Genomic DNA, 57,671 nt, shown 5'->3' with positions numbered 1-57,671 from the left:
AGATCGCCGCTTTAAAATATATATTTTTCATTGTTTTCGATTTTTAATTTTAGTTTTTTAGAATCTGAATTGAAGATTAACAAAATAAGATCTACCCTGGTTATACCAATATTTAGGAGCGAATACCATGTTTCCGCTGTCGTAATCATTCGCATAATCAATATAGTTAACGTTTCTGGTCTGCTCAAATCCTCCTGTAATAAAGTTTCTGTTATTAAGGATGTTATTAACCGATGCAGACAGCAATACATAATACTTACCAATCAGCCAGGACTTCCCTGCATTGACATTGAAGAAGAATGCTGAAGGAAGCTTTGTAGGTGTAAGAACTCTTGCAAGTTCTTCATCAGTTACCTGATCATAAGGAACTCCAGGTGTGTTAGGATTGGTATAGAATCTTGCGGTTCTGGTTACCGGAGACGGATCCAGGAATGAATGTCCGAAATAGTTCCATGTTGCTCCCAGCCACCAGTATTTAGGACTGCTGTAACGAAGACCTAGCGTATATGCTTCCTGAGGCGTTCCACCCTGTCTGTAGTTTTTAAGTGTTGCTTCGCCCATATTGGTATAAGATCTTGATACGATATTTCCGTTCCCGTCAAGCTCTCTGAATGTTCCAACAGCGTCAGATGCAAAATAAACGGTAGGGTTATTGGTATACGTGTATTGCCCTAAGCTTAATAAACCACTTGCTGTTAAAGTAGGAGTTACTTTTACTTGTGCGCCAAGCTCAATCCCCATATTTCTTTTATTGGCTCCTGCCAATACCTGTGTAATGAAGGCACCATCCTGAACCGGAGCCTGATCACCACTCTCAGTAAGGTTTGTCAGTTTAATTCCTTGTGCGAAGTATCTTTGTACACTTGTTTCATTTTGAGTATTAACAAGGTAACCTGTCAGCCTAAGTTTAACAATCGGAGTAGAGATTACATAACTCAGATCGTTGGCATCAACAACAACATTCTTGATTCCCGGCGTTGTAACACCACTTACTCTTGTATTAAAATAAATATCATTTAAAAAAGGAGACTGTGAGAAGTAAGCTCCGTTATAAACAAGGAAGTTTCTACCATTAATTTTATAAGTAACCTGACCTTTCACCCCTGCATTCCAGAAGTTTTGGTCTGCACCTTTTCCATAAGAAGACTCATACAGATAATGTTGGAATAATCCTTCTCTGCTGTTTGTCGTATATTCGAATAATCCAGAAATGAAAACGTCAAATTTTCCTGTAGAGAATTTGAAAGCAGGGTTTATTTTGAATTCCTGTCTTCTGAAAATATAGCTGTACCCGATTTTATCACCCTCTCTTTTGGTAACATCAGTATCGTTTTCTCTTGTATTAAATTTTCCCCAAACACTTCCTGCAGTGGTGTTGGATGCAAATGGATCCATATTCAGGGCAAAATCAGCACCCAGAAGGTCATTTACTTCTCTGTACTGCTCAGATCTGTAATTCTGATAAGATAAATTTAAAATAAAACGGGAAGTATCGGTGAAGTTATAAGTATAGTGCGTAGACACATTCCATACTTTATCGTCTTTCACATCATCTACAAGATAATAAGCGGCTCTTCTTCCGCCCAATAATGCATTGTATTCTACATTTCGGTTGGCATTATAAAGATTATCCCAGTTGATCTGTGTGTGTGACTGGTCATCATTGGTCCACCAGTCTCTTGTGATTCCAATGTTGGCAGCCTGCTCAGGAGACGGATTTGTATAGTTTAACCAATAACTTGGTAGATTACGGTAATACGTTGGAGAAGGGTTATTGGCTCTGTACCAGTCCAGTCTTGAACTGTATTCTTTCCCAAATTGGTAAGAAACAGATGTCCATAGCTGAGAGTTTTTATTGATTTTCCAGAAATCCTGTAATTGAATCATCGGCTGGAAACCTCTTTTCACTCTTTCATTTCTTTTATCTCCGTTTTGCCATCCCCAATACGAGTTGTAATGAACACCTCTGAAGTCATATACTTCCTGAGTACTTGGACTTGAAGAGCTTCTTGCATATTTAGATCCAATGGCATTTAAAGTCATGGTATGACTATCACTGAATTTTTTTTCAATACCAAGATAGCCACTGTATGCGTCATAAGCGGTACCATCCTGAATCCCTTCCTGTGCCCATCTTCTTGCGATCATTCCTGTAAATGCCCATCCGTTCTTATTCATTCCGGATGAAAACCTGTAGGATAATCTGTTGGTATAATTTCTGTTGGTCAGAGAGTAGGTTAACTGACTTCCTTTTCTATACTCGCTGGCTTTTGTATTCTTATAAAATACTCCGGTAGTTCCTCCGAAAGCATATTCTGAAGGGGCATGGTTAGCTGCAATTTCCGGGTAACGGGTAATTTCGTTCAATCCTCCCCAGGTGCTGAAATCTACATCTCCATTATCTGCAGCGGCCATAGAAACCCCATTGATCATATTCTCACCTGTTCTGCTGTCAATTCCTCTTGGACGGAACCAGTAGGGACCTAAATCAAAACTTGCCATTCTGTTGAAAACATCCTGAGATGACTGTAATAACCCAACGGTTGCAGTTTGCTGTGCACCGCCACCGTCACTTTCCCCGGAATCTTCTATGATAGCTAACCCCTGATCTGCACCATTCAATGCAGAATAAAGAGTAATTACTCCAAGATCTTTTCTTTTCTCATCACTGGTTACATCAAATTCAAAAACTTTAGTTTCAAAATTGGGTTTTGTAACCATAATCTGATAATGTCCGGGCATCAAATCCGTAAATTGGAAATATCCGATTTTGTCTGCCTTTGCATCATTTCCTGCTCCTTTTAAATCTACACTTGCCTGCTCAACAGGCTTGCCTTCCGCATCCTTAAGATACGCAAACACTGTTGTCTGCGCATAATAATAGGACGCAGGCAGCAAGGTAAATAAAGAGATCAATGATAATTTTTTAATCATGAGTATATTTATTTTTTTAATACTTTTCTTGTTAATTTTCAACAATTTAAAAGTTGGGGGCACAAATTTAAACAAATTTTGCAATCCAGAACTTTTTTAACATATTTTTTTCTTAACATTGCAATCTTTTAAGAATCATTATAAAAGAGAGATTCGAATTACTGCTTTTAAATTTACAAATATTTAAAACGCAGTGAGTTAAAAAAAAGTAAATTTGTAATTAATAGAATAATAAAAACTCTAAAGAAATGAAGAGATTTTCGAGTCTGTTTGCCCTGTTTATTTCGATCGTGGCATTCTCACAACAACAAGGAAAACTGAGAAAAGTAGCAACTGTAGGTTTCCTAAATGTAGAAAACCTTTGGGATACTATTCGCTCAGCAGATTATATAGACGGAACCAAAGACATTAAAAATCCTGCTTTCCATAGAAGCATTCCGCTGGATTCTATTAAGTTTCTGGAAGCTGAAAAATATGACGGGCCATGGAGTGACGGAGCTTTAATTGGCAAAAAAGTAGTTAGAGAACAAGGGGGTTCTGAAGAGTTTACTCCAAAAAGTGCAAAGAACTACGGAAGTAAAATTTATAAGGCAAAACTGGCTAATGAAGCTAAGGTAATTTCTGAAATGGGAGCTCAGTATACCAAAACAGCTCCTGCAGTAGTAGGCTTAATTGAAGTTGAAAACAGACAAGTGATCCAGGATCTTGTGAACGAACCTGCCCTAAAGAAATATGATTACGGAATTATACACTACAATTCTTATGATTACAGAGGAATCGACGTAGCACTGATCTATCAGAAAAGAAGATTCACCCCTACCAATTCATTAAAAAAAGAACTGGTTATTTACGGTGACAACGGAAGAAGAGAATATACAAGAGATATTCTTGTGGTAACAGGATTTTTGGATAATGAAAAAGTAGCATTTTTCATGAACCACTGGCCTTCAAGAAGAGGTGGTGAAGCCATTTCTTTACCTAAAAGAAATGCTGCCGCAGCGTTATTAAAAAAACAAATGGACAGTGTAAGAGCTGCAGATCCCACTACAAAACTTTTTGCAATGGGCGACTTTAATGATGACCCTGTAAGCCCAAGTTTAAAAACCCACCTGAAAGCTCAGGCGAATCCGAAAGATTTAAGCGAAGAAACACCTTATCTTAACCTGATGTACCCTTTATATAAGAAAGGAGTTGCTTCTTTGGCTTATCAGGATGCCCCGAACCTGTTTGACCAGATTATCGTTTCAAAAAATGTAATTTCAGATCAGGTAACTAAAGAATATTCTGTTTACAAAACAGAAATCTTTGCCCCGCCTTACCTCGTTAATAAAGAAGGGAATTATAAAGGATATCCTTTCAGATCCTGGAATGGAGACCAGTTTACAGGAGGCTACAGTGATCACTTCCCGGCATTTGTAGTTCTTCAGAAAGAACCATAAAAAATTAGGCACTCTTATTGGAGTGCTTTTTTTATATAAATGTCACGTCATGAAAAATATTGTTTTATTAGTAATAATTGCCTTGATACCTTTCATCTGTTTTTCTCAGGAAACTCCGAAGAAAAATAAGGAGCAACCTGAAATGAAGCCCTCTAAAAATGAAGACGGAGAATGGGATCTTACGGTCATTGATACCCAATTTGACTATTTTCTGAGTGCTGTTGCAAAACCTGCCAGCCAGTATACAGAATCTTACCTGAAGACAAGAAACACATTCTTGGTCAACGAATGGAACAGCTATTACAATTCCGGAAGATACAGAAATGTCATAGAATCCGGAATAGATTATGATCCTAAGGAAAATTACGGGATCAGGTTTGAATATAAGTTATACCAGGTTTTTGTCTATGTAAACTGGAAGTATAAGCTAAGATTGAATGGATTATACGGAAGCGATGTAATAAGGTAAATTTAAAACATCCTCAATAAAAAGGTTCAAAGTAATTTTGAACCTTTTTTATATAAATGCTGTTTAAATTCCATTGAAATACTCAATAGAAAGTCTTTCTTAATAGTATTTCGAATTTCCGTAGTAAAAATACAATCCTTTAATTTAACGATGCAAAAAAACAACTAAAAAACAGAGAGTTAACATAAAAAAAATAGTTCACGACAAGTTGATTTTATTTTATATTTTAGTAATGAATTTTAAAAAACTCATTATGAAAAAAATTATTTTATTAGCAGCTTTCGGAGTTGCTGGATTAGTAAATGCTAAAAGCACAGTGGCATCAAATCTTTATTCCAAGGTTACAGAAATTAAAGAAGAGGAAAAGGAAAACAAAGTAAAAGCATTTGGATGTATGCAAGTTTTTGTTCAAACATCTTGCGGACTTAATTCATACACAACATGGTGTAGCGAATGGGGAACCGAGTGTTTAATGAGCGATGCAGAAGCCGTTGAACAAATTAACTGTCATCAGTAATAAAAAAAATAACTCAGATAGTTTATTTACTATCTGAGTTTTATAATTATGTAAAAAATGAAAAAAATATTACTACTATTTATTATTAGCATAACAACTTTCATTCAAGCACAAGAAGTGAAATCAAGTACCGTATTTTATTATAAGTACACGTTCATGCGTGATTCCTTAGATAAAGACCGGAAATTTGAAGAGACGATGGTACTACTTTCAGATGGTAAAGGATCTATCTATAAAAGCTTCTCAAAAATGCGTAGAGATTCAATCGTACAAAGCAACTTTGACAAAGGAAATTACACTATAAACTTTGCGTCCATGCCTCAAGCAAGGGTAAATCATGAGGTATTTTACAGTATAGACAAAAAAATCAAAGTGCTTGATAAAATTGTCAATAAGTTTTACGGATATCCCGCCGAAACAATAAACTGGACAATAGAAAATGAGAAAAAGAAAATAGGTGAATTTAATTGTCAGAAAGCAGTTTGTATGCTCGACAATAGAAAGTTTACTGCTTGGTTTACTTCTGACATACCATCTCATGATGGACCATTTCGATTTAAAGGACTCCCAGGACTGATTGTTGAAGTGTATGATTTAAACCATTATTTTACATTTAGTTTGGTTGGTGTTAAGAAACAAAGTTTGAATATAACCTTACCAAAAAACTTTATTGAAACAACAAAAGCAAATTTCATTAAAGAAAGAAACGATTTTTACGCTGATCCTGCTGGAAAAGCTAAAATGTATATGGGGAGTAGTGTTCAATTAGCAGACCCAAAGGTTATTAACGAAAAATTTAAAAAAGACAATCTATTCATAGATTAAAGGACAAAGGAGACTGTCTAAAAGCACCTTTCTCAGACTCTTGTGTGACAAATTTTGTCATTTAAGAAATTCTCAGAGTGTTGGTCTACCTTTTGAGACAGTCTCCTTTTCATTTTTATAATAGCTGAAAATTATTTATTGAATAATTCCTCTACTTTATCCCAGTTAACTACATCGAAGAATGCAGAAACATAGTCAGGTCTTCTGTTTTGGTAGTTTAAATAATAAGCGTGTTCCCAAACGTCTAATCCTAAAACCGGAGTTCCTTTAACGTCTGCTACAGGCATTAATGGGTTATCCTGGTTAGGTGTAGAAGAAACAGATACAGAACCGTCAGTATTTTTTACTAACCAAGCCCATCCTGAACCGAATCTTGTTTTAGCAGCCTCAGAAAAATCAGTTTTGAATTTATCAAAACCTCCGTAATTTTCGATAGCAGCCTTTACATTTCCTACAGGTTCTTTGCTTCCTCCAGGAGTTAAAATTTCCCAGAATAAAGAGTGGTTAAAGTGACCTCCTCCGTTATTTCTTACTGCTGGCTTGTCAGTTCCTGTCTGGCAGATTTCTTCAATAGTTTTTCCTGCTAGTTCAGTTCCTTCAATTGCTTTATTTAAATTGTCAATATATGCCTGGTGGTGTTTTGTATGGTGGATTTCCATAGTTCTTGCATCGATCGTTGGTTCCAATGCATCGTATGCATATCCTAGTTTTGGTAATTCAAATGACATAATCTTTATTTTTAATGTTATTATTCAAAATTAGCCAATATTTAAGGTATTATCAAGGATTGTGGATTACTTTAATAAATCTTTAACATTGATATATTGATTTAGAATGAATTAAGTTTTATTTTTTTATTGACAGTCAACAAAAAGCACGAATCAAGTGATCCGTGCTTTTCATTTAACAATATTAAATTTATTTATTCATAGACATCAGGAACTCTTCATTATTTAGGGTTCCTTTGATGTTTTTATCTACAAATTCCATCGCTTCTACAGGGTTCATCTCAGAAAGATATTTTCTAAGAATCCACATCCTCTGGGAAGTTACCTCGTCAAGAAGAAGATCATCTCTACGGGTACTTGATGACACAAGGTCAATAGCAGGATAAATTCTTCTGTTAGCAATTTTTCTATCTAACTGAAGTTCCATGTTACCGGTACCTTTGAATTCTTCAAAGATTACTTCATCCATCTTAGATCCCGTATCAATCAATGCTGTTGCAATAATTGTCAGAGACCCACCTCCTTCAATTTTTCTTGCTGCCCCGAAAAATCTCTTCGGCTTGTGGAGAGCATTTGCATCTACCCCACCGGAAAGAACTTTTCCTGATGCCGGAGTTACGGTATTATATGCTCTTGCCAATCTTGTGATAGAATCCAGTAAGATAACTACATCATGTCCGCATTCTACCATTCTTTGTGCTTTTGCAAGAACAAGATTAGCAACTTTTACGTGTTTTTCAGCAGCTTCATCAAATGTAGAAGCAATTACTTCTGCATTTACGCTTCTTTCCATATCAGTAACTTCTTCCGGACGCTCATCAATCAGAAGAACCATCATATAAACTTCCGGGTGGTTGGCCGCAATAGAATTAGCGATATCTTTAAGCAACATCGTTTTACCGGTTTTAGGCTGTGCAACAATCATTGCTCTCTGCCCTTTCCCGATAGGTGCGAATAAATCTACAATTCTTGTGGATACTGTAGAACCGCTTCCAGCAAGGTTGAATTTCTCTTCAGGGAAAAGCGGAGTAAGGTATTCAAAAGCAACACGGTCTTTGATAAATGCAAGGTCACGTCCGTTAACTTCTGTTGGCTTTAGCAATGAAAAGTATTTCTCCCCTTCTTTTGGAAGTCTTACAATTCCTTTCACGGTATCTCCGGTTTTTAACCCGTAATTCCTGATCTGAGCTGTAGAAACATACACATCATCCGGAGAAGAGATATAGCTGAAGTCTGAAGAACGTAAAAATCCGTAGTTATCCGGTAAGATTTCCAAAACCCCTTCAATACTTACCAATCCATCGAAATTGAATTCTTTTTTATGGTCATGCTGCTCTTCTCCTTTTTCAGAATGTCTGTTTTGATTCTGATTTTGGTTTTGATGCTGCTGGTGTTGTTGGTTTTGTTGGTTTTGATTTTTATGTTGGTTTCCACTGTTCTGTGGATGGTTGTGTCCTTTTGGAGGTCTGCTTGCCTGCTGTTGTTGAGGATTGTTAGGCTTTTCTTCAGCCTGAACAGGCTCTTGAGGTTCTGTGTTTTTTGGAGTTTCAGCTCTTTCCTGAGATACTTCTGCGTTAGCGGCATTGGTAGAAACTCTTTTTCTTTTCTTTTTTGCCTGAGCGCTTGCTGCTGATTCTTCTGTTGCTGTTGCTACGGCGGTTTCAGCTTTGGGTTCTTCCGGTTTTATTTCTTCAGAAGCAGGTATCTTTTCTTCTACTATTTCCTCTGTTTTATTTTCTACCGGAGCTTTTGCAATTGCTTTTGGCCTGGCTGGTGTTTTTTTCGGAGCAGCTTTTTTTGCCGGGGCTTTGGCAGGTTTCTCTGCTGGAGCCTCTTCAGTATTTACACTGGCGGTTTCGGTGGCGTTGAAATAATCTTTTGCAACTTTAGGGTTAGAAGCCTGAAAGTCAAGAATAGCAAAGATCTTGTCATTTTCATTGCTGGTTCTTGCAACTTTAACGCCCAAATCTTTTAAGATTTTAGTCAGTTCCGTTACGGATTTTGACCTTAACGTTTCTATGTTAAACATATTTAATGTAAAAATGTAATTAATTGTGAGTAAGAAAAGTAAGTCCGGTGACTTTGGTTTTCAAGTACATTGTATAATGCAAATCTACACTTATTTTTGAATTGTGCAAAATTTATATTATTTTTGCCAAGAATTTAATATTCAATGCTACAGAGAATACAAACCATATGGACCTTATTAGCAGTTTTAGCTGCAGTTTTCCTTTTTATAACAGGACAGGATGTTGTCATTTCAGACAGTATTCCTTTACTTAATATAAGCTGTATAGTACTTGTTATCACCGGAGCATTAAGTATTTTCAGTTTCAAAAACAGAAAAAGACAAATTTTGCTGAATACCATCAGCATCATTATAAACGTTTTGTTGATTGGTGTATTGGCGTACTGGTTACTAAACTTATCCGGAGGAATTCAAATTCCTGAGAAGGGTATTGAGCCGATTTTCCCATTGATTGCGGTAATCTGTCTGCTTATAGCAAACGTTTACATCCGTAAAGATGAGAGGCTCGTAAAATCTGTAGACAGACTTCGATAGCCTTACAACGATTTTTTGAGTGAGAACAGCTTCTTTTAAGGAGCTGTTTTTTTATTAATCTCCATTCTTAATTTAATTTATGTAAATTCATTGCAACTTTTTGATTAAAAACACGACAGATACTATAACTTAATAAAAAACAATGAAAAAGCTAACATATCTTACTTTATCACTATTCTCCATATTTACCTTTGGACAGGAGGTTTCCAAAGAAAGAGTAAAAACAGTTCTTTCCACTCTCGCTTCAGATGAAATGAAAGGTCGTGAAATCGGGACTCAGGAAAATGAAAATGCTGCCAATTATATCGCTAAACTTTTCAAAGAAAATAATTTGGAATATTGTACCGGAAAATCTTATCTGGTTCCTTTTGACTACAACGGAAAGACGGTATACAATGTTTGCGGAATCAAAAAAGGAAAATCAGATCAGTATCTTGGTTTTTCAGGGCATTTTGATCATATCGGAACCAGTGATAAAAGCGGAGATAATATTTATAACGGAGCAGATGATGACGCGAGCGGAATCACTACTCTGGTAGGTATTGCTGATTATTTTAAAAACAAAAAACCGGAATTCTCCATGGTGTTTATGGCATTCAATGGAGAGGAAAAAGGAATGCTGGGCTCACGAGCTATTTCCACAGATAAAAATCTGGATCATATTTATAATAAGATGACAGCTCTTTTCAATTTCGAAATGGTAGCTACAGAATCTCAATGGGGGAAAAACGCATTATATATGACAGGAGACGGATTCTCAGATCTTGACGAGCTTTTCAATAAAAATGCAGTAAACGGATTAAAAATTAATGCAGATCCTTATGCGAAACAGCAGTTGTTTTACCGTTCAGACAATGTGAGTTTTGTAAAAAAGAAAATCATTGCCCATTCATTTTCTACCGTTGATATGACAAAAGCATCTCATTATCATCACGAAAATGATGATGTCAATATTGTAAACTTCGATAACATGACACAGATCATCAATAACTTTGGAAAAACACTGGATAAACTGGGTCCTAAAAATTTTGCTCCGAAGTATAATGACCAAGTTAAATTTTAAGTGAAATCATAAAAATTGCTCTTGCAGCAGTTTTTTTACTAAATAGCAATACCTTCTTATTTCCTGTTCTTAAGCCATGTTAAGGTTTATTTATTAAAAAAAAAAGCTGAATAGCGCTGGGTTGTAACAAAAAGATACTTTTTGAAACTTATCCAATAAAGTAAAACAGGATTAAGAACGTCTTATCTTGTAATTTTACGTAATTTTGCTATCCAATTTTTTCATTGAATGAACGAGTATAAAAAAATCTTAAAGTTCGCGAGACCACATCAGAAATATATCTACGGCAGTTTATTTTTCAATATCCTGTACTCTGTATTTCAGATTGCTTCCTTAGGGACCATTCTACCGGTTTTGGGAATGCTTTTTGGCACCATAAGACCTGAGAAATATAAAACTGCACCTGTTTATTCCGGTGATCTTATTGACTTTTTCTCTTTTGCAAAAGATTATTCCAATTATTTTATTCAGTCATTAGTTTCTGAATATGGCTCTCTAAAAGTACTTGCCTGGTTATGCATTATCACAGCATTTATGTTCCTCTTAAGAAATATTTTCAGGTATTTAGGCTCACTTTTATTGATCAACTACCGTGTAGGTGTTACTAAAGATTTACGGGGAGCTATGTACAGGAAAATATTGACTTTACCTGTTTCTTTTTTTACAGAAAGCCGAAAAGGAGATATGATGTCCCGCATGTCTAATGACGTAGGAGAAGTGGAAGGAAATATTCTGGGAAGCTTAGTTGAATTAATCAACGCGCCTTTTATGTTGATCAGCACTTTGATTTCTTTATTTATTGTGAGTCCGGAAATGACACTTTTCTCATTATTGGTATTGCCTGTAATGGGAACAATGATCGCTTTGATTGGAAAAAGTCTAAAAAAAGACTCCCATGAAGCACAACATGAGCTAGGAACCATCTTTTCTATCGTAGACGAAACACTAAAATCTTCAAAGGTTATTAAAATATTTAATGCTGAAAAGATCATGGATAACCGCTTCATGCAGTCCATGAACAGATGGATTTCCAGCTCAATGAGCTTGGGAAAAAAGAAAGAATTAGCATCGCCAATGAGTGAATTTCTAGGTTCTATTACCTTTTTAATCATTGCATGGTATGGAGGAAAACAGATTATTGTAGACCAAAGTTTATCGCCTGCAGGGTTTTTGGTATTCTTGGGAATGTTTTTCCAAATCTTACCACCGGCCAAAAGCTTATCTACATCCATTTCCAATGTACAGAAAGGAGAAGCTTCATTGAAAAGAGTATTGGAAATTCTTGATGCAGACGTAAAAATTGATGAAATACCCAATCCTGTTTCGATCTCAACATTAAATCATTCCATCGAATTTAATAATATTGGCTTTTATTACGATAAAGATCATACCATTCTTAAAAACTTCTCACTTTCAATTCCAAAAGGGAAAACAGTTGCTCTTGTTGGGCAAAGCGGAAGTGGTAAAACAACAATTGCCAATCTTTTAGCAAGATTCTATGATGTTTCTGAGGGAGAGATCATGATTGACGGCACCAATATTAAACATTTAAAATTAGATGAATACCGCAAGCTTCTGGGAATGGTAACCCAGGAATCTGTATTATTCAATGATTCCGTTTATAATAATATTCTGATGGGTAAACCTGATGCTACCAGAGAAGAAGTAATTGCTGCAGCAAAAATTGCCAATGCAGACGCATTTATCACAACACTTCCTGAAGGTTATGATTCCAATATCGGAGATGACGGTGGTAAACTTTCCGGAGGTCAGAAACAAAGGGTTTCTATTGCCAGAGCGGTATTGAAAAACCCGCCAATCATGATTCTGGATGAAGCAACCTCTGCACTGGATACGGAATCCGAAAGATTCGTTCAGGATGCACTGGAGAAAATGATGGAAAACAGAACTTCTTTAGTCATTGCCCACCGTCTTTCAACCATTCAGAAAGCAGACTGGATTGTAGTGATGGAAAAAGGTGATATTGTAGAGCAGGGAACTCATCATGACCTGATCGCTAAAAAAGGAATGTATAACAAACTTGTTGAGCTTCAAAATTTTGACTAATATTTTAATTCAATTAAAATGAACCCTATACAAGAGTATTTCTACAGAATCGAAGAGCCTGAAAGAAGTACTCTTTTATTTTTACGTGATTCTATTTTAGCTTCAGATCCGGAAAACATTACCGAAACATTCAGTTTCGGACTTCCGTTTATCAAATACAAAAAGAAAATGCTGTGCTACTTTTATTACAGCAAAAAATACAAAAAGCATTATCTGAGCTTTTATCATGGTGACAGACTTGATTATCCTGAATTGATCCAGGATGGCAGAAAGAAGTTTAAAATCCTTCTTATCGATATGGATAAGGATATCCCTGTGGAATTAATATTAAACATGATACAGGACGTTAAAAAACATATAAAATAAAAAACTCCGGCACGAATAATCGTGCCGGAGTCATCTTTAAAAACCTTTTATCATTGTGTGTTTATCCCATTGAATTCTGCCTGTTTGATTGCCCAAGCCACTACATTAGCGAAAATAATTGAGTTCTGTACAGCCATACTTCCTAACGTATTTCCGTTACCTGCAAAACCATAAGCAGCTTTTGCTACCGGAAAATTACTGGTATTTGTAGCAAATGGATAAGCCGTATTACTTGCAATTGTTCCATTGGCGTTGAAGTTACTCAAAAATCCACCATCACCTACAAAGAAGAGATTTAAATTCTTATGCTTAAACATAGTTGTTCCTGCGAATACACTCGTAGAGTTTATAGCACTAGCCCCGCTATATGAAGTAATAAAAGATTCAGAAACTCCGTCTAATGCGGATGTTGCACTCGCATCTTCACCCCAGTTTTTACCTCTTACATCACCAAACGGACCATTAAGAATCTCATCATTAATATTGATCATCTGATATACAGCTCCTCCACTGTTTCTTCCCGTAGCATTAATCTGAGGACTTGCAAATATACTTCTCATCAGAGCCTGAATAGAAGCGTTTTCTTCCAGCTGGGCAATTACTACTCCTCCTTTATTAAGATAGTCCACAATAGCGGTTCTTTCTGCTGCGTTAGGAGAATAAGGATACCCCATGATAACAATATCAGGTTTGTTATTAAGAGCCGCAATAGCAGGCGCTCCATCTGCGGGTGCAAGGTGAGTAAATCCTTCAAATTTAACCACACTAGTTGCTAATGTTCCGAAATTAGCAGCAGCATCCATTAAATTTCTGGAGGCATCTTCTTCTGCACTGTAACCATGATCTCCAGTACCACCAAGATGTACAACTGTTTTTAAAGGGATAACTACAATTACATTTACTGTACAAGTTGTAGATACGCCTCCCTGGCTGTCGGAAGTAATGGTCATTGTCTTCACTGATGTAGAAGTTGGAGTTCCTGTTCCGCTTAATGTAATATTCTGATTTCCTGTAGAGGTAAATGTCCCTGATCCTCTGAAAGAAATTCCGTCAACGGTATTGGTTGTAACCGTGTAACTTCCCAATGCCGAAACATTTACAGGCAATGTAATTGTATTGGACGCTGTAAGTGCTGTTCCGACTTTATACACTCCATTTACGGTTGCACTTCCACAGCTCATTGTATACGTTCCGGCAGGACTTAATACATTCACTGTAACAGCAGGTGTACATGTAACATCTACTCCATTGGCAGAAAGCTGTACATTATCAACCTGTATAAGAGCAGGTATGCCCTGTCCCGAAACCTGTACCGTCTGCACTCCTGTATTAAGGAATACCCCTGTTCCGTAAAAATTATATCCATTGGTTGTTGTTCCTGTAATCGTATAATTTCCAACTTTGGTTACATTTACGGATACGCTAAGATAATTAGAAGCAGTAAGTTCTTTACTCTGAATGTAGGTCCCCATGGCTTTCGTATTGGAACAGTCAATGGTAAAAACAGATTTTCCCATTTGTCCGCAGACACTTTTCCATTCATTATCGGCAAGACTCCAGTAATTAATACAGTCTTCCGTAGTATTATAAATTGTCAAACCATCATCTTGAGAGGTGTTGATTACAATAGCATTTCTTTGTGCTTCAGTAAGTCTAGGGATAAGAACCCCTTTGTTGTTATTACTAGAAACAACATCCAATACAGAATTGGCATTAGGCGTTGTAGTATTAATACCTACTGCACCATTGGTGCTTTGAGAATAATATTCTCCAAAAGCAAAGAGAAGTGCAATTAAAATGCACTTGATCGAGGGAGTTGTAAATTTTGTACTCATCATATTAAGTTATAATTGTTTAATGGTTAATTATTTTAACTAAAATTATAAAACTTTTCACAAAAATAATAACAACATTTACTTAATAACATAATTTTAGCTACGCAATACTACTCATGAGTAGTTAAACTCACAAATAACCAGCAACTTATATCATATATTAAACAATAATTAAATTTAAATGATTTTATAAAAAATAAAAATGATTATGGATATTAAAAAAAACAATCAAGACATTAAGAACATCAAAACATGCTTCGCTTTAAGCATAAAAACAAAACAATGTCTTATGTTTTAAATTCTTGATAAATACCTTAAATACCAAATAGTTTTTGATAACGTAAAAGATCCTGGCAAAAACACCTTTTTATTCCTTAAAAATAGTTTTCCATTTGGAAATAGTATTTCTGCTTATTTTAAACTGTCTGCCCAGCTGGAGATTATTAAGTCCGTTCTGTTTCTGGTATTTCAGAATTTTCAATATAGATTTTTCGTCATATGAACGAAGTCTTTGATTATTAAATCCAACCGCATATTCAGGCTCCCCAAAAACCATCTGATTAAACTTCAGAACATCAAAAGCTGAATTCAATGTTTTAAGCTTAAGCCTGATTGTAGCATCTATTAGCTTTTCCGGGAATTTTTCTTCGAGAATATCAGTATAAATCTGTTTGTAATCAGGAGTCATATTATATTTTTTTCATCCATTTGTATAAAGTGGTTTTAGGTATTTTATACCTTTCCACAGCATCGCTGACAGTCATTGTTCCGGCTTTTATTTTTTCCAGAATAAAATCCTTCACCTCTTGCGTATAAATGCTTTTTCTAAAAATCAGGGTATTTTCCTTTTTTCTGAATGCATTATCAATTCTGGACTGCGGAGAATATAAAATTAGATGCCCGGTATAAAATCTAAAGAAATCAAACTTTAAAAGCTTGCACCATTTCAGCAGGATATCAGTATCCATACTTTTTGTATGGTACATTTTTTCTATATCTTCTTCCGTTTGCTCGAAAAATCTGCAGATTCTTTCTATGGAAATCTGATGCTCTTCTACCTTGGACCTGATAAGATCCCCAATATTAATATCCTTAATATTCATCACAATATTTTTAAGTAAAAATATTGACAAGAGAATCAAAAATTACCATGAAACACTACTCAAAACTACGTATAAGTAATAAAAAACGGAATTCTGTTTAAATTTTTATAAGAAAGCTGTTGATATTGATCTCCGAGGAAATATTCAGCTTTTTCCGGATTCTGTATTTTTTACTTTCTACAGCGCGAATACTGTTATTGGTACACTGTGCTATTTTCTTGGTATCAAAATCCAGCTTCATCAAAGTACAAAAATACAACTCGGAATGAATGAGATTAGGATTGATCTTTAAAAGATCTGGAATAAAATGAGGAAAAAATACCTGAAACTTTTCAAAAAACATAGGCGAATTGTTTTCTGCCAGTGTTAAAATCTCCCTGATATTTTCTTCCGAAAGATGATTGATAAGCATTTGATGCTTCATCAGCTCTGCATTTGTTTTTACAAGATCTTTGATGGTAGAATCTTTCTCATTTTTATCTGTAATTAACCCATGAATAAGCTGATCTTTCTGGGTAATAAAAACGATATCCACCAGGAAAGAGGCAACAGAAAACAAAATATTCAGCAATTTTATGGTCTTAAAATCCTCTTTTTCTATAAATCTGCTTTTAGGAAGAAAATCAAAATCAAAGTAAAGGCAAGCAATAAAGTTAATGGTGATCATAAAAGCAATAAAAAAAATCGCAAAAGCATCTTTTTTATAGTTCAGAAAGAATGGAACGGCAAACAAAAGACAAAAATAAAAATATTCTACCCCTGCACTTTTATAGCTGTAAATATTAAAAAAGTTAACTATGAAAGTCAGTAAAATAAAAACACCAATTATAAAAGGTTTCAAAATTCTTTTAAATCTTTTTGTTTTACCCTTTACAGCTATTAAAATTAACCAGAAAAAAGTAATTGCGATAAGAAATGTTGAAATCAATATATCACCAAAAAAAGTAATAATAAAAATGGAATAAAACAAAAATATAAAAAACAATAAAAGCAGGTACTTGTTAATAAGATCCTGATAAAGCCCGTCAAAACCATCTGCTTTTTTGTCGGGTTCACCATTAATTATCTTATATAAGAAATTATAAATCATCTTAATTTTTATTACATATCACAGATAGGGATTTGAACCACCGCTGCTAAAAAGCATATATATCAAAGTTTTATAAATAAAATCAGCTTTTATTTTTTTTTATTTATAAAACGTTATTTCGCCGTTTACACAATTAAATTTACTAAAAAAAGATGATTATTTATTAAAAAAAAACATGATAAGCTACCTTTTTTAAAGCCTGCAAAATTACTACTCTGAAGTTAAAGAGCGATACAGTACTCATACGCAATAGTACTCATGCGTAATTAAACTCAAACAAAAACATACCCCTTAAAAAGGGAGTGTCCTAAAAGTCAGTAACACCTTCTGAGATTCGGTTATTTATATACTCCTCCTGTATAGGGGTACGAATAAAATCAGCAAAAATTGAGGCTGTCCAAACTTTTCGGACAGCCTCTTTAGATTTTGTATTTACGATAAGATACTTTAGTTTTCTTTCAGTTTGGCAATGATATCCTCACCACCTTTTGTAATATCACCGATTTTACAGATAATCTCAGTATCCAAAGGCAGAAATACGTCCATTCTGGAACCGAATTTAATAAATCCGAATTCATGTCCGGCTTTTGCCTTATCCCCTTCATTACAGTAGAAAACAATTCTTCTTGCTACATAACCTGCAATCTGTCTGAAGACCACTTTATGATTAGTCATCGTCTGAATAGCTACCGTAGTTCTTTCGTTCTCCGTAGAAGACTTTTCATGCCATGCAACAAGATACTTACCAGGGTGGTATTTTTTGTAAATCACTTCTCCCGAAACCGGATATCTACAAATGTGAACATTGAGAGGAGACATAAAAATAGAAACCTGGATAGCTTTTCCTTTGATAAACTCACCCTCTTCCACTTCTTTGATCATTACCACTTTTCCGTCCACCGGAGCAATTACGTTTTCTCTGTGATCAAGAATATTACGATCAGGAACTCTGAAGAACCAGAAAACTAAACCGTAAATAACCAACAAAGGCATAATGATCACCAGTGACCATATTTTAAGGAAATAGATTGCCAGAGCACCCAGAATAATAAAAAGCAGGGTTGCAACGGTAATCGTTCCTTTCGATTCTCTATGTAATTTCATGAGACTAAATAAATTTTTCTAAAATAAAGTACAAATATACGACAGGAACACAGATAATAAAACTATCAAGTCTGTCCAAAACTCCTCCATGTCCAGGAATGATATTTCCACTATCCTTTACACCAAAGTTTCTCTTCAATTGACTCTCCACCAGATCTCCTAAAGGAGCAAAGGCAGCAACCAAAAATCCTACAACCATCCAGTTTCCTCTCAGCTCAGGCTGATAGTGTTCAATAAAATAGGATAAAACCAATGTTAAAACAACACCTCCGGCATAGCCTTCCCATGTTTTTTTAGGGGATATTTTAGGGGCCATTTTATGTTTGCCGAAGAACTTCCCTACCAGATAAGCAAAGGTATCGCTACTCCAGATCAGAATGAACAGAAACAGAACCTCCAAAGAGAAACTATCACTATAGCTGGAGAACTTTGGCAGCCCTAATGCAAAACTAAATGGCAAGGCTACGTAGATTACGGTAAAAATAAGTTTCCCACTGTCGAAGTATAGCTCGTTGGGATATTTGAATAAAGTAACCACAGCAATCCCAATAAGAGCCAGTGCCAGTATTTCACTAAGCCTGAAATCAAAAAAGAAATCGTGATTAAAGTATCTTTTGGAAAACATGTAGAAAATAAAAATGACCAATGGATATACGACCCATTTTTCATAGCCGTTTCCAAACTTCATGATTTTAACACATTCCCAGGTTCCAACAATCAGCAGCAGACTCATCAATCCATGATAAAGATACTGTTGCTTGACAAGACCCGGTGCAATATTGTTCAGCAGCTGTGCTCCCAGCGGAGTAGAACAAAGAATAATGATAGCTACATAAACGATACCTGATAGGGTTCTTTGAATGAGATTTTTGTCCAAAATTTAAAATTTAGAAGTGGTTGCTTAATCTTCAAGCAGCAATAAAAACAGTTTTGTACTGGAATTGGAAGAACTGTCCATTTTTGATTGGCTTCCGCTAATGGAAGTAAGGTTCTTGATATTTCCGTTCCTTTTTATTTTCCCCATAGCATCATTCAGGTTGTTTACAATCTGAGAAACATTGGCAATGATGATAATTCTATCGGGAAGCCTTGAAGAATGATAATGAAGAATATTATTATGTGAAAGCATGATTCTGCCATCATAGGCGATCAGATATTCACAGGTGATGAATGCGGCGTCATTAGACGGCTGAAGTTCTGAAGTATAGGTAGACTTCACAACATTCAAAAAGTTCTGAAGTTCTTTATCCCAACAGAAAAGGTTTTGAATACCTTCTATTTTGATAATCTGATTTAAAGTTTGTAGAGCTTCCGCTTCATCTGCACAATAATTAAAAAATCCCCCCGAATGCGTAAATAATTGCGCAAACTTATAGTCAAGATCCGCATTTTTCAGCGAATCCCCAAGCTTCTCCAGGCTCTGTTTATCCTCTTCTTCAGGCTGGTTGGTAAGTTTGCTTACAATCCTCTTGAATAAATTCAACTTAATCTATTTTTAGTCAACTTTATACAAAAATAGAAAATAAATTACAATAGTGTCCAAAATATCTCCTTAAATATGAAAAAACCTGACAATTTTACAGTTGTCAGGTTTTTATGAATTATATTTTTTTTAGAATCTTAAAGCTGTGTCGGGCTTTCTGGAGCCTGTATTTCGCTTTCTTCTTCTTTTTCTTTGATCTGAGGTGCTTCCACCACTACCGGCTGATCTTTTTCAGGAATAGTATTGGTTACAGGCTTCTCTGTTAATTCTGGATCCCATGCTCTTTTTCCGAATATTTCTTCTAAGTCTTCACGGAAGATCACTTCTTTTTCTAACAGTTTATTAGCCAAAGCATCAAGTTTATCTTTATTTTCTTCAAGAATTCTTACCGCTCTTTCATACTGATTTTCGATAATCAATTTGATCTCTGCATCAATTTTGGTAGCCGTTTCTTCAGAATAAGGTTTTCCGAAATTGTATTCAGACTGGCCAGAACTGTCATAATAAGAAATATTTCCGATATTCGGGCTTAAACCGTAGATTGTCACCATTGCCTGGGCTCTCTTCGTTACTGTTTCCAGATCAGAAAGTGCTCCTGTAGAAATATTATTGAAGATCACCTGCTCTGCTGCTCTACCTCCTAATGTTGCACACATTTCGTCCAACATCTGCTCAGTAGTGGTAAGCTGTCTTTCTTCCGGAAGATACCATGCTGCCCCTAAAGAACGTCCTCTTGGAACAATTGTTACCTTTAAAAGTGGCGATGCATGCTCTACCAACCAAGAAATTGTAGCGTGACCTGCTTCATGATAAGCAACTCTTCTCTTTTCAGATGGTTTGATTGCCATGTTTTTCTTTTCAAGTCCACCGATAATTCTGTCTACAGCATCAAGGAAATCCTGTTTTGTTACTGAAGTATGACTGTTTCTCGCCGCAATAAGCGCTGCTTCGTTACAAACATTAGCAATATCTGCCCCACTGAAACCAGGAGTTTGTTTGGCCAGGAAATCTCTATCCACATTATCATCAAGCTTGATCTTTTTCAAATGAACATCAAAGATCTGTCTTCTTTCGTGAAGCTCCGGAAGGTCTACATAGATAGAACGGTCAAAACGTCCTGCTCTCATCAAAGCTTTATCAAGGATATCTGCTCTGTTGGTTGCAGCCATTACAATTACATTCACATCTGTTCCGAAACCGTCCATTTCAGTAAGAAGCTGGTTCAGGGTATTTTCTCTTTCATCGTTTCCGCCGGAGAAATTATTTTTTCCTCTTGCACGTCCGATAGCATCAATCTCATCAATAAAGATAATTGCCGGAGATTTTGCTTTAGCCTGAGCAAAAAGGTCTCTTACTCTTGAAGCTCCTACTCCCACAAACATTTCAACGAAATCAGAACCTGAAAGTGAGAAGAACGGAACTTTAGCTTCACCTGCAACAGCTTTAGCCAATAATGTCTTACCTGTTCCCGGAGGCCCTACTAAAAGGACACCTTTAGGAATTTTACCTCCCAGTTTTGTATATTTTTCAGAGTTCTTCAGGAAATCCACAACTTCCTGAACTTCTTCTTTAGCTCCTTCCAATCCTGCAACATCTTTAAATGTTACCTGAATTCTTTCTTTTTCGTCGAAAAGCTTCGCTTTGGATTTTCCGATTGAGAAGATCTGTCCGCCAGGACCTCCACCTCCGCCCATCTTTCTGAAAAGAAGGAAGTAGAATAATCCAAGAATAGAAATCCAAACCAGCGCAGGAACCAAGATGTCCATTAGAGCGCTTTTGCCTGTTCCGTAATCTTTAGTTGTTTTAATAACCGGATTGCTGGCTTTGACCTGTTCAAATTTCTGAAGGAAAAGTTGAAGGTCTCCGTATTTCACAGAAAAATCTGCTTTAGGAGCCATTTCGAAAGCAGAAAGAGGATTATTTTCTTTTCCCGCTTTGGAAACCATTGCCGCTTTTGCTTCTTTTGTTAGGAAAACATCAGCTTTCTCTATGTCTTTGTATATAATTATATTCTGGACTTTGCCCGCCTGCATTTCTCTAAAGAAACCATCTTCATCAATAGATTTTGCTGCATCACCTCCAAGGAAATTGGAACCAAAGAATAGCAAAAGAGCTACGATTGCAATAGGAAAGAACCAGTTGAATCCTTTATTATTCATTTAGACTTTTTAAAATTTTTATTATTCATTTTCAATTTTGGTAATGACTGCGTCACCCCAAAGTTCTTCTATGTCGTAGTACTCACGTACCTGTTTTTGGAATATATGAACGACCACTGAAACGTAATCCACCAATACCCACATTGCATTTTCAGTCCCTTCTACGTGCCAAGGTCTGTCCTGTAGTTCGTTTCTTACTTTCTTCTCTACACTTCCTGCCAATGCAGCTACCTGTGTATTTGAGTTTCCGCTACATATCACGAACGTTTCTGCTACTGAGTTTTCGATGTTTGAAAGATCGAAGATCATAATGTCTTCCCCTTTTACATCCTGGATAGCTTCAACGATTTTATCTATTAACGCTTGTTTTTCTGCTGTTTTATTCATTAAAAAAATACTATAATCTGCAAATTTATTGTTTTTTCTTTACTTTAACCTTACTTTTACCCTCTTAATCTCTTAAAGTTTTCTTAAATGAGTCAACTCTTCTACCTGAAAGAATGTTCTTCTACTAATGACGAAATATCAAAGTTTTTACTTTACGGAGATTCAAATTTTATAGGGCTTCATACTTTTAATCAAACTAAAGGCCGTGGTCAGTATGGAAATGTCTGGACTCAGACTGCCGGAAAAAACCTGGCTTATACGCTGGCAGTGAATACTCAGAACATCCTGTGCTCCGACTTTATGTTCAATTATTATACCGCAATGGTAATCCGTGATTTTCTTGCCAAATTGTCTGACTCTGAGGTAAAAATCAAATGGCCGAATGATATTATCCTTAAAGGTAAAAAAATCGTTGGAATTTTAATAGAAAAGAAAAAAATTAATCAGAATAATTATTTCATCATCGGAGCCGGGATCAATATTCTTCAGGAAAATTTTGATGAAATATCCAATGCAGGATCACTTCTGACACAGACAGGAATCCAATTTGACCTGGAAGAGCTTGCTTTGAACCTTCATGAATATTTGTCCGGAAAATTGAAAAACATCCCTTCCGATCAGGAAATTCTGGACGGATTCAATAAAAGACTTTTCAGAAAAGATCAAATATCGGTCTTTGAATTTGAAAAAGAGCGACAAAATGGCATCATCCGATATGCAGACGAAAAGGGTGAACTCTGGATCGAACTGGAAGACGGAATGCATTCCTTTTATCACAAAGAAGTAAAACTACTTTATTGATTGGCCCTCTTGATATAAAGATAAAGGGTAAGCGGTAAAAACACCATATTAGGCAGCCACATGGCTACTGCCGGAGACAAGCTTTTATTTTCTGAAACCACTTTTAAGGCTTCGAACGAAAACACGAAAATAAAGGCCAATGAAATCCCTATAGCAAGGTTAACTCCCAATCCTCCTCTTTTCTTTTGTGATGACAGGGAAAGCGCCAGAAATGTCAGAATAATGATCGAAACAGGCATTGAAGTTCTCTGATGAAGCTCATTCAGATAAGAATTCAGGTTACTGTTTCCTCTTGCTTTTTCTCTTTCAATAAATTTCAGAAGTTCCGGTGTGGTTTTATTCTGACCCAGCAGCTCATTAGGGAAAAGTTCTTCCGGCGAATGGCCGTAGTTTTTCCTTAACTCTATCCCGTTTCCGAGTTTTTCGGTATTGTCTTTATTGATTGTTTTTTCCAGATAGTTATTTAAAACAAACTGCTTTTTTTCTTTATCCCAATATACTTCGCTTGCTTTCAGCTCATAGGTCATTTTTCTGTCTTTATCATATTTTTGATAGACAAAACTTGATCCTCTTTTTTCTCTTTTATTCCATGAATCAACGAAAATATATTCCGTTTTACTCAACTGTGAAGAAGCCGGAGCTGTTCCTAAAATCTTTTCTTTATTGGCCGCGTTATAAGTATATGCTTCCAACTCATTTTTCTTGATATTGGCCCATGGAAGAACCATATGGTATACCACAAGGGCAATCAATCCAATAAAAATAGAGGTAAACAGGTAAGGCTTCGAAAACCTGTGAAAACTGGCTCCACTACTAATAATAGCAACAATCTCAGTATTATTTGCCATTCTGGAGGTAAAATAAATTACTGATATAAACACCAAAATGGACAAGAATGTTACCACAAGATTGATGATCCAGAAGGGATAAAAATGGATAAGGAAATACGTCAGATCCAGTTTCGGATCAATGGCCTTGGCATTTTCTATCCTTGGAATCTTCTGCTGAACATCGATTACCAATACGACTATAGACAATAATACCAACATGAAACTGAAAGTTCCAAGGTATTTTTTAATGATATATCTGTCTACAATTTTAAGCATATTCTTTTACAGTCTTTGTCTAAGAACCGGTACTACAGAGTTTTTCCATTCGTAAAAATCCCCTGCCATAATATGTTCTCTGGCTACTTTTACCAAATCAAGGTAGAATGCGAGATTATGAATCGAAGCGATCTGTTTTGCCAGATATTCTTTGGATACAAACAGGTGGCGAAGATACGCTTTGGAATATTCACGGTCTACAAAACTAGTTCCAAATTCATCCAAAGGCGAAAAATCGCGCTTCCATTTTTCATTTTTAAGGTTCATTACCCCTTGCCATGTGAAAAGCATTGCATTTCTTGCATTTCTTGTTGGCATCACGCAATCCATCATATCAATTCCTAATCCGATAGACTCAAGAATATTCCAGGGAGTTCCTACTCCCATCAGGTATCTTGGTTTTTCTTTCGGAAGGATATCTGTCACTTCGTCAGTGATTCTGTACATTTCTTCTTCAGGTTCTCCAACGGAAAGTCCTCCGATAGCATTTCCTTCTGCTCCTGCTTCAGAAATCACTTCTGCAGAAATTTTTCTAAGATCAGAATAGGTAGATCCCTGAACAATCGGGAAAAGCCTTTGTTTATGTCCGTATAATTCAGGATTATCATTTGTCCATTCAATACATCTTTTCAGCCAACGGTGGGTAAGTTCCATAGATGATTTTGCCTGGTTGTAATCACATGGATAAGGAGTACATTCATCGAAAGCCATGAAAATATCGGCTCCAATCTGTCTTTGAATCTCCATTGATCTTTCAGGAGAGAACATATGATAACTTCCATCGATGTGAGATTTGAATCTCGCACCTTCTTCTGTCATTTTTCTGTTACTCGCCAGCGAAAATACCTGAAAACCACCTGAATCGGTAAGAATAGGTAGATCCCAGTTCATGAATTTGTGCAACCCACCTGCATCCTGCATCGTTTCCATGCCCGGACGAAGGTATAAATGATAAGTATTTCCCAGAATAATCTGAGCTTTAATGTCTTCTTTTAATTCTCTCTGATGAACTGTTTTTACACTGGCTACAGTTCCCACAGGCATAAAAATAGGAGTTTGAATCTTCCCGTGATCTGTGGTAATTTCCCCTGCTCTTGCTTTTCCTTCAGAGGTTTTTTCTATATTAAAAAATTTCATCTCTATACTTTTTTAAATGCACTGTTGTTTTCAGCGATTTTTGTGAAACAGAAACTCTCAGGCTAATTTACCTTACTACAGGCATTACAGCACCATTCTGTTTCAGTTTTCCCTTTACATATTTATCAGCTTTGGGATCTTTTTTCAGCAATATTTCCTGTGCATCATTGGTGATCCCCTCCATTTCTTCTTTAATCACATAGTATTTGAAACTATTTACAAAATCATCAGGCTTTACTTTATGTGATTTCAAAACAGCTCTTGTTCCTGCTTCCATATTTTTGTCAGCATATACAAAGATAGCCTGATCGTTGATCGCAAGATCGGCAATAATTTCTGCCATTACATCTTTATCGATCAGATTTTTAGGCTTATCAATATAATCGCCGCACGAAAACAGGCCCAACAAAACGAAAATAAAGATTAACTTTTTCATCAGTTTCATAATCTGTTGATGATTGATTTCCATTTTAAGTTCAGCACTCCGAAAACTGCTTCATGGATAATTCCTCCATTCATTTTGCTTTCTCCTAAAATTCTGTTGGTAAATATAATAGGAACTTCTACAATTCTGAAACCTTTTTTAAAAGCTCTGAATTTCATTTCTATCTGAAACCCGTATCCTTTCAGTTTCACGTTATCCAACCCTATTTCTTCCAATACTTTTCTTGAAAAACATACAAATCCTGCAGTGGTATCATGAATTGGAAGTCCTAATACAAATCTTACATATTTGGATGCAAAATAAGAAAGAAGTACTCTTCCCATAGGCCAGTTCACTACATTTACTCCTTTTGAGTAACGGGAACCGATGGCCATATCTGCATTTCTGCATGCTTCAAAAAGCTTCGGCAGATCGTTAGGGTTGTGTGAAAAATCGGCATCCATCTCAAAAATATAATCATATTTATTTTCGATGGCCCATTTAAACCCATGAATATATGCCTTTCCCAACCCGTCCTTCACATGTCTTATCGAAAGGTGAAGATAATGCGGATATTTCTTTTGCAATTCTCTTACGATTTCTGCGGTTCCATCAGGAGAAGAATCATCTACTACCAAGATATGGAAGTCATCCTCCAATGCAAAAACTGCGGAAACAATATTTTCAATATTTTCCTTTTCGTTATAGGTTGGGATGATGACGAGTTTTTTCATTTCAGTTTGCAAAGATAGTTTATTTAACCTTTTTATTTTATACAAAATAATCTATAATTTTGCAAAAATATTTCTCGGGGATTAAGCGGATGAAACAGAAACTTTTATTCAACAGATCTGAACAAACGTAAAATCGATGAGAGCAAATATTTTAACTGTAGATTCACGGATCTGGGTGACCAGAAAATCTGTGCCGGGCTGTGTTATCTGAAGTTAAATAATAAATAAAAAAACTTAAATTTTGCCATCATCACAACACTTCATCAATCACGTAAGAATACCTGAGAATAATGATTGGGTAATCTTTATCCTTGTGGGCTGTATATTTTTATATGTTTTTATGATGAACGTCATAGAGAGAGATGCCAGCCTTAAAGATTTTTTGCTGCAGAAATATTTTGATGCAAGCAACAACCTTCCCAGCTGGATCATCACGTCCTGTGTAACCACACTTACCCTGTCTGTATTAATTTCACAGTACGTTCCTATAGTACCGAAATATATTGCAGATCTTCAGCTTCTGGGGTATCAGCTTAATAAATTTGGATATACATTGCTGGCAGTGCTGCTTTTTTATTTAATAAAGTCAACATTGGGATTTTTATTTTACCAAAGTATTGGGGATGGAAAAAAGTGGACTATCTTTTATTTTACTTCCACAAAGTTTTATTTCATTCTTTCATTTTTGCTAATAATTCTTTGTGTAGCCCATTATTACTTCCCGATAGACAGAAATAAAATGTTTCTATATTATTTCTGCTTCTTCGCTTTTGTATTCATTTTCAAAGTTTTTTTCTATTTATTTCACAAGAACAAGATTCTTCCCGAAAAATGGTATTATAAATTTTTGTATATTTGCACCCTCCAAATCGCACCATTATTATTGCTTTGGAAGTTGTTATTTTTTTAATAAATGTCAATGATGAGAATAAAGTCTATATTGGTTTCTCAACCAGCGCCTAGTGAGTCTTCTCCATATCTGGATATAGCGAAGAAGGAAAAAATAAAGATTGATTTCCGTCCATTTATCCACGTCGAAGGGGTTGACAATAAAGAGCTCAGAACACAGAAAATAGATCTGACGCAGTATACCGGTATTATTTTTACCAGTAAAAATGCGATTGACCATTACTTCAGACTAGCGGAGGAATTGCGTTTTGCCGTTCCGGATACAATGAGATACATCTGCCAGTCGGAAGCAATTGCCAACTACCTTCAAAAGCATATTGTGTACAGAAAGAGAAAAATCAGCTTTGGGGAGAAAAACTTCTCAGACCTGCTTCCTCTTTTCAAAAAGTTTCCAACTGAAAAATATCTGTTGCCATCTTCAGATGTTTTGAGTCCGGATATTGTAAAAACCATGGATGCATCTAATGTAGAGTGGACAAGAGCAATTATGTACCGTACCGTATGCAGTGACCTTACCGATATCAATGTCAAAGATTATGACATGCTGATTTTCTTCAGTCCGCAGGGAATCAAATCGCTACAACAGAATTTCCCTGATTTCAAACAGGATGAAACAAAGATCGGAGTTTTTGGAAACACAACTTTGGCCGCAGCTGAAGAAGCGGGATTAAAAGTAGATTTAATGGCACCTACGAAGGAAACTCCTTCTATGACAATGGCCCTTGAAAAGTATATTAAAGCACTTCACAAATAGTCTTTAATTATAAAAATACAATGAACCATCTTTTCAATAAAGGAAAGATGGTTTTTTTTTACCTAAATTTGAACAAAAATTAATATTGAATTGATTGCTGCTTACATTACTTATTTTCAGAAGAAAAAGTATAAGAACATGCTATTCAATAAAAAAAATAAAATACCCGGATGAAAGCTCCACAGGCAAAAAAAATAGAAAAAATACTAGAAACACACGGCGATAGAAGAATTGATAATTACTTTTGGTTGAACGAAAGGGAAAACCCTGAAGTCATCCAATATATTCAGGAAGAAAATGCCTACGAAGAATTCATCATGAAAGATACGGAAGCCCTTCAGGAAGAGCTTTTCGAAGAGATGAAAGCCCGTTATAAAAAGGATGATGAATCTCTCCCTTATTTCTTTAATGAATACTGGTATATTGTGCGTTATGAAGAAGGCAAAGAATATCCTATCTTCTGCAGAAAGTATAAAAGCCTTGAGAACGAAGAAGAAATTGTACTCGATGTTAATATTCATGCGGAAGGGAAAGAGTTTTTTGAAGTAGGAAGTGTAGCGGTAAGCCCCAACAACGAACTGGCTTCTTTTTCTTCAGATGATGTAGGAAGAAGAATTTATACCCTTAATTTTAAAAATTTAAAGACCGGTGAAATTTTGCCGGACACAATTGCCAATACGACAGGAAAAGCCGTTTGGGCAAATGATAACCAGCATCTTTTTTACATCAGGAAAGATAAGAGCCTTCGTGCATTTCAGGTTTATAGACATCAGCTGGGAACAGATTCAGCAGAAGATGTTCTGATCTTCCACGAAGAGGATGAGACTTTTGATGTCAATGTATTTAAAACAAAATCGTTAGAGTATATCTTTATTGCAAGCTCAAGTACTATTTCTGATGAACACCGTTTTATTCCTTCTGACAATGTATTTGCAGAGTGGACAGTGATTCAGCCAAGAATAGATGATCTTGAATATTCTGTAGAGCATTATGAAGATGAATTTTACATCATTACCAATGCGGACGATGCCATTAATTTCAAGATTGTAAAAGCTAAGATTGATAACTGCGGTATAGAAAACTGGGTGGATGTTATTCCGCACCGTGCTGAAGTTTTACTGGAAGGTTTTGAGATATTTAAAGATTATCTGGTTCTTGAGGAAAGAGAAAGAGGATTGCTTCAGATCAAAATCATTGATGAGAAAACACAAGAGTCTTATTATCTGCCTTTCTCCGATCCTACTTATACGGCTTATATTGGAATTAATCTGGAATTTGATACAGAGATTCTCCGTTACGGTTATACATCTCTTACACAGCCTAGCTCCACCTATGAATATAACATGAAGGATAAGACAACAAAGCTTCTGAAACAACAGGAAGTTTTGGGTGGAAAATTTGCTCCTGAAAATTACGTTTCAGAAAGAATCTGGGCAGATTCAAGAGATGGAAAGACCAAAGTTCCTATTTCGCTAGTATATCATAAAGACACGAAAAAATCGGCTGATACTCCACTTCTTCTGTATGGATACGGAAGTTACGGACATACAGTGGACGCCAGCTTTTCAAATGTAAGATTATCTATTCTGGACAGAGGCTTTATTTATGCTATTGCCCATATCCGTGGTGGAGAATATCTGGGAAGAGAATGGTATGAAGACGGAAAAATGTTATTCAAGAAAAATACATTCTTTGATTTCATTGATGCAGGGAAATATTTAATCAAAGAAAATTATACTTCATCGAAGCATATGTATGCGATGGGAGGAAGTGCCGGTGGTCTGCTGGTAGGTGCCGTGGTCAATTATGAGCCTCAGCTATTCAACGGAATTGTAGCACAGGTACCTTTTGTAGATGTTGTTACAACAATGTTGGACGATACAATCCCATTAACTACCGGAGAATATGATGAGTGGGGAAATCCAAATGATGAAGAATACTATCATTATATGAAAGACTATTCTCCATATGATAATGTAGAAGCTAAAGATTATCCCCACATGCTGATCACAACAGGATTCCACGATTCACAGGTACAATATTGGGAACCTGCCAAATGGACGGCAAAACTTAGAGAATTAAAAACAGACGATAATATTTTAGTCTTTAAGACTGACATGAGCTCAGGACATGGAGGAGCAAGCGGAAGATTTGAATCTCTAAAGGAAGATGCGTTGGAATTCGCATTTTTATTAAAATTAGAAAATCAAAAAGAATGATTAACGAATCCGAATATTGGAAAAAAATAGAACAGTTCTTCGAAGATAATTTTCAGACGGAGAAGAACCCACCCATTGAAACCCTTTTATTTCTGATAGGGCTTCAGGAGCTGGGAAGCGGCCAGCAAAAATATACAAAAGAAGACAAAGTAAACCTGATCCACATTGCTGTCTGCAGATTACTTGAGCCTTTTGGATATTATAAATTTACACACTATGAAGACGGATGGCCACATTTTGAAACTCTGGAAGAACTTCCGGAATTAAAACCTAATGAGCAGACTTTGCTGATGAAAAAGGCAATTATCCAGTATTTTCAGGAAGAGGAGCTTTTGTAGAGGCAGGAAGCTTGAAGAATGAAGCAGGAAGTTAACCCCTGTTGATAAATAAAAAGAGGATTTTCCATGGAAAATCCTCTTTTTCATAAATGATTATTTTTTACTGGTTCAAGCTTATCCAATCAATTCTTCCAATTGATTAAGCCCCATTTTAAAACCTTCTTCAAATCCCATATCCATAAGCTTTTTCATCACTTCAGGAGAATGGTAATGGATATTGATGGTTACTTTAGTTCCTTCCTCCACTCCGGTAAAGCCAAGCAGCCATTTTGACCTTGGGAAATCTTCATTGATATTCCCTTTCTCATCACAGAAGGCACTCATCCAGTCAAGACTTCTATGCTCCGTCATTTCTCCATATTGAGTTTGAGCATACATAGGTCCTTTTTCACCGTTTGGGCCTAGCATTGTATACATCCAGATGCCTCCTTCTTTGAAATCCTGACTTACCGTTTCACATTTCCATGGTTTAGGCCCCCACCATTGATCCAATAATCTTGCTTGCGTAAAATGGTTCCATACGGTTGAAACATCAGCCTTAAAGATCTTCATAACATAAACACTTGATGCATCAAAATCTTTATTGAAAATAATAGCAGATTCCATAATTTTTATTTTTAATAAAGTTAGCACTTTATTTATTGAAAGGGACTTTTCATATGACAAGTAAAGGATAATTCATAAATAATTGTTAAAAAACGCTCTTTTAAGAAAAAAAAAACAATTATTTGGCTCGTTTTTTGTTTATGTAGCCTTAAAACAATTAATTTTAACATTCATTTTTCCAAAACCTATATAATTAAATAATGAATAACAAATTCATCCCAATAATTTCGGTGTTTATGACGATCTCACTGATTGTCTTCGTAACGCTCCAATTTTATTGGCTGAAAGGCTATTACGGCGTACTGGAACAGGATTTTTCAAATAAAGTGTATGCGGTTTTGGAAAGTACTTCAAAAAGTATTGAAGAGATTGAAGCAGACAAATATTTAAACAAAGAAAATAGAAATTTAATTATTGCCAATAGTGATAAACCATCTCTTACTACCATTCAACAAGTAGAGGATTCAGGTACACAAAGGCAAATAATCTATTCCAAAAATATTGTTGAAAAAACACAGTTGCCGATTTCTCAAAAGGGAGATTCTATTAAGCTGACAACGTTGTACACAGATGAAGCAGCCTACAAAATAAAGAGAGACACTACCAGCCGCGAACTTCTTACCACAGACATTAATCAGGAGATTGAAACAGGAGATTATGCCATGAAAGAGTTTGTGAAAGTATATGGAAATAATCTTCCTATTGCTAAAAGAGTAGATCCGAAAACACTTGATTCTGTTATCCATAAAGAACTTAAAATACGAGGAATCACTGCCAAATTTGGTTATGGAGTTCTGGACAGGAATAATAAGCTAACAAACATCGCCAATAAAGCATACAAAGAAAAAAAAGATAATAACGTTTATAGTTATCCTCTTTTTACGGATAAAAAGTATCATACTTTATATAACCTTGCCTTGGTTTTCCCTAAAAAAGAATATTCTCTGGCGATGAACAACTGGCCGATGCTTTTGGGAACATTCCTTTCTCTCCTTACCATTCTTGGGATTTATATTATTTCCATCAATTATATGATGAGGCAGAAAAAGCTTGCGGAAGTAAAAACAGACTTTATCAACAATATGTCCCATGAGTTTAAAACTCCATTGGCAACTATTTCCGTAGCAACAGATTCATTGGCCAATGACAAAATTGCCACTAATCCGGATAAGGTAAAATACTATTCCGAACTGATCAAGCAGGAAAACTTAAGGATGAAAAAGCAGGTGGAAAATGTGCTTAATATGTCCAAGCTTGAGCGAAATGAAGTAGAGCTGTTTTTAAAGGAAGCCAACGTAAGAGAGCTGATCAAAAAAACAACAGAATCTTTCAATCTGATTGTACAGCAAAGAAACGGAACGCTTACACAGAAGTTCAATGCTACGCAGTACAATTTTAAAATAGACGAATTCCACATCTCCAATATGCTGGTCAACTTACTGGATAATGCCAACAAATATTCTCCTGAAGCACCGGAAATACATGTGGAAACAAGAAATGAAGGACACTGGTACGTAATTGAAATTTCCGATAAAGGAATGGGAATGGATACCCAGAATAAAACCAAAATTTTCGAAAAATTCTTCAGAGAAGAAACCGGAAATATACACAATGTAAAAGGACAGGGATTAGGCCTTTCTTACGTGAAGAAAATTGTAGAATTACACAAAGGACAGATTATCGTAGACTCTCATAAAGGAAAAGGAAGTACGTTCACGATAAAGCTGCCAATGAGCTAGAAAATAAATGATAGATAATAAGCGATAAATGATAAAAAATATCTTCACATCAATGATCGTTTATCAATTATAAGTTTAAACCAAATATCAAAATATAGAAGATAGAGTGAGGAAGTTCATTCTTAATTGTTAATTATTAATTATTAAAATTATGAGCAACAGAATATTATTAGTAGAGGACGATCAGAGTTTCGGGGCGGTGCTTAAAGATTATTTGACCATCAATAATTTTGAAGTAACTCTTGCCACTGACGGAGAGCAGGGACTTAAAGAATTTACAGAAAATGAATTCGATATCTGCATATTTGACGTAATGATGCCTAAAAAAGACGGATTTTCATTAGCGGAAGATGTAAAAAAGATTGATAAAAATACACCCATCATATTCCTTACTGCAAGAAATATGAGAGAAGATATTTTGAAAGGATATCAGCTGGGAGCTGATGATTATATCACAAAACCTTTTGATACTGAGCTTCTTTTATACAAGATCAAAGCAATTCTTCAGAGAAGTTCTACATTGGAGAATGAAGAACAGGAACAGTTCAAGATCAGCAATATTTTCTTTGACTCTATGCTGAGACAGCTGAAAGTAGGTGATAAAGAATACAAGCTTTCTCCTAAAGAAAATGAATTATTAAAACTTCTTTGCATCCACAGAAATGATTTTATGCCGAGAGATCTTGCCTTAAGAAAAATCTGGAAAAAAGAAAATTACTTTACAGCAAGAAGTATGGACGTTTATATTGCCAAGCTTCGTAAGTTGTTAAAAGATGACGAAGGATTAGAAATCATCAACGTTCACGGAGAAGGATTTAGGCTTTTGGTAAAAAATTAATCCAAAAATCAAATTATAAGTATAAAATTAGCAAAACAATTGAAAATGTTTTGCTAATTTTGTTTCATACCCATGGATATGAAGAATACATTTATAGGTTTGATCGCCGTATCACTATTAGCCGCATCCTGTAAAAAGGATGAAAGAGCTACTTACTTAAAAGATGAAGCTAACGCAGGACAACCCAACGTAGCCCTAAATACCACCTCAAAAACCGCTCTTATGGATCAGGCAGGTATCCAATCCAGCCCTAATCCTGCTCCTATGGCTACCGCTCCGGGAATGAATCCTCCACACGGACAGCCCGGACACCGATGTGATATTCCGGTAGGACAACCTCTGAATGGTGCTCCTGCTACAGCTACTCCTGTTTCTCAAAATATAAATGCAAACGGAAACAATATTGTTCAGTTAGATCCTAATGCCGTATCACCAGGAAAAATTGTACTGGATAACAATGGAAAACAGGCGAAAACAGCTCCGGGAATAAACCCTCCACACGGACAGCCGGGACACCGATGCGACATTCCCGTAGGACAGCCATTAAACAGTAAGCCCGCTCCAACACCACAGCCAGCACAAAATACAGTTCAGGCTACTCCAAGTCCGGCTCCCGCACCTGCTGCACAGAATCTGGCAATGGGTGAAAAACCCAAACTGAATCCGGCACATGGAGAACCCTGGCATAGCTGCTCTCTGAAAGTTGGTGATCCTTTGCCATAAATTTTGTATTTTTGCAGAGATGAAGCTGTTTCACCTACTTGCCATAGTGTTTTGTCTGGGAGTTTTTTTGATTCCCAAGGATAACTTCTATGCGCAATCTATGCAGGAAACATGCTGTAAAGCAGAATCTTCCCAAAAGATGGACTGCTGTAAAAATCATTCTTCAAAAAAAGACAGCAACCATGATAAAACAAAATCATGTAAAGATGACTGCTGCTCATCATGTGTTGCCTGCTACACTTTTATTGAAACCCCTTTCTCAAAAAATTTACGTCTGGAACTTTCTTATTACAAAGCAAATAAGAATCCACAGTTTCAGTATGCAGATCCTTATCTTTCAGACCGTTTAAAGGAAATCTGGCAGCCGCCCAAGATAGGTTAATTAAAATCTTAAGGGTTCATTATGTCCTATAGTGAACTGTTTTTTAATTAATTTAAACTTTTAAACAAAATGAAATTATCTATTTCCAGGTTGATACTTGGTGCATTATTCCTGTTTACCCAATTGATATCCGCTCAGACCCTTTCAAAAAATCAGTTCAAGGTAAAAGGGAACTGCGAAATGTGCAAAACCCGAATTGAAAGTGCGGCCAAAAAAGCAGGTGCTAAAACGGCAGTTTACTCTATTGATCTTCAAACCTTAACCTTTGAAACAGACAAAACATCTGCCGATGATATTTTAAAAAAGGTAGCTGATGCGGGTCATGATAACGAGAAATTCAAAGCGTCTGATACAACCTATGAAGGTCTTCCGGGATGTTGTCATTACGACCGGGACTTACAGCCTTCACAGGCAGAAACACATCATGAGAACCATGCAGAGGCTAATATTTCCACTAAAAAAGAAAATGAATTCTACGTAAGAGGAAACTGCGCTTCTTGTAAAACAAGAATTGAAAAGGCATCAAAAGATGCGGGTGCAAATATTGCGGAATGGAATGCAGAGAAACAAACGGTTACTTTAAATTTTGACCCTTCAACAACTTCATCAGATAAGATTTTAAAAGCAATTGCTGATGCAGGTCATGATAATGAAAAATACAAAGCTTCTGATGCTGTTTATAACGGGCTTCCAGGATGCTGTCTGTATGACAGAGAGTTTACTTTCGGTGAAGCTAATCCGAAAGTACATTACGAAGAAGAAATAAAACATGAGAATCATAAAAGCAATAATACTTCGACCGCTAAGGAGGATCATTCTCAGCACGAAAAAAGTATTGATGGGGTTGTTGTAACAGGCTCTAAGGCGGCAACAGCTTTAAGCAAGAAAGAGGCCGGACTTGTCTTTAATATTGATAAAAAAGAGCTGTTAAAGGCAGCTTGCTGTAATCTTTCCGAAAGTTTCGAAACCAATGCAACGGTAGATGTATCTTTCAGCAATGCGGTCACCGGAACAAAACAACTGAAAATGCTTGGTCTGGATCAGAAATATACAAGCTTAACGAAAGAACAACTTCCTGAAATCAGAGGATTGGCTTCTGCTTACGGATTAAATTTTATTCCGGGAAGATGGATTGAGAGTATTCAGCTGACAAAAGGTGGAAGTACCGTAACGAACGGTTATGAAAGTATCACAGGACAGATCAATACTGAGCTTTTAAAGAATGCAAAGACTCCCGAAACGTCACTGAACCTTTTTTCTGATTTCAATGGAAGAGCAGAAATCAATATTACCAATGTTTCTCCTATCAACGATAAATGGTCGCAAACTTTCCTTCTCCATGGAAACGGAACGTTTGGAAATACGGATATGAACCATGATGGTTTTCTGGACAGACCGAAAGGAACACAGATTAATGCAGCCTATTTGCTGAATTATAACGATCTTGAAAAGTCAGGGTTCGGGTCTCACTTTGGGATTAATTTTATCAGAGATGAAAGAACTGCAGGACAGATTGGTTTTGATAAAAAACTCGGGCAGGACAAACAGCCTTTTTATGGAGTAGGAATCGATATTTCAAGATTTCAGGTCTGGAATAAAACAGGGTATGTTTTTAAAGGAAAACCTTACCAGAGTATCGGATGGATGAACCAATACGTTTACCATCAACAGGACAGTTTCTTTGGATTGAGAAATTATGCAGGGCAGCAGCACACCTATTATTCCAATTTAATTTTTGAAAGCATCATCGGAAATACCAACCACAAGTATAAGGCGGGTGCAAGTTTCTTATATGACGGCTATAAAGAAACGTATTTGCTGGATGATATGAGAAGAAATGAAATTGTACCGGGGATTTTTGCCGAATATACTTTAACAGGTTTAAAATATACTTTAGTGGCTGGTTCAAGGGTAGATTTTCACAATCTTGCAGGCACTCAGTTTACACCAAGACTTAATTTCAAGTATGATTTCACGCCTCAGACGATTTTAAGACTTTCCGCAGGAAGAGGATTCAGAACGGCGAATGTGTTTGCGGAAAGCCAGCAGTATTTTGCATCGAACAGAGCGATTAATATTCTGCCTAATGGAGGAAATATTTATGGATTAAGACCTGAAATTGCATGGAACTATGGGGCAAGCTTACAGCAGGAGTTTAAGTTATTCGGAAGAAAATCAAGCATTATTGCCGACTTCTTCAGAACGGATTTCCAGGATCAGGTACTGGTAGATCTGGACAAGTCTCCTCAACAGCTGACATTCTATAATCTGGAAGGAAAATCATTTGCGAATTCATTCCAGACCCAGTGGGATTTTACGCCTTTCAAAAACTTTGATGTGAGACTTGCCTATAAGTATTATGATGTGCAGGCTGATTATATCGGAGGAAGAAGGGAGGTTCCTTTTATGGCGAAGCACAGAGGCTTTGTGAATCTGGCTTATTCAACCAATAAAAATAATAATGAAGGTTTCTGGAGTTTTGATACGACTTTAAACTGGGTTGGAAAGCAAAGACTTCCTGATACTTCAACGAATCCTGCAGAGTTTCAATTACCGACTTATTCGGAATCTTATGCAGTTCTGAATGCCCAGATCTCAAGAAACTTCAATAAAAAGATCAGAGCTTACTTAGGCGGAGAAAATCTTACTTCATATTATCAGAAAAATGCGATTGTAGATTTTAAAAATCCTTTCGGAAATTATTTTGACGGCGGAATGGTGTACGCTCCAATTATGAAGGCGAACTTCTATGTGGGACTGGATGTGACGTTTTAAAGGCTGGAAGCTGGAGGAATGATGCTGGGAGTACCTACAACCGAGTAAAGTTTTATCTTATTGAGGATAAAATCTGAATACCCAAAAACCTTATAGGTTTCAGAAACCTATAAGGTTTGATTTTTTTCATCAGCAGGCAAAATTCACCAGTAATAATGAAGGAAATTAAAAGTTATGAAAACCTCAAGTAACTTCCTTCTTCCAACCTCAAGCTTCCTAACCAATACAAAATCCGCTTCAATGAAGCGGATTTTGTATTTATCTTCCAAAGTCATCCTGTACTCTTACGATATCGTCTTCGTCTGAAGGATTGGAGGCATCGGTATGCTGCCAGATTTCAGCTACAATTCCCCAGCCTGCAAGGCCTATCAATCTGTGTCTTTCGCCCTGCTGAAGTTTCACCTGATCTTTCGGTCCGTATTCTTTCAATTCTCCTTCTTCATCAGTATTGCTTCTTTTGATTCCTACCGTTCCTTCCACTACCTGCCAGATTTCAGCTCTTCTGTGGTGATACTGCCAGCTTAATCTTGCTTCCGGAGCAACGATAAGAATTTTTGGGCTTAGTTTTCCTCCTATTCTCAGGCTATCTACATCAATTCCATCGAAATATTGGTTGGCAAAATCCTGTGCCTGTGTTTCATCAATTACAAAGAAACCTCCCCATGGTCTTGTATTGTCTTTTGCTGCAATGTTAAAACCTTGTGTCTGCAGCATGCTTTCTACTCTGTCGAATATTTCTTTTTTTTCTGTACTCATACAGCTTGTATTTCTAAATTAACAATTATTTATTTGATTCTTCTTTTGACATTGAATAGGGAAAATCTTTTTCCTGTGAACCTCTTTCTTTATTGGGCTTGCTGTCCATTTTAAAGTCTAAAACAGCTCCTTTCATCAGTTCTTTATGACTCAGCCAGTTTTTGGAGTAAGACTGTTGGTTTACATTCAAAGATTTTACATACAAATTATCTGCGTTGTTTTCCGGAGCTTTTATTTCAATTTTCTTACCATTTTCCAAATGAATGGTGGCTTCTTTAAATAATGGTGCTCCCAACACATACTGATCCGTTGCCGGCGTTACCGGATAAAATCCAAGGGCTGAGAAAATATACCACGCAGAAGTCTGTCCGTTATCTTCATCTCCGCAATATCCGTCCGGAGTGGCATGATACAATTTATTCATCACCTGTCTTGCCCAATATTGGGTTTTGTAAGGTGCTCCCGCATAATTATAGAGATAAATCATGTGCTGGATAGGCTGGTTTCCGTGGGCATACTGACCCATATTCATGATCTGCATTTCTCTGATCTCGTGGATCACACCTCCATAATAGCTGTCATCAAAAACAGGCGGCAATGAGAATACCTCATCTAATTTGGCTTCAAATTTCTTTTTCCCACCCATCAATTCTGCCAGTCCGTCGATATCCTGAAAAACAGACCATGTGTAATGCCAGCTGTTTCCTTCAGTAAATGCATCTCCCCATTTGAAAGGATTGAAAGGTTTCTGGAAATTACCATCTTTATTTTTACCACGCATTAAGCCTGTTTCCTTATCAAATACATTTTTGTAATTATAAGCTCTTTTCTTATAAATCTCAATTTCTGAAGCGGGTTTCCCCAGTGCTTTTCCTAGCTGATAAATTGAAAAGTCGTCATAAGCGTACTCTAGTGTTCTTGCTGCATTTTCATTGATTTTCACATCGTAAGGAACATAACCCAATTCATTATAATATTTTACTCCTGCGCGGCCTACCGCTTCTATAGGACCTTCATTATTTGCACCGTGCTTTACAGCCTGCCAAAGCGCTTCCGTATCATATCCACGAAGTCCTTTGATGTAGGCATCTGCCACTACGGATGCGGAATTGTTCCCAATCATAATATCAGAATATCCCGGACTGCTCCACTCTGGTAGGAAACCTCCTTCTTTGTAAGCGTTCACCAATCCTTCCTGCATTTCAACATTGATCGAGGGATACACAAGATTCAGGAAAGGATACAAAGCACGGAAAGTATCCCAAAATCCGGTTCCTGCAAACATTCTTCCGTCAGCAATTTTACCATTGTAGGGGCTCCAGTGTTTTATTTTGTTCTGAGCATCAACCTCATATAATTTCTGTGGAAAAAATAAAGTTCTGTACAGAGACGAATAAAATGTTCTCATCTGCTGATCTGTTCCTCCTTTTACGTCTATTTTTCCTAATGTTTTATTCCAGATATTTTTAGCATCGGTTTTTACCTGTTCAAAGTTTTTATTTCCGATTTCTCTTTTAAGATTCAGTTCTGCCTGTTCAAAGCTGATGAATGAAGAAGCTACTTTTGCGTAAACCGTTTCTTTGTTTTTAAGCTTAAACCCTACTACAGCACCAGTATGATCACTGGTAATTTCCAATTGATCATTGACCAGTTTATCGTCTTTCCAGGTTTTTGTCAGTTCAAAATCTTTATCAAACTGAATGACGAAGTAGTTTTTAAAGTTTTCATATTTCCCGGTAGAATATCTTGTCGTATAGCCCAGAATTTTTCTTTCCTTCGGTAAAATTTTAATATAAGATCCTTTGTTCAAAGCATCAACCACTACGTAAGCGCTGTCTGTCTTTGGAAACTCGAATTTAAAATAAGAGGCTCTTTCAGTAGGGGTAAATTCTGTTGTGACATTGATGTCCGCAAGATAAACGCTATAGAAATAAGGTGTGGTAACCTCAGCTTTATGGCTGAACCAGCTTGCTCTTTCGTCTTCTTTAAACTTCACTTTTCCAACTCCAGGCATGATGGCAAAAGCGCCATAATCGTTCATCCATGGAGAGGGCTGATGAGTTTGTTTAAATCCTTTTATCTTATCTGCATCGTAGGTATATGCCCATCCGTCGCCCATTTTACCGGTCTGTGGTGTCCAGATATTCATTCCCCAAGGAAGCCCGACTGCCGGATAGGTATTTCCATTGGATAATGACGGTTTGGATTGTGTTCCCATCAAAGGATTCACATAATCTACGGGAGATACATTCTGACCTAAAGCCCAGGCCTGTAATAACAGTAAGCAAGTAGAAAATATAAACTTCATTGTATCTTTTCGTTTTTTAATTTATATACGCTTTTTTAATGCATAGCTGGCAGCTCCAAGAATGGCCGCATCTTCAAATATCGCAGAAATTTTAACCTGCAAGTTAATATTATTCTTTGTTAAATTCTGAATAAATCTTTGCTCAAAATAAGGATAAGCTTTGGCTATATTTCCTCCTATAACTAAAACTTCCGGTTTGTAGTGATCTACATATTTTATGATAAATTCTGAGAAAGAGTCTGCATATTCATCAAATATTCTGGTCTGTATTGCTTTGGGTTTATCCAACAAATCTTTAGTCCCTGAGATTTCTTCTCCGGTCATTTCTTTATAACGATTCACAAACCAGCGTGTCGCAAGATAGTCTTCACTTATGGAATCTCTGAATGGAGAATCCCATAAGTCTTCATCAGTAGCCAATTCTCCATTGAAGAAGGTAGTTCCCAACCCTGTACCGAGAGTGACTCCAAAAATCCTGTTGAAACCCTGAGCACAACCTCCGTATACTTCTCCTTCCATAAATGCTGCAGCATCATTTACAAAATGAATCTGCTGCTGAGAAATATCAAGCCTTTTTGCCAGCTCTTCTTTAATATTCACCTGATAGATATCGATAAATTTTCCCTGCTGCATCAGCGATATTCCGTTTTCATAATCGAAAGGTCCCGGCATTGCGATACCGATCAGAAGATCTTCTTTTACCAGATCATGAGCTACTTTATGGATAGCTGAAACCCATGCAGAGAAAATAATGTCTTTTTTATCAAAAGCATCTACATGTTCTCTCACATAGGTTGATGAAATGATTTCACGCTTTTCCGGATCCACCTGAGCCAGCGTGATATGTGACCCTCCGATATCGATTCCTACTATATTCTGCATTATTTTTTATTTTAAATTCAAACATCCTTTGACTGAAAAAACAGACAAACAGGAAAACACCTCCTGTCTGTCTGCTTTGTATTTCAGACTTTATATTATCAATTCCGATAATTATTTCATTATCTGAAACTTATTTTACGATTACTTTACCAGTCGATATCACTTTACTGTTTGCAGATGTAATCTTGTAAATATAAGTACCACTGATTAAATCCTGTGTATTCACTGCATTATTATTTTGATTAATGTTCTGTTTTTTGAACAATTTTCCTGAAACATCATATAATGCCACTTCACTTGCAGAGTTGTCACTGATGGCAAAGTGAATATCATTTCCTCGTTTCACAGGGTTTGGATAGACTGCGCTGTTGTCTTTCACAGATTCAACATCTTTCACTGCAAGATTAGAAGCACAGGCAACGTCTGTTCTCCAGTTCGCATCTGTCATATTGATCAGGGTTGCAAAATGAGTGTTGGCTGTAGCATCCAAAGCTCCCATTCCGATTCCTTCATCCATTTTCCAGTTGGCTTCAAGACCTGTAGAGTTGGCAGGAACATTACAGCTGTTACTCAGGATTTCCTGTGGTGTAAGTGCTTTTTTCCAAACTCTGAATTCATCCAGAAAACCGTTGATTGTACGGGAATTATCATAGTTTCGTCCCAGATAAAGGATTCCGTTTGCCGTAAAGTTACCCGTTACCGCAAAAGTGGCATCGAGGTTCCCATTCACATAAATTTTCATTGCTGCACCATCATAAGTGGCTGCTATATGATACCATGTATTGGTATTGAATGCTGTATTCGTATTCAATTTTACCTGTGATGAACCGAAGCTCAGGATAAACTGAAGTTTGTTATTCGCAAGATTTCCATCTCCGAAACGAAGCATGGCCGAGTTATTATCTCCTACTTCTATACCCATTACTGATGAAATATATGGGAAGCCTGTTTTGAAAGCATTTACTTTTACCCAGCCTTCAAATGTCACAGCATTTCCACTCAGGTTAAATTGTCCTGCATTAAGATAGTGTGTGCTTCCGTTAAAAGAAAGAGACCTTGCACCCGGACTTGTAACCGGAACAAAACCACTGTTGAATACTCCTTCTCCTGAATAGGTACTTGTAGTTCCTCCTGTACATGAAGCCTGTACTTTCCATACATAGTTTGTATTAGGTGACAGGTTTTGTAATGAGTAGGAATTGGTGGTAATATTCGGAATTTCAGACCACGTTGTTGCTGAAGCCGTTTTGTATTGCAGTGTATATGAAGTGGCGTTGCCTGCATCCCATGATAACTGAGCCGTATTACCAAGGAAACTTCCGGAAGTCAATCCTGATGGCGTAGTGCAGCCACTTCCGGAGTTAAACCTTGGTGCAAAAATATAAGTACTTGTTAATGTCGGTGAGCAGTTGGACTGTATTCTCCAGTCGTAATTGGTATTCAGGGTAAGGTTGTTGATGACAATATTATTTCCTGAATAATTGCTGGCTACATTCATCCATACTGTTGAATTGGCAGGTTTGTAATCAATATTGTAAGACTGTGAAGCATTCGAAGCCCAGTTCAGTTGAGCTGAAGTTCCTGTCACGTTGGAAACATCAAGTCCCAATGGCGGATCACAAGCCTGTCCCTGTGACCATGAATACAACTGACCGCTTAAGAGTGTATTTTCATTATAAAGAATATTCGATCCTGTACTCAGGTAACTGGCTACATTGGTTCCTGCCAGATCATACCACATAAACACTCCGTATTGATCATTCTTTGTGCTGGTAGCTAAGTTTGCCAGTGTAGTTGCAGAAGTCGAACTTGGATTCGAGTTTTGGATCCATGTTGCCGCTGCAGAAATTTTAGATTTATCAAGAGGTGGAACAACAGGCGCATTGTAAGTACTGTACATTGCGTTCCAGGTATAATTAATATAATTTCCTGCTAAATCTCCGTTATACGTTTGTCTTGTAGTAGCAGGGCCGTAATAATAGAATGTAATCAGTTTATCAGGCATTGCTGCTTTCAATTCCTGCAAAAGCATGACAAAAGAACTGTTATTAGGCTGTCCTGTTCCGTTGTTTCCATATCCTGCATATTCATCATCAAGGTCTACTCCATCCAAGCCATAAGTATAGACAGTATGAGCAACCTGTAAAGCGAAATCTTTAGCTGCCTCACGATTAGGGAAATTAGAAATTCCTGCTCCCTGGTGATTTCCTAAAAGATCAAGCAATACTTTTATTCCTTTTTGCTGCAAAGGTTTTACATAGGTATTAACATCATTCAGAACTTTGGTAACGTTGTTATTATTTGAGATGTAAGCACGGTTTTTAGAAACATCATAGTTGATATTGGCTGCAAAAATAATAGCAACATCAAAAAGCTGTCTGTTGGTATTCTGCAAAGTATAGGAACCTGCATTCAGCATATTGTTGTTGTTCACTTCCACATAGCAGACTCCCAAAGGATCAAGCTGCTGCGCTTTAAATAACGGGGCCGACTGAAGCATCAGGGCCATTAAGGGAATAAAAAAGGATTTTTTTTTCATTGTATATTTATTTTAATTATAAAATTATTGGGCCGTAGCCCAATAACCCGTTTTGTTATTTTACAATTAATTTTTCTGTATGTTTGAGACTTCCATCCTGAGACTCAAACTGAACAATGTAATTTCCTGCCGGAATTCTGCTCAATTCATATTGATTATCTCCTGAATTCAGGGATTTTGTGTCTACGATTCTTCCATTAAAATCATAAATTGTCAACTTTCCTTTGTTGTATTCATCCGGAACAAACACTGTCAATGGTGAAGATTTGCTTACCGGATTAGGATATAATTTGATTTGATTTTTAAGGTTTGTCTCTCCTGCATTTATCGCTTTTTGCCCTGCGGTTCTTGCTAATGCTGAACTTCCAGTTGTACATGGTATATCTGTTCCCCAATTAGAAGCATCAACACCCGTCAATGTTAAAGTCACTCCATTCCCTGAAGTATCCTGAACAGTAGAGCCACTGCCTTCATTAAACTTCCAATAAGCAGCCAGTGAAGTTGCAGGAACAGATACATTACACATCTTCTGGCTGATTTCCGTCTGGCTTAATGCGCGTTTCCAAACTCTTACCTCATCTATTTTTCCATTGAAATTCCTTGATGTGTTATATAAATATCCTACGTTGAATGCACCTGTTGAGTTCACACTTCCGGTTTGAGCTTTAGTGGCATCCAAAACACCATTGATGTACAATTTCATATTGGCTCCATCATAAGTAGCTGCCACATGATACCAGGTATTGGCATTCAAAGCAGTTGCAGAAGCCAGTTTTTGCTGTACATTATTAATACTTACCACAAACTGGAGTTTATTATTAGCAAGGCTGGCATCTCCTAATCGTAAGAATGCAGAATTGCTGTCGCTTACCTCCGTTCCCATGATAGAGGAAATATATGGAAAAGCAGATTTGAAGGACGAAGGTTTTATCCATCCTTCAAAAGATAAAGCTGAACCGCTTAGATTCATACTTCCGGCGGCTCCTGATTCACTGGTTCCATCCAGAGATAAGGCATAAGAACCTGTAGGTGTTGTTCCTGAGGTGCTGGTAAATCTTGGAGCAAACATATAAGCGCTTTTCACACTGCAGTTGGTTCTGATTCTCCAGTCATATTCGGTATTGGCTGTTAAACCTGAAACTGTTACAGAAGTGGAACTTGTTGCAGATATGGCATTCGTCCATGTTGTTGAAGAAACTGGTTTATAATCAACATCATAAGTATTGGTTCCTACGGCTGACCAGTTCAGTTTTGCACTTGTTCCGGTAAGATTGCTTGTGTACAATCCGATAGGGGCATCACAGTTTGTGCCTTGTGTCCATGATTGTAAAGTACTGCTTAAAACAGTTGACTCTCCATATAATGTCTGAGTTCCTGCTGAAAGCTGTGCCGTTTCATTAGTTCCATGTAAATCATACCACATAAATACTCCGTAACCGCCATTTTTTGTTTGGGTTGCCAGGCTGGTAGTGGTAGAATTGGAAGTATTTCCCATCCATACCGCTGCAGGAGAGATTTGTGCTTTGGTAAGCGGAGGTACATTAGGCGCAGAGAATGTTCCATACATCGCATTCCAGCTGTAGTTAACGTTGTCTCCTACTCTGGCTCCGTTCCAGGAAAGTCTTGAAGCAGCAGGACCATAATAATAGAATGAAATAATTTTATTCGGTAATAATGCTCTTAGCTCCTGAACAAGCATTACGAAAGAGCTGTCATTAGGCTGCCCGGTTCCGTTATTTCCGTATTCAGAGTATTCATCATCAAAATCTATTCCATCAAGACCGTAGGTATTCACTGTATTGGCAAGCTGCAGAGCAAAGTCTTTTGCGGCTTCACGGGTAGGAAAATTACAGATCCCCGCGCCCTGGTGATTCCCCAAAATTGTAAGGACTACTTTCATTCCTTTCTGCTGAAGCGGCTTGATATAAGTATCTGCATTGGTAAGCACTTTCGTGACATTATTATTGGAATACAGATAAGCTCGTCCACGGCTGGTATCATAATTAATATTGGCCGCAAAAATATTCACCACATTAAACAGATAGCTGTTCGATGTCTGCAGTTTGTACGCTCCTGCATTCAGGAGGTTGTTGTTATTCACTTCCACGTAGCATATTCCGGTAGGATTAAGCTGTTGTGCGTTCATCAGAGAACCGGATTGAAGCATCATGGCAATCAGTGCGGTAAAGATGGATTTTTTTTTCATTGTATAATTTTTTTAAGGTGTTTTGGTGTCTGAATTTTATATAGCAATCCCCTGACACCTTCTTTTTTGGGAAGGAATCTCAGATGAAAAAGCCATATAAAAGGATGTGCTATGTCAGTAGCTCCGGGTTTTCGTTAAAGGTTTTCCATAATAATTCTCCAAATAAGGTATTGGCCCATGCAAACCATTCTCTGGTGAACTTTTTGGAGTCGTCTTTATGGAAGGATTCATGCATAAAGCCTGTTCCTCCGTGCGTTTTCTGTAAGGTATCTATACACCATCTGATCTCACTTTTATCTTTGGTAGTGAGTGCCTTCATTATGATACTCATTGGCCAGATCATATCAAGTCCGATATGCGGACCTCCTATTCCCTCTGCCAGCTTACCTTTGAAGAAGAACGGGTTGTTTTCTGACCACACAAATTTTCTTGTATTCAAATATACAGGGTCATCAGCTTTCACCGCATCCAGATAAGGCAGTCCCAGCAAACTTGGACAGTTTGCATCATCCATCAGGTTGTAACTTCCGAAACCATTCACTTCAAAAGCATATATTTTTCCAAATTCAGGATGATTGTAAATTCCGTATTTTTTGATGGCTGTTTCTACCTCATCAGCAAGGCTGTTCAGTTGCTGAGCCAACGTTTTTTCATTTTTAATCTGAGTAACCATTTCCGCAGCCTGGCGTAAGCTTACCACCGCAAATAAGTTGGAAGGGATCAGGAATCCGTAGATGGTAGCATCATCACTTGGACGGAACATAGAGCTGATCAATCCTACAGGTTTCGTTGGATAACCATATCCCCCCATAGGAACTCCGTCTGTTGCCCAAGCCGTTGTACGCTCGAATTTGTAAGGACCCAGATCATTTTTTCTCTGCTGTTCTGTGAAAGTCTGCAGGGTAAGTTTGATTCCTTTCAGCCAGTTCGCATCAAAAGGTTTTGTATCTCCTGTAGTTTTCCAGAAGTGGTAGGCCAGACGGATAGGATAGCAAAGCGAGTCGATTTCCCACTTCCTTTCATGGGTTCCCGGCTTCATATCGGTATGGTCATATTCTTTCCATTTACTGATCTTCTGATCATCGTTATAGAAAGCATTCGCATAAGGATCTTTCAGGATGAAAGTAGTCTGTTTATGGATTACTCCTGAGATCAGCTTATGCAGTTTTTCGTCTTTTTTCGAAAACTGCAGATAAGGGAAAACCTGTGCGGAACTGTCACGAAGCCACATGGCATCAATATCCCCGGTGATCACATAGGTATCAGGTGTTCCTCCGGTTTCCGTATAGTAAACAGTAGTATCCAATGTATTCGGGAAGCAGTTTTCAAAAAGCCAGCTCAGCTCTTTGTTTTTTACTTTCTTTTTAAACGCTGCAATAGCACTTTCTACGGATTCGCTGGTAAAATGTCTTTTATCTTTAGGCACACGGACAACAGGAAAATCGTCCAGCACTAAATTTTTAGCAAAAACATTTTGAGTAAACAGCAATCCGGCTCCCGCCAGTGCACTTGTTTTAATAAAATTTCTCCTTTCCATTGATACTTTTATTTCGTTTATTTTTATGAGTCTTATTTTACAGGCTTACTTCCCATAACGAATCTCAGTTCACCACCGTTCATAATATCGCTATGGTTCAGCTCCCAGCTTTTGTATTCTTTTCCGTTCAGGAACATTTTCTGTACATAGATATTCTTGTCGGATATCTTGTCAGCAATCACGGTAAAAGTTTTTCCATTTTCTAATTTTAATGACGCTTTCGGGAATTGTGGTGCTCCGATGGCATATACAGGTTTCCCAGGTGTCACAGGATAGAATCCTAATGATGAGAAAATATACCATGCTGACATCTGGCCGCAGTCTTCATTGTTAACGATTCCATCAGGTTTTGCCGCATACATATTATCTCGGATGTATTTTACCAATTTCTGAGTCTTGTAAGGACTTCCTGCATAGTTGTACAGGTATGGAACATGATGACCAGGCTCATCCCCGAATCCTAAAGATCCGATGAATCCTGAAATATCTACGTGCTGCTCTCCTTGCATATGAAGCGCTTCTGTAAAGGTTTTATCCAGTTTTTCTTCAAATCCTTTTTTACCTCCGTACAGATTCATCATTTCGTCAATCTGGTGAGGAACAAAGAAATCATAAGCCCAGATGTTTCCGGAAACCCAGTGTGGCTGGAGTTTTTTCCAATCATTAAGGGTAAAATCTGCTAAGAATTTTCCATCTTTTTGTCTTGGCCAGAAGTGGTTATTTTCTTTATTGAAGGTATTCAGGAAGTTCATAGAACGTTTTTTATACACTTCCGATTCTTCTTTTTTACCTAATTTTTCAGCAAGCTGCTGAATACACCAGTCATCGTATGAATATTCCAGTGTTGCCGAAACAGAAGCTCCGTTTTCTGATGGAGTGTAGCCTAATTTGATATAATCATTAAGACCGCCGCCACCATCACTGCTGCTCATTTTATCTGTTAAAGAAGCATCTTTCATTGCGGCAAAAGCTTTTTCTGCATCTATACCGGGAACTCCTTTGGAAATGGCATCCCAGATTACCGAAGCACTGTGATAGCCCAACATACAGAAGTTATCATATCCGCAAAGCTCCCAGATCGGCATATGATCTTTACGATCTGTATATCTGCTGATCAGAGAATTGGCAAATTCTTTTGTATGTTTCTGATCCATAATGGTCAGTAATGGATGCGTTGCTCTGAATCCGTCCCAGTAAGAATAGGTACTGTAGTTGGTGAACCATTTGGTATTCATGTTTTCCTGAGCGGCAACATAGTCTCCATTCACGTCCATGTAAAGGTTTGGAGCAATAAAGGTATGGTAAACTCCCGTATAGAAAATTTTTCTCTGGCTGTCGGTTCCTCCTGTCACCTGAAATCTGCCGATCAGATCTCTCCATGTCTTTTGTGCCGTTTCTTTAGCCTTGGCAAAGTCAACATTTGTTGCTTCCGTATCAAAATTTTCCTGTGCATTTTCTGTACTCACCGGAGATAAAGAAACTTTTACTTCAATACTTTCCTGATCTTCTGTTGAGAATCTTACAAATGCTTTAGCATCTTTGGCAAGGGCAATTTTTTCATCATTTTTGATTTTTCCGTCAGCATACACGCCGTAAGACTTAAACGGTTTGGAAAACTCCATCACGAAGTAAGCAAACCGTTTACCTCCCCAGCCATTGCTGTAGCAATACCCTTTGATTATATTATTGCCTTCCACACTTACTAAAGTATGGTAAATATTTCCGAAGATCTTATTAGTAGGATCAATAATGATATTGGCTTCACTGCTTTTCGGGAAAGTATATTTATGAAATCCGACTCTTGGGGAAGCGGTAAGTTCAGCTTTAATTCCGTAGCTGTCCAGCATAACAGAATAGTATCCCGGAGACGCAATTTCTTTATCATGGGTAAATTTTGAACGGTAGCCTGTTTCCGGCTTGTCTTCAGATCCCGGAACCATTTTTACCTGTCCTACGGTTGGCATTACCAGAATATCGCCAAGGTCTGCCCAACCTGTTCCACTCAAATGGTTATGACTGAATCCCATGATCGTTTTGCTGCTGTAGTGATATCCGGAACACCAGTCCCAATCACCGCTTTTCGTATTCTGATCCGGACTTAGCTGTATCATCCCGAATGGAGTGGTTGCTCCCGGAAACGTATGCCCATGTCCTCCTGTGCCTATAAATGGATCTACCCAGGATAAAACATCATTTTTATTTTGCTGGGCATGGGCTACAGAAATCAGGGTTGTAAAAAAGCAGATGAGCAGTTCTTTTTTCATGATAAGAGAGATATCGGAGATTTTTTTATTTAAAAGTTGGTTTAAAAATAGGAAAACCATTATAAAATTCCCAGAAAAAGGGAAAATTAAGATGATTAACCTATTTTCCTAAACTTTATATTACTGTATTAAATTGAATTCTTTTTCATAAAATCAATAATTTCTGAGATGTATCCAAAGGCAATCGCAACCACGGTATCGGCAGCACCGTAATATACTGTTACTTTGTCCCCTTCAGTCAAGGCTGCACAAGGGAAAACCACATTGGGTACATCTCCTGTCAGTTCATACAATTCAGCCGGAGCCAACAGATAAGGTTTCGTTCTGTACAATACTTTTGTAGGATCTTCAAGATCAAGCAAAGCTGCTCCCATTGAATACCTGAATCCTCTGCAGGTATTGATCACTCCATGATAGAAAAGCAGCCATCCTTCTTCTGTTTTGATAGGAACAGGCCCACCTCCGATCTTTGTACACTGCCATGCACTGTCTTCAAAAGGCGTTACTTTCATCACGCAGCGGTGTTCTCCCCAGTATTTCATATCAGGACTGTAACTGATATAAATATCACCGAAAGGCGTATGTCCGTTATCACTCGGACGGCTCAACATGGCATATTTACCATTGATTTTTTCAGGGAACAACACTCCGTTTCTGTTGAATGGAAGAAAGGCATTTTCACACTGAAAAAATTCTTTAAAATCAAAAGTATACCCGATTCCGATGGTAGGACCATTGTATCCGTTGCACCACGTAATCCAGTAACGATCTTCTATAAAAGTAACGCGTGGATCGTATTTGTAATCGGATTCAATCATGTCTGTATTTCCTGCCTGCATTTCAATAGGGTCATGATTGATGTCCCAATTGATTCCGTCTTTACTGAAACCAGCAAAAATATTCATCTGTACTGCCTTGTTATCGCAACGGAACACTCCGGCAAATCCGTCCTCAAAAGGAATCACGGCACTGTTGAATATACTGTTGGATGTTGGTATCGCGTATCTGTTAATGATCGGGTTTTCGGAAAACCTCCACATGATATCATTGCAACCTTCCGGGCGATCCTGCCAGGGGATCATTACTGATTGAGCTGTCATAAAGTATTTTTTACTTTTTTATTTTTAATTATTATGAATTGATTTGTTGTTCTTTCTGATTTTCCGGATGAGGAAAAGGAACAAATAAAGTGACCAAAAATGCAGGAATGGTAGCAATCAGCACCCAGATAAAGAACATTTTGTATCCGATCCAGTCACTGATCGTTCCACTGATCATTCCGGGAATCATTACGCCAAGATTCATAATTCCTGTTGCAAATGCGTAATGAGCCGTTTTATGTTTTCCGGGAGCAATCTGCTGCATCATGTAGAGCATAAGCCCCACAAAACCAAAACCATATCCGAAATACTCCACGACCACAGCAATTCCTACCGGAAGAAGATCTGACGGCTGGTAATGTGCAAGTAGTGCATACACCACAAACGGAATATTGAATGCACAGCATAACCATATCAGAGATCTTTTCAATCCGCGGGCTGAGATAAAATATCCTGCCAGTACGGATCCTAAGATAAATGCTGCCGAACCGTATGTTCCGTAAATAAGTCCGATATCTGAAGTAGATAACCCTAATCCTCCCGACGTTCTTGGAGCTTTAAAAAATAAAGGCGCAATTTTGATGGCAAATCCTTCTGCAAAACGATATAGTATAATGAAGAGGATACACCACAGAATTTTCTTTTTGGTGAAGAAAGAAGTAATCACTTCCAGTAGTTCCTGACGAACGTTTCCAGCCGTTTTTTCTTCTTTATTTTCTTCCTTGTTTTCTTTCGGCAGAATGAAATAGTGATAAACTCCCAATACAAAAAACAATAATGCATAAATCACCATAATGATTATCCAGGCATGGGTTACGCCTTTTGTTTTTTCTAAAATACCTGCAAAATAAACGAGAGCACCACTGCTGATAATCTTCGCCAGATTGTAAAAAGCACCCTGCCAGCCAATATATTTTGCCTGTTCCTTATTGGTCAAAAAGCCAATATAGGTCCCGTCTGCTACTACATCATGGGTAGCCCCACAAAATGCTACTACCGCAAAAAGGGCAATACTGTATTTAAAAAAATCATGTAAAGGCAGACTTAATGCAATGAGAGCAAACAGAATTCCTATCGCAAACTCAGTAAAAACAACAAAGAATTTTTTGGTTTTATAAATTTCCAGAAACGGGCTCCAGAGAGGCTTCAGGGTCCAGGAGAAAAGGATAAGAGCTGTCCAGAACGTGATCTGCGAATCCGACACACCCATATCTTTATACATGATTCCCGAAACCGCATTAATGGTTACAAAGGGAACACCCATTGCAAAATATAATGTGGAAATCCAGAGAATTGGCTGGATCCTACGGGTCCCGGAGTTGTTTTTTCCCATATTTAAAATAAGATTCTAAATAAAAGAGAACATCTCAAAAATACATTCAGGCTAAAAAAACGAAACTATAAATTTTTTGGAGATTCTACTCTATTCTCCCGCCTTAATGAATGCATCAAATAAAATCTGATGTTGAGATGTCTCTTTACTAATGAGTGATTCTGAATATTTTTATTTCTTATCCCACCAAAGCTTTGTTCCTCCGGTATCAGGACCGTTCAGCATTTGAGCAGCTTGCTGGTAATTATATAATGATGTTTTGGTATCAATAGTAAAAGGAATTCTCCTTATCATTGCTTCTGTACTGATGGCTCCGCCACTGTCATTCTTTCTTACCTTGAAAAGAACCGGATATCCTGTTCTTCTCTGTTCAGCCCATGCTTCCGGTCCGTTTGGATAAAGGGATAGCCATTTTTGGGTAATAATTCTTTCTAATTTTCTTTCGTTGGTATCACCGTTATTCCATGCAATGGTAATGGTACTTAACTGAGGGTTTCCAACAAGTACGTTATTGTCTGCATTTTTCGGATCAACATAAGGAGCTTCTGTAGAAGTTGTGTCGGCAAGATATGTTGCAACGCTTGCACTTTTCCCCCATTCTCCGAAAGACTGCTGAACTCCGGTTGTATAATTGGTTTGAATATCTCCTGCTCCTGCATATCCTCTCAAAGCAGCTTCAGCTCTAAGGAACCACGTTTCTGCGGCGGTGAATAATTTCATTTTACCGTCGGTCCCGGAAAAATAATCTCCGTTGGCAGATTTTGCCTGTGGCTGTGAGAACCCTCCGTACGTTGATTTACCATTTAATAAATCAATTCCCTGGCGGATTCCTATATATTTTCCCTGTAAGCTTGGATCAGATGCAGGAATAGCATAGGCAGGAAGTCTTGGGTCATTGTATCCGTTCATATATGCCATCAAAGGAGCTCCAATTAAACAGTCTCCCCATGAGTAAATGATAAAACTCAATTCTGACTGTCCTACGCTGATCAATGCATTGTCCGCATTATCCGTAATCAATCCTGCTGTTGAAGCTAGTGCCTCTTCTGCATATTGTTTAGATTTCGCAGGATCAGCATAGCTCATTCTCATCGCTAACCTCAGCTTTAGTGAGTTGGCAAATTTTGCCCATTGCGCCATATTTCCGCCGTATACTAAATCTGCTTTTTTCAATGCCGATTTATCTTCTACGTTCTGTGTCGCTGGCATGGCAATTACTTTTTGCAAATCGTTAATAGCTGCGCTAAGATCAGCAATAAAATAATTGTAAGCTTCCTGTTGAGAATCAAAATCAGTTACTCCATTTGGGTTCGGCTTTTCATATTTGCTGTAGACTACAGGGCCATGACTGTCTGAAACTCTTGCAGCTGTAATAACTTTCAGGATTTTTTTCACAGCAAATGTTCCTGTAAAATCTACTCCTTTATAGATTTCCTTAGCCGTATTATCAATAATAAGAGAGTAATTGAAAATATCCTGTTGTCTGGCAATGATTCTGTTATTCCATCCATCCATCATTGAATAGGTTAGATTATTTACCCCTCCGTTAAATGGTGTTGCTGTACTGAACATTCCACTGTACATATCTGCACTAAGGTTAGGGTACAGCTGATAATCTGACTGTAATCCTCTCTGCATGGATTTCATGGGATCTACAACAGCTATAAAATCTGCGTAAAAATTTTCAGGACCTCCCGCTTTTTCCTGGTTATACTGTTCAAAGTCATTAGTACATCCTGAAGCGGAAAACAATAGTACAGCTCCGAATGCCAATATTTTAATATGATTGATTTTCATTTTCTTAATTGTAAAAGTTAGAAGTTAGCTTTTAATGATAATCCAATAGATCGGGTAACCGGTAATCCGAATGAATCTACCCCAACTCCACCAGGTGTATTCCCTGATACCTGCTCAGGATCAAACGGTGCTTTTTTGTAGAAGAAAAATAAGTTGGTTCCTACTAAGCTTACCGTTGCATTTCTCATATATTTAGATTGAATATCAAAAGTATATGAAACAGATGCCTGACGTAAACGTATTGTTGTTGCACTATATAGATAAGCTTCATCAATACCTTTTCCAAATCCTTCTGTTGTTCCTACTGCTTTATAATAATCTTTTGCATTGGTTAAACCAGTGTAAGTCTGTCCCGCATTTGGTGTTCCCGGTGCATATACTGCATTTGGAATAGATACTCCGCCTGCATCTCTTGCATCAGCTGTAGACTGACTTACCCCATAGATATCATTGGCTTTTTCTGTAAGAGAAAGTACCTTCCCTCCAAATTTACCATCAATAAGGAAAGATATTCCCAGCTTACCAATGTTAAAGGAGTTATTGAATCCCATAATAAACTTAGGATTCGGATTGCCAAGATAAGAAGGAGTACCTTCTGCTAATGGGATGCCTTTTTCATTCACTAAAATACGTCCCTGATCGTCTCTTTTAAACTTAATTCCGTAAAGATCACCGAAAGATCCTCCCAATTTCAGTTTTGTGTATTCCCCTCCTCCTGTTAATGAGAAAACTTGGTTTTCTGATATAGGTAAACTTGGTGGAAACAATTCAACAATTTTGTTTTTGTTGGCAGAAGCATTTAATGTAGTTGTCCATCCAAATTTTTCTGAACTGAAGACCTTATAGGACAATGAAGATTCAAAACCTGTATTTCGGATTTTCCCTGCATTAATATAATATGATCCAGGAGCTATTCCTCCGAAATAAGAATCGATTTTTGTCTCTAACAATTGATTGCTCGTATTGGAGTTGTAGTAAGTAATATCAAAGCTTAATTTGTTACTAAACATCCTTAACTCTGTTCCAACTTCAAAAGTTTTATTAAATTCAGGTTTCGGAAACAGGTCTTTATACTTAGGGTCAGTAATGAATGAACTCTTTGGAAACACAAGTGTTCCGGCATCTACCCCAAAGGTATATCCTTTATTGTATTCAATCATTGCATTGGAAATATTGGTAGGCAACCCTAATCCTACAGTTGCATAAGATCCTCTTACTTTCCAGAAACTAATGGCTTCCGGCAGTTTGAAAACAGAGGATAATACAGCATTTGCTCCTACAGATTCATAGTCAAATCCTGTTCTTCCAGTTAAGGCCAAACTGGAATCCCAGTCATTTCTAAAAGTCATGTCCACATAAAACATATTTTTATACCCTACTGTAGCACTTGCAAATACAGATTGCACCTGCTTCTTCATATTGGTATAGATATTATGATATCCATCACCAGGGGATCTTTTTTTCCCCCATTCAAGATTACTCACAGTGAAAAGGTTAGGGTTTGTCAGATAAGCATTATCAATTTGTCCTATTTTATTTCTTGTTGTATTGATACTTCCTCCTAACGTAAAATCTAAAGAGAAAGATTCACTTATTTTAGGACTACCTATAAGCAACACGTCCCCGTATGTAGAAGAGTTTTCATATGTATTTTTAAGAATTCTTCCATTGATTCCTTCATTAACAGCCAGTAAAGTAGGTGCTGAAAAAGCAGCAATATCACGCTGACTGTCTGAAATATTCCAGCTATAATTACCTCTCACTCTTGCCGTTAACCAGGGATTGATCTGGTAAGACAGTGAAAGCGCCCCATAGGTATTTTTATTGCTTACAGTAACAGGATTACGGTTTAAAATCCAGTAAGGATTCTGTGTTGGTGGGTTTCCTTTAAAACTTCCATCCGGATTAACCTCCCACCAGTTTTGGGCAGGCAAAAATCTTTCTTTATTTAAATAAGTGTAATTATCAGGACCATACTGATCAAAATCCACTCCTCTTGGCAGCCAATACAAACTTGTCAAAGGAGAAAAAGATGCTCCCGGAGTCTGTCTGTTTTTACTTTCCTGTAATGAACCTATGAAGTTGGCATCCAATGTTAATTTATCGTCCAGAAACTTACTTGAATTCCTGAAAGAAACATTATACTGATCAAAATACGACATGGGAACCACTCCCTTGTTGGTGGTATTTCCGATAGAGAAATAGCTTGTTGATCTTTCGTTTCCTGACTGGAAAGAAAGGCTGTTTACCCACGTCGTTCCGGTTTGCAGAAACTCTTTAAGATAATCCTTGGAAGCTCCTTTTGCTCCCCAGCTTTCTATTGACTGTCCCGGCTGTGATCCCGATACGGAAGGGTCATAGGAAAGATAGCTATGCTGCAGCTTTGGAAGGCTATATGCTCTGTCTACAGTAAGGCTGGAACTGTAAGTAATTGAACTTTTCCCTGCACGTCCTTTTTTAGTCGTAATCAGAATAGCCCCGTTACCTCCGGCTGAACCGTACAATGCAGAAGCAGAAGCTCCTTTCAGGAAGTTGATGCTCTCAATATCATCAGGGTTGATGGAGCTCAGTACATCTCCCGGATCCGGCATATTGGAATACTGTCCGATATCTGCAGACTTCCCTGTTCCGTTAATAATAGGAATACCATCAATTACATACAGTGGCTGTGCACTGTTGACAGACTTATCTCCTCTCATGACCACCCTTACGGAGCTACCTACACCATTGGTTCTGTTGATCTGTACGTTGGAAACTTTTCCATTGATCGAATTTAATAGATTGGGAGTTTTCACTTCTGTAAGCTCATCCCCGCCAATCTGCTGACTGGAATAGGTTAAAGAGCGGGCCTGCCTTTTAATCCCCAAAGAGGTGACTACGACCTCCTCAATACTGGTTGTCTTCGTAGTGTCGGCCGCTTTTTTCTCCTGTGCATTCGCAGTAAGTGAAAAAACGAACAGAACGGGTATAACTGCTTTTCTCATAAGGTATAGATTCGTTAGATTTAATTGAGAATCAGTGACATTACTTTATTTTTTAATACAAAAAAAATTATTGTTTTTTCAGCAAAATTTTGCCGTTTATGTATTAAAAAATTTAAAGTTTTGTTAAGATTTAATTCACATTCACAAATCTAAATTTTGTAGTCAGTCTGATATAATACTATTTTATCATAAAACGATATTATTTTTTCAGCAATCAAAATTAAAAGCTATTAATGATTTAAATATCAGCAAAATACAACACTTCCCTAACAATTAAAAAAGGGGATTTATTCCAGTCATGGTCGGAAGAAATTTCCGACCATTTTTTATGTTTTAAAGACTTTTGCA

48 protein-coding genes (1 of these 48 running past the window's edge) are annotated in these 57,671 nt (G+C 37.2%); 19 read left to right on the top strand and 29 right to left on the bottom strand.

Features of this window, described 5'->3' with window-relative positions; translation table 11 throughout:
• Both ACODR7_RS06395 and ACODR7_RS06390 read right to left on the bottom strand, forming a co-directional pair.
• Nucleotides 1-31, bottom strand: partial view of a DUF5689 domain-containing protein gene (locus ACODR7_RS06395; protein ID WP_488838144.1) — the 5' end (the start) only. Its footprint begins 1,394 nt before the window's first position; 31 of the gene's 1,425 nt are visible here — the first part of the coding sequence; it begins with the start codon at nt 29-31; its stop codon lies beyond the left edge, outside the window.
• A gap of 26 nt (nt 32-57) precedes the next feature.
• On the bottom strand, nt 58-2,934 hold the full coding sequence (locus tag ACODR7_RS06390) for a carboxypeptidase regulatory-like domain-containing protein (protein WP_488838142.1): 2,877 nt from the start codon (nt 2,932-2,934) through the stop codon (nt 58-60).
• A 248-nt stretch (nt 2,935-3,182) separates the two neighbouring features.
• On the opposite strand from ACODR7_RS06390, the gene ACODR7_RS06385 reads away from it, so the two are divergent.
• The 4 genes from ACODR7_RS06385 (at nt 3,183) to ACODR7_RS06370 (ending at nt 6,184) form a co-directional block, all read left to right on the top strand.
• Nucleotides 3,183-4,373, top strand: a complete 1,191-nt coding sequence (locus tag ACODR7_RS06385) for an endonuclease/exonuclease/phosphatase family protein (protein WP_488838140.1) — start codon at nt 3,183-3,185, stop codon at nt 4,371-4,373.
• Nucleotides 4,374-4,422: 49 nt separating this feature from the next.
• The gene (locus ACODR7_RS06380) at nt 4,423-4,842 is read left to right on the top strand and encodes a DUF6146 family protein (RefSeq protein WP_488838138.1); all 420 of its coding nucleotides are present in this window, start codon (nt 4,423-4,425) and stop codon (nt 4,840-4,842) included.
• Between the two features lie 253 nt (nt 4,843-5,095).
• Nucleotides 5,096-5,359: a hypothetical protein gene (locus ACODR7_RS06375; RefSeq protein ID WP_137904416.1), complete on the top strand. Its 264-nt coding sequence runs from the start codon at nt 5,096-5,098 to the stop codon at nt 5,357-5,359.
• Between the two features lie 57 nt (nt 5,360-5,416).
• Complete coding sequence (locus ACODR7_RS06370; RefSeq protein ID WP_076596014.1) at nt 5,417-6,184, top strand: GLPGLI family protein; 768 nt, start codon at nt 5,417-5,419, stop codon at nt 6,182-6,184.
• Between the two features lie 131 nt (nt 6,185-6,315).
• Here the strand turns inward: ACODR7_RS06370 and ACODR7_RS06365 are convergent, their stop codons facing one another.
• Both ACODR7_RS06365 and rho read right to left on the bottom strand, forming a co-directional pair.
• Nucleotides 6,316-6,912: a superoxide dismutase gene (locus ACODR7_RS06365; RefSeq protein ID WP_488838136.1), complete on the bottom strand. Its 597-nt coding sequence runs from the start codon at nt 6,910-6,912 to the stop codon at nt 6,316-6,318.
• Nucleotides 6,913-7,102: 190 nt separating this feature from the next.
• A complete protein-coding gene (rho, locus tag ACODR7_RS06360; protein ID WP_488838134.1) occupies nt 7,103-8,941 on the bottom strand; it encodes a transcription termination factor Rho in 1,839 nt (612 codons plus the stop codon).
• Between the two features lie 144 nt (nt 8,942-9,085).
• Between rho and ACODR7_RS06355 the strand changes: the two genes are divergently transcribed.
• From ACODR7_RS06355 to ACODR7_RS06340, 4 genes are all read left to right on the top strand, one after another.
• Nucleotides 9,086-9,475, top strand: coding sequence for a DUF4293 family protein (locus ACODR7_RS06355; RefSeq protein WP_488838132.1), 390 nt, complete (start codon nt 9,086-9,088; stop codon nt 9,473-9,475).
• 142 nt (nt 9,476-9,617) lie between these two features.
• Nucleotides 9,618-10,538 (top strand): M28 family peptidase, encoded by a 921-nt coding sequence (locus ACODR7_RS06350; protein ID WP_488838130.1) that lies wholly within the window; start codon nt 9,618-9,620, stop codon nt 10,536-10,538.
• Nucleotides 10,539-10,766: 228 nt separating this feature from the next.
• A complete protein-coding gene (locus tag ACODR7_RS06345; RefSeq protein WP_488838128.1) occupies nt 10,767-12,605 on the top strand; it encodes an ABC transporter ATP-binding protein in 1,839 nt (612 codons plus the stop codon).
• Nucleotides 12,606-12,623: 18 nt separating this feature from the next.
• Nucleotides 12,624-12,971 (top strand): DUF1801 domain-containing protein, encoded by a 348-nt coding sequence (locus tag ACODR7_RS06340; RefSeq protein WP_488838126.1) that lies wholly within the window; start codon nt 12,624-12,626, stop codon nt 12,969-12,971.
• Between the two features lie 50 nt (nt 12,972-13,021).
• Here ACODR7_RS06340 and ACODR7_RS06335 read toward each other — a convergent pair whose 3' ends face one another.
• The 4 genes from ACODR7_RS06335 to ACODR7_RS06320 all read right to left on the bottom strand — a co-directional run bounded on the left by ACODR7_RS06335 (nt 13,022) and on the right by ACODR7_RS06320 (nt 16,576).
• Nucleotides 13,022-14,809, bottom strand: coding sequence for a hypothetical protein (locus ACODR7_RS06335; RefSeq protein WP_488838124.1), 1,788 nt, complete (start codon nt 14,807-14,809; stop codon nt 13,022-13,024).
• Between the two features lie 364 nt (nt 14,810-15,173).
• The gene (locus tag ACODR7_RS06330) at nt 15,174-15,494 is read right to left on the bottom strand and encodes a helix-turn-helix domain-containing protein (protein WP_488838122.1); all 321 of its coding nucleotides are present in this window, start codon (nt 15,492-15,494) and stop codon (nt 15,174-15,176) included.
• A gap of 1 nt (nt 15,495) precedes the next feature.
• Entirely contained in the window at nt 15,496-15,909 is a 414-nt protein-coding gene (locus ACODR7_RS06325; protein ID WP_488838120.1) for a transposase, read from the bottom strand.
• A gap of 97 nt (nt 15,910-16,006) precedes the next feature.
• Nucleotides 16,007-16,576 (bottom strand): helix-turn-helix transcriptional regulator, encoded by a 570-nt coding sequence (locus tag ACODR7_RS06320; protein WP_488838119.1) that lies wholly within the window; start codon nt 16,574-16,576, stop codon nt 16,007-16,009.
• Between the two features lie 130 nt (nt 16,577-16,706).
• Here ACODR7_RS06320 and ACODR7_RS06315 point away from each other — a divergent pair, with 130 nt between their 5' ends.
• Nucleotides 16,707-16,874 carry a hypothetical protein gene (locus tag ACODR7_RS06315; RefSeq protein ID WP_488838117.1) on the top strand — a complete coding sequence of 56 codons (168 nt, stop codon included), beginning with the start codon at nt 16,707-16,709 and terminating at the stop codon, nt 16,872-16,874.
• Nucleotides 16,875-17,446: 572 nt separating this feature from the next.
• Here ACODR7_RS06315 and ACODR7_RS06310 read toward each other — a convergent pair.
• The 5 genes from ACODR7_RS06310 to rsfS form a co-directional block, all read right to left on the bottom strand.
• A complete protein-coding gene (locus ACODR7_RS06310) occupies nt 17,447-18,103 on the bottom strand; it encodes a phosphatidylserine decarboxylase family protein (protein ID WP_488838115.1) in 657 nt (218 codons plus the stop codon).
• 4 nt (nt 18,104-18,107) lie between these two features.
• Nucleotides 18,108-18,980: a phosphatidate cytidylyltransferase gene (locus ACODR7_RS06305; protein WP_488838113.1), complete on the bottom strand. Its 873-nt coding sequence runs from the start codon at nt 18,978-18,980 to the stop codon at nt 18,108-18,110.
• A 24-nt stretch (nt 18,981-19,004) separates the two neighbouring features.
• Nucleotides 19,005-19,586 (bottom strand): LUD domain-containing protein, encoded by a 582-nt coding sequence (locus tag ACODR7_RS06300; protein WP_488838111.1) that lies wholly within the window; start codon nt 19,584-19,586, stop codon nt 19,005-19,007.
• A gap of 137 nt (nt 19,587-19,723) precedes the next feature.
• Nucleotides 19,724-21,745 (bottom strand): ATP-dependent zinc metalloprotease FtsH, encoded by a 2,022-nt coding sequence (gene ftsH / locus ACODR7_RS06295; RefSeq protein ID WP_488838110.1) that lies wholly within the window; start codon nt 21,743-21,745, stop codon nt 19,724-19,726.
• 21 nt (nt 21,746-21,766) lie between these two features.
• A complete protein-coding gene (gene rsfS / locus ACODR7_RS06290; protein WP_047376360.1) occupies nt 21,767-22,132 on the bottom strand; it encodes a ribosome silencing factor in 366 nt (121 codons plus the stop codon).
• 87 nt (nt 22,133-22,219) lie between these two features.
• Between rsfS and ACODR7_RS06285 the strand changes: the two genes are divergently transcribed.
• Nucleotides 22,220-22,933, top strand: coding sequence for a biotin--[acetyl-CoA-carboxylase] ligase (locus ACODR7_RS06285; protein WP_488838107.1), 714 nt, complete (start codon nt 22,220-22,222; stop codon nt 22,931-22,933).
• Here the strand turns inward: ACODR7_RS06285 and ACODR7_RS06280 are convergent.
• The 4 genes from ACODR7_RS06280 to ACODR7_RS06265 form a co-directional block, all read right to left on the bottom strand.
• Entirely contained in the window at nt 22,927-24,039 is a 1,113-nt protein-coding gene (locus ACODR7_RS06280; protein ID WP_488838105.1) for an LptF/LptG family permease, read from the bottom strand. The two genes, ACODR7_RS06285 and ACODR7_RS06280, sit on opposite strands and share 7 nt — an antisense overlap.
• Before the next feature lie 6 nt (nt 24,040-24,045).
• The gene (gene tgt, locus ACODR7_RS06275) at nt 24,046-25,176 is read right to left on the bottom strand and encodes a tRNA guanosine(34) transglycosylase Tgt (protein WP_306596454.1); all 1,131 of its coding nucleotides are present in this window, start codon (nt 25,174-25,176) and stop codon (nt 24,046-24,048) included.
• A 67-nt stretch (nt 25,177-25,243) separates the two neighbouring features.
• Nucleotides 25,244-25,612 (bottom strand): DUF4296 domain-containing protein, encoded by a 369-nt coding sequence (locus ACODR7_RS06270; RefSeq protein WP_488838103.1) that lies wholly within the window; start codon nt 25,610-25,612, stop codon nt 25,244-25,246.
• 5 nt (nt 25,613-25,617) lie between these two features.
• Nucleotides 25,618-26,334: a polyprenol monophosphomannose synthase gene (locus ACODR7_RS06265; RefSeq protein ID WP_488838101.1), complete on the bottom strand. Its 717-nt coding sequence runs from the start codon at nt 26,332-26,334 to the stop codon at nt 25,618-25,620.
• A 241-nt stretch (nt 26,335-26,575) separates the two neighbouring features.
• On the opposite strand from ACODR7_RS06265, the gene ACODR7_RS06260 reads away from it, so the two are divergent.
• The 4 genes from ACODR7_RS06260 to ACODR7_RS06245 all read left to right on the top strand — a co-directional run bounded on the left by ACODR7_RS06260 (nt 26,576) and on the right by ACODR7_RS06245 (nt 30,554).
• Entirely contained in the window at nt 26,576-27,244 is a 669-nt protein-coding gene (locus ACODR7_RS06260; RefSeq protein ID WP_110366521.1) for a DUF4271 domain-containing protein, read from the top strand.
• 12 nt (nt 27,245-27,256) lie between these two features.
• Nucleotides 27,257-27,997, top strand: coding sequence for a uroporphyrinogen-III synthase (locus ACODR7_RS06255; protein WP_076596032.1), 741 nt, complete (start codon nt 27,257-27,259; stop codon nt 27,995-27,997).
• A gap of 170 nt (nt 27,998-28,167) precedes the next feature.
• A complete protein-coding gene (locus tag ACODR7_RS06250; protein ID WP_488838099.1) occupies nt 28,168-30,216 on the top strand; it encodes a S9 family peptidase in 2,049 nt (682 codons plus the stop codon).
• Nucleotides 30,213-30,554: a hypothetical protein gene (locus tag ACODR7_RS06245; protein ID WP_276967662.1), complete on the top strand. Its 342-nt coding sequence runs from the start codon at nt 30,213-30,215 to the stop codon at nt 30,552-30,554. The genes ACODR7_RS06250 and ACODR7_RS06245 overlap by 4 nt, the downstream gene beginning before the upstream one ends.
• A 114-nt stretch (nt 30,555-30,668) precedes the next feature.
• Here ACODR7_RS06245 and ACODR7_RS06240 read toward each other — a convergent pair whose 3' ends face one another.
• A complete protein-coding gene (locus ACODR7_RS06240; protein ID WP_488838096.1) occupies nt 30,669-31,160 on the bottom strand; it encodes an SRPBCC family protein in 492 nt (163 codons plus the stop codon).
• Nucleotides 31,161-31,360: 200 nt separating this feature from the next.
• On the opposite strand from ACODR7_RS06240, the gene ACODR7_RS06235 reads away from it, so the two are divergent.
• The 5 genes from ACODR7_RS06235 (at nt 31,361) to ACODR7_RS06215 (ending at nt 37,617) form a co-directional block, all read left to right on the top strand.
• On the top strand, nt 31,361-32,899 hold the full coding sequence (locus tag ACODR7_RS06235; protein WP_488838094.1) for a sensor histidine kinase: 1,539 nt from the start codon (nt 31,361-31,363) through the stop codon (nt 32,897-32,899).
• A 151-nt stretch (nt 32,900-33,050) separates the two neighbouring features.
• Complete coding sequence (locus ACODR7_RS06230; protein ID WP_002982671.1) at nt 33,051-33,737, top strand: response regulator transcription factor; 687 nt, start codon at nt 33,051-33,053, stop codon at nt 33,735-33,737.
• Nucleotides 33,738-33,815: 78 nt separating this feature from the next.
• On the top strand, nt 33,816-34,460 hold the full coding sequence (locus tag ACODR7_RS06225; protein ID WP_488838091.1) for a hypothetical protein: 645 nt from the start codon (nt 33,816-33,818) through the stop codon (nt 34,458-34,460).
• A 19-nt stretch (nt 34,461-34,479) separates the two neighbouring features.
• Nucleotides 34,480-34,842, top strand: a complete 363-nt coding sequence (locus ACODR7_RS06220) for a hypothetical protein (protein ID WP_488838089.1) — start codon at nt 34,480-34,482, stop codon at nt 34,840-34,842.
• A 69-nt stretch (nt 34,843-34,911) separates the two neighbouring features.
• Nucleotides 34,912-37,617: a TonB-dependent receptor domain-containing protein gene (locus tag ACODR7_RS06215; protein ID WP_488838088.1), complete on the top strand. Its 2,706-nt coding sequence runs from the start codon at nt 34,912-34,914 to the stop codon at nt 37,615-37,617.
• A 258-nt stretch (nt 37,618-37,875) separates the two neighbouring features.
• On the opposite strand, the gene ACODR7_RS06210 is transcribed toward ACODR7_RS06215, so the two are convergent.
• The 11 genes from ACODR7_RS06210 to ACODR7_RS06160 form a co-directional block, all read right to left on the bottom strand.
• Nucleotides 37,876-38,373: a cupin domain-containing protein gene (locus ACODR7_RS06210; RefSeq protein ID WP_488838086.1), complete on the bottom strand. Its 498-nt coding sequence runs from the start codon at nt 38,371-38,373 to the stop codon at nt 37,876-37,878.
• Nucleotides 38,374-38,398: 25 nt separating this feature from the next.
• Nucleotides 38,399-40,681, bottom strand: a complete 2,283-nt coding sequence (locus tag ACODR7_RS06205) for a GH92 family glycosyl hydrolase (RefSeq protein WP_488838084.1) — start codon at nt 40,679-40,681, stop codon at nt 38,399-38,401.
• Nucleotides 40,682-40,702: 21 nt separating this feature from the next.
• Nucleotides 40,703-41,563 (bottom strand): ROK family protein, encoded by an 861-nt coding sequence (locus tag ACODR7_RS06200; RefSeq protein WP_488838082.1) that lies wholly within the window; start codon nt 41,561-41,563, stop codon nt 40,703-40,705.
• Between the two features lie 130 nt (nt 41,564-41,693).
• The gene (locus tag ACODR7_RS06195) at nt 41,694-44,102 is read right to left on the bottom strand and encodes an endo-beta-N-acetylglucosaminidase H (protein WP_488838080.1); all 2,409 of its coding nucleotides are present in this window, start codon (nt 44,100-44,102) and stop codon (nt 41,694-41,696) included.
• Between the two features lie 55 nt (nt 44,103-44,157).
• On the bottom strand, nt 44,158-46,308 hold the full coding sequence (locus ACODR7_RS06190) for an endo-beta-N-acetylglucosaminidase H (RefSeq protein ID WP_488838078.1): 2,151 nt from the start codon (nt 46,306-46,308) through the stop codon (nt 44,158-44,160).
• Between the two features lie 109 nt (nt 46,309-46,417).
• Nucleotides 46,418-47,845, bottom strand: coding sequence for a glycoside hydrolase family 125 protein (locus ACODR7_RS06185; RefSeq protein ID WP_488838076.1), 1,428 nt, complete (start codon nt 47,843-47,845; stop codon nt 46,418-46,420).
• 32 nt (nt 47,846-47,877) lie between these two features.
• A complete protein-coding gene (locus ACODR7_RS06180) occupies nt 47,878-50,109 on the bottom strand; it encodes a GH92 family glycosyl hydrolase (RefSeq protein ID WP_488838074.1) in 2,232 nt (743 codons plus the stop codon).
• A 128-nt stretch (nt 50,110-50,237) separates the two neighbouring features.
• Nucleotides 50,238-51,209, bottom strand: coding sequence for a glycoside hydrolase family 130 protein (locus ACODR7_RS06175; protein ID WP_047376309.1), 972 nt, complete (start codon nt 51,207-51,209; stop codon nt 50,238-50,240).
• Nucleotides 51,210-51,240: 31 nt separating this feature from the next.
• Complete coding sequence (locus ACODR7_RS06170; protein ID WP_488838071.1) at nt 51,241-52,542, bottom strand: MFS transporter; 1,302 nt, start codon at nt 52,540-52,542, stop codon at nt 51,241-51,243.
• Nucleotides 52,543-52,713: 171 nt separating this feature from the next.
• A complete protein-coding gene (locus tag ACODR7_RS06165) occupies nt 52,714-54,339 on the bottom strand; it encodes a SusD/RagB family nutrient-binding outer membrane lipoprotein (protein ID WP_488838069.1) in 1,626 nt (541 codons plus the stop codon).
• 17 nt (nt 54,340-54,356) lie between these two features.
• Nucleotides 54,357-57,323, bottom strand: a complete 2,967-nt coding sequence (locus ACODR7_RS06160; RefSeq protein ID WP_488838068.1) for a SusC/RagA family TonB-linked outer membrane protein — start codon at nt 57,321-57,323, stop codon at nt 54,357-54,359.
• Between the last annotated feature and the right edge of the window lie 348 nt (nt 57,324-57,671).

Source organism: Chryseobacterium sp. FG46, assembly GCF_057809135.1.
Note: the sequence above shows the minus strand (reverse complement) of the source record. Positions and strands in the feature narration are given on the sequence as shown.

Coding starts and splice junctions, on each gene's coding strand:
- ACODR7_RS06160 (WP_488838068.1), bottom strand. CDS start 57,323: ATGAGAAAAGCAGTTATACCCGTTCTGTTCGTTTTTTCACTTACTGCG.
- rho (WP_488838134.1), bottom strand. CDS start 8,941: ATGTTTAACATAGAAACGTTAAGGTCAAAATCCGTAACGGAACTGACT.
- ACODR7_RS06185 (WP_488838076.1), bottom strand. CDS start 47,845: ATGGAAAGGAGAAATTTTATTAAAACAAGTGCACTGGCGGGAGCCGGA.
- ACODR7_RS06355 (WP_488838132.1), top strand. CDS start 9,086: ATGCTACAGAGAATACAAACCATATGGACCTTATTAGCAGTTTTAGCT.
- ACODR7_RS06385 (WP_488838140.1), top strand. CDS start 3,183: ATGAAGAGATTTTCGAGTCTGTTTGCCCTGTTTATTTCGATCGTGGCA.
- ACODR7_RS06255 (WP_076596032.1), top strand. CDS start 27,257: ATGAGAATAAAGTCTATATTGGTTTCTCAACCAGCGCCTAGTGAGTCT.
- ACODR7_RS06180 (WP_488838074.1), bottom strand. CDS start 50,109: ATGAAAAAAGAACTGCTCATCTGCTTTTTTACAACCCTGATTTCTGTA.
- ACODR7_RS06280 (WP_488838105.1), bottom strand. CDS start 24,039: ATGCTTAAAATTGTAGACAGATATATCATTAAAAAATACCTTGGAACT.
- ACODR7_RS06320 (WP_488838119.1), bottom strand. CDS start 16,576: ATGATCACCATTAACTTTATTGCTTGCCTTTACTTTGATTTTGATTTT.
- ACODR7_RS06265 (WP_488838101.1), bottom strand. CDS start 26,334: ATGAAAAAACTCGTCATCATCCCAACCTATAACGAAAAGGAAAATATT.
- ACODR7_RS06365 (WP_488838136.1), bottom strand. CDS start 6,912: ATGTCATTTGAATTACCAAAACTAGGATATGCATACGATGCATTGGAA.
- ACODR7_RS06310 (WP_488838115.1), bottom strand. CDS start 18,103: ATGAAATTACATAGAGAATCGAAAGGAACGATTACCGTTGCAACCCTG.
- ACODR7_RS06315 (WP_488838117.1), top strand. CDS start 16,707: ATGAAAGTCAGTAAAATAAAAACACCAATTATAAAAGGTTTCAAAATT.
- ACODR7_RS06165 (WP_488838069.1), bottom strand. CDS start 54,339: ATGAAAATCAATCATATTAAAATATTGGCATTCGGAGCTGTACTATTG.
- ACODR7_RS06230 (WP_002982671.1), top strand. CDS start 33,051: ATGAGCAACAGAATATTATTAGTAGAGGACGATCAGAGTTTCGGGGCG.
- ACODR7_RS06175 (WP_047376309.1), bottom strand. CDS start 51,209: ATGACAGCTCAATCAGTAATGATCCCCTGGCAGGATCGCCCGGAAGGT.
- rsfS (WP_047376360.1), bottom strand. CDS start 22,132: ATGAATAAAACAGCAGAAAAACAAGCGTTAATAGATAAAATCGTTGAA.
- ACODR7_RS06205 (WP_488838084.1), bottom strand. CDS start 40,681: ATGAAGTTTATATTTTCTACTTGCTTACTGTTATTACAGGCCTGGGCT.
- ACODR7_RS06240 (WP_488838096.1), bottom strand. CDS start 31,160: ATGGAATCTGCTATTATTTTCAATAAAGATTTTGATGCATCAAGTGTT.
- ACODR7_RS06200 (WP_488838082.1), bottom strand. CDS start 41,563: ATGCAGAATATAGTAGGAATCGATATCGGAGGGTCACATATCACGCTG.
- ACODR7_RS06390 (WP_488838142.1), bottom strand. CDS start 2,934: ATGATTAAAAAATTATCATTGATCTCTTTATTTACCTTGCTGCCTGCG.
- ACODR7_RS06225 (WP_488838091.1), top strand. CDS start 33,816: ATGAAGAATACATTTATAGGTTTGATCGCCGTATCACTATTAGCCGCA.
- ACODR7_RS06285 (WP_488838107.1), top strand. CDS start 22,220: ATGAGTCAACTCTTCTACCTGAAAGAATGTTCTTCTACTAATGACGAA.
- ACODR7_RS06170 (WP_488838071.1), bottom strand. CDS start 52,542: ATGGGAAAAAACAACTCCGGGACCCGTAGGATCCAGCCAATTCTCTGG.
- ACODR7_RS06245 (WP_276967662.1), top strand. CDS start 30,213: ATGATTAACGAATCCGAATATTGGAAAAAAATAGAACAGTTCTTCGAA.
- ACODR7_RS06335 (WP_488838124.1), bottom strand. CDS start 14,809: ATGATGAGTACAAAATTTACAACTCCCTCGATCAAGTGCATTTTAATT.
- ACODR7_RS06345 (WP_488838128.1), top strand. CDS start 10,767: ATGAACGAGTATAAAAAAATCTTAAAGTTCGCGAGACCACATCAGAAA.
- ACODR7_RS06220 (WP_488838089.1), top strand. CDS start 34,480: ATGAAGCTGTTTCACCTACTTGCCATAGTGTTTTGTCTGGGAGTTTTT.
- ACODR7_RS06325 (WP_488838120.1), bottom strand. CDS start 15,909: ATGAATATTAAGGATATTAATATTGGGGATCTTATCAGGTCCAAGGTA.
- ACODR7_RS06350 (WP_488838130.1), top strand. CDS start 9,618: ATGAAAAAGCTAACATATCTTACTTTATCACTATTCTCCATATTTACC.
- ACODR7_RS06340 (WP_488838126.1), top strand. CDS start 12,624: ATGAACCCTATACAAGAGTATTTCTACAGAATCGAAGAGCCTGAAAGA.
- ACODR7_RS06270 (WP_488838103.1), bottom strand. CDS start 25,612: ATGAAAAAGTTAATCTTTATTTTCGTTTTGTTGGGCCTGTTTTCGTGC.
- ACODR7_RS06330 (WP_488838122.1), bottom strand. CDS start 15,494: ATGACTCCTGATTACAAACAGATTTATACTGATATTCTCGAAGAAAAA.
- ACODR7_RS06375 (WP_137904416.1), top strand. CDS start 5,096: ATGAAAAAAATTATTTTATTAGCAGCTTTCGGAGTTGCTGGATTAGTA.
- ACODR7_RS06235 (WP_488838094.1), top strand. CDS start 31,361: ATGAATAACAAATTCATCCCAATAATTTCGGTGTTTATGACGATCTCA.
- ACODR7_RS06210 (WP_488838086.1), bottom strand. CDS start 38,373: ATGAGTACAGAAAAAAAAGAAATATTCGACAGAGTAGAAAGCATGCTG.
- ACODR7_RS06195 (WP_488838080.1), bottom strand. CDS start 44,102: ATGAAAAAAAAATCCTTTTTTATTCCCTTAATGGCCCTGATGCTTCAG.
- ACODR7_RS06250 (WP_488838099.1), top strand. CDS start 28,168: ATGAAAGCTCCACAGGCAAAAAAAATAGAAAAAATACTAGAAACACAC.
- ACODR7_RS06380 (WP_488838138.1), top strand. CDS start 4,423: ATGAAAAATATTGTTTTATTAGTAATAATTGCCTTGATACCTTTCATC.
- ACODR7_RS06215 (WP_488838088.1), top strand. CDS start 34,912: ATGAAATTATCTATTTCCAGGTTGATACTTGGTGCATTATTCCTGTTT.
- ACODR7_RS06370 (WP_076596014.1), top strand. CDS start 5,417: ATGAAAAAAATATTACTACTATTTATTATTAGCATAACAACTTTCATT.
- tgt (WP_306596454.1), bottom strand. CDS start 25,176: ATGAAATTTTTTAATATAGAAAAAACCTCTGAAGGAAAAGCAAGAGCA.
- ftsH (WP_488838110.1), bottom strand. CDS start 21,745: ATGAATAATAAAGGATTCAACTGGTTCTTTCCTATTGCAATCGTAGCT.
- ACODR7_RS06190 (WP_488838078.1), bottom strand. CDS start 46,308: ATGAAAAAAAAATCCATCTTTACCGCACTGATTGCCATGATGCTTCAA.